The organism is Francisella uliginis, from assembly GCF_001895265.1.
Classification (GTDB): Bacteria; Pseudomonadota; Gammaproteobacteria; order Francisellales; family Francisellaceae; genus Francisella; species Francisella uliginis.
This window is the reverse complement of sequence record NZ_CP016796.1, coordinates 1,441,785-1,499,455: the sequence shown is the minus strand read 5'-3', so window position 1 is coordinate 1,499,455 and position 57,671 is coordinate 1,441,785. Positions and strand designations below refer to the sequence as shown.

Sequence of the window (57,671 nt, the reverse complement as noted above, 5' to 3'; positions counted from 1 at the left end):
TGCCCTGGATAATATCGAGTTAATGCTTATAGATCATGCCCATTGTGAAATGAAAGCAGCATCTTCAGCAATGACATATATCTATCGTCATCCTGATAAACATGATTTGGTAACAAGAATGTCTAAGATTGCTAGAGAAGAGCTTGTGCATTTTGAGCAAGTTATGCGAATTTTAAAAAGACGTAATATTGAATATAAAGCTATTTCAGCATCAAGATATGCTAGTCAACTTATAAAAACAGCTCGGACAGATAAAGAAGGACGATTTATAGATGCTCTGATAATAGGGGCATATATTGAGGCTAGATCGTGCGAAAGATTTGCAAAGATTGCACCATTTCTAGATCAAGATTTACAGAAGTTTTATAATGGATTATTAGAGTCTGAAAAGAGACATTTTACAATTTATCTAACTTTTGCTGAGAAATATTCATCAAAAGACATTGGTAAAGATATAAAAAGAATAGGTGAAATAGAAAAAGAGCTTATATTATCTCCAGATAATGAATTTCGCTTTCATAGTGGTATCTAAAAAGTATCTTTGAAAGGGACTTCGCGTCAACCCTTATTATCTCATGAGTATATTTTTTAAATTAAAAATATAATACTACAGATTTATTATTTTAAACAATATTACTTGTTTATTAACAAATATTTTGTTGAGTTAAAAAACTAAATATCTTTGTATGTGATTATAGTCTAACCTCAGTTCGGAATTAAAAGCATTGTAAATTAAAGTATGGAGATGTTTTTTAGGTTAAAATAAGCGAAAAACCGTTAAAAAAATCACTAATAATGATAGATCAACTTATTTCAACCTTTTGTCGTATAGACGACTTTTGTATTATTTATCATAAAGAATTACAAAGCAAGTCAATTGATTACAAAAAGAAAAAAGTAGGAGTCAAACCAAGATTATCTTTAAGTGAAATAATGACTATTTTGATTATGTATCAAGCAGTTAGATATAAAGATTTTAAAACTTATTATGTGGAGTTTATAAAAATCTATTGGAAACAATATTTCCCTACAGCTCCATCATATAATCGTTTTGTCGAATTAATTGATATAGCAATGCCACCTTTAATAGCATTTATATCAAGTAACCATGGTAAACATACAGATTTATATTTTATAGATGCTACTAAATTACCTGTTTGTCATAATTTAAGAGAGTCAAGACACAAGGTGTTTAAGGGTTTAGCCGCTAAAGGTAAGACTAGTACTGGCTGGTTCTTTGGCTTTAAGCTTCATTTGTTAACTAATCATATTGGTGAAGTTATTAGTATTAATATTAGTCCAGGAAATAAAGATGATAGGAGTTTTTTAACTAAATTATGCAAAGTACTTAAAGGATTGGTATTTGGTGATAGAGGTTATATCTCTAAAGATAAAACTCAACTACTTGAGCAACAAGGATTAAAGCTTATAACTACTTTAAAAAAGAATATGAAAAAAGTTCCTAGAACTAGATTTGAAAAAGCTATGTTAGCTAAGAGATCTATCATTGAGACTATTTTTGACTATCTCAAAAATAATCTAACTTTATGGCACACAAGACATAGATCCATAAACAATGCTTTTACTCATCTTATGGCTGCTTTGGCTCAGTTCATTATTAGTCCAATCAAAATCAATAACTATAAGTATTTAGATATGAAATAATTATCGAACTGAGGTTAGTCTAAAACAATTGACACCCCAATATGAGGTAGTTGGGTAGCTGCCCAGTGAGAATGCCACAGCCTCTCTCCCATTGGTATTGTAATGTAAAAAGTAAGGGGTATTAGGATAATTCGTAAAGACTACTACATTATAATCGTTCGGGCTACTACCTTCTAATGTGATGTTTTCTACGTAGCCACCAAAAGCAAGCGAGCTCGCTCTACTTGACATATAATATCCCGATTTGCAAGTAAAAATGATGGAAGAGCCGGCAGGGGTTATCGAAGCGATACCATCAGGGAGGCCTGCTACACTGTTGTAATAGTCAGCTACAGCGACAGCTGTTGTTCCTGTTTCAGGAGGCACTGAGTAAGTAGCTGATGTAGGGTATAGGCTAGGCTGGCTCCCAGTGGCAATAGTATGAGTTGATGATTTAGCGGTATCGCTAGAACCATTAGGAGGAGTCGCAGTTAAAGTGATAATATATCTGGAGTCATAGTTTCCAAAAGTCACATCTGTAGAATTAGCAGTTGCATCATCAAATGAAGCAGCTGGGTCTGAACTCCATGATAAAGACCACTCATTAGTAATACCAGTATTAGATAAATCAGCAGTTACAGTATGTATAAGATCTTCATCAGAAGAAGCATCAGATACATTTATTTGTGGAGTGGTAGCGTTTTGAGTAACTAATTGTTCAGTTACTTGTCTAGTTTGTCCAGCTTTAGTAGCTTCATACTTAACAGTATATACTGTACCTGTATATGGAAATTCTAGAGTAGCTGTATTACCAGTAACACCAGATACTTCTACATCATTTATATACCATTTTTGAGTCCAGCTAGCATCAACATCAGTATTAGTTAGATCTGCTGTATAATTATACTCAAGAGGACTTGATGTGTTTGAATAGCCAATAGTTGGTTGGGTAGCATTACCAGTAGTAATAGTTTGAGTTACACTAACAGGGTTTGCACCGCTACCAGCAGGAGGAGTGGCAGTCAGAGTAACAGCATAATCAGTGTTGTAAGAGTTCAAAGTAGCTACAGTAGTATCTTGATTCTCAGGGGAGAAAGAACTATCGCTAGGGTTACTAGACCACTGTAAAGACCAGTCATCAGTAATACCGGTATTAGTTAAATCTACAGATAGGTTAAAGTTTCTAGCATCTATAGCAGAGCCTTCTGTGATATCTGTAGGAGCAGTAGCATTAGGAGTAGTTACACTTGAAGTGACTTGTCTAGTTTGGTCATCTTTAGTAGCTACATATTTGACAGTGTAGTTAGTACCAGCTAATGCGAAGTCTAAAGTAGCGGTATCACCGGTAGCACCTGGTACCTCTATATTGTCGATATACCACTTTTGAGTCCAACTGTTATCAATATCAGTTTGGCTAATATTAGCAGTATAGTTTAGCTGTAGAGGATTAGCAGTAGTTTGATGTGAGATAGTAGGCTGTATAGCAGCACCAGTGGTAATAGCTTTAGTTATAGAAATAGGATTAGCTGCAGATCCTAGAGGAGGGGTAGCAGTAAATGTTACATTGTAGTTGGTATTGTAGTTATCAAAGCTAACATTAGTATTAGTTTGATCAGCAGCTGTAAAAGTAGCATTAGGATCACTAGACCACTGTAGAGACCAATCATCAGTGATACCGGTATTAGTTAGATCAACAGCTAGTTCATATTCACGGACAGATATCTGAGTTCCTTCAGTTATATTTGCAGGAGCTCTAGCAGCTGGGGTGGTTATATTGATATTGGCTTGTCTAGTTTGATCAGCTTTAGTAGCGGTGTAGCTAACAGTATAGCTAGTGCTAGTTAAAGGGAAAGTATAATTAAGAGTAGTTAAGTTACCAGGAACTACTTGATCATTTACTTTCCAAACTATATTCCAATTATTATCAATACCAGTATTACTTAAATCAGCGGTGATTGTGTAGTCAATAGGGCTAGTAGAGCTTTGAGTTAAATCAGGCTGATCTTCCACTCCAGTAGTAATAGTTTGATTTAGGCTAACAGGGCTTAGACCACTACCAGCAGGAGGTGTAGCGGTGAAAGTTACATTATAGTTAGTATCATAGTTATCAAAACTTGCTCTAGTGTTGGTTTGATCAGCAGGAGAGAAATTAGCATTAGGAGTAGAGCTCCATGCTATAGTCCAATCATTAGTAATACCGGTATTAGTTAGATCGACAGAAAGATCATATTCTAAGTTACCTTGAGCAATTGCTTGAGAGATATTTTCAGGAGCTTTTGCTTGAGGAGTAGTTATATCAATACTGGCTTGTCTAGTTTGTCCATTTTTAGTAGCTATATATTTAACATTATAACTAGTACCAGTTAAAGGGAAAGTGTAGTTAAGAGTATTTAGGTTATTTGAAACTACTTGATCATTAACTTTCCAAACTATGTTCCAAGTATTATCGATACCGGTATTATTCAAATCAGCAGAGATTGTATAATCTAGTGGGCTAGTAGAGCTTTGAGTTAAGCCAGGCTGACTTTTAAAATCAGTAGTAATAACTTTAGTTATAGAAACAGGATTAGCTGTAGATCCTTGAGGAGGAGTAGCAGTGAATGTTACATTATAGTTAGTATTATAATCATCAAAGCTAACATTGGTACTAGTTTGATCAGCAGCTGTAAAAGTAGCATTAGGATCACTAGACCACTGTAGAGACCAATCATCAGTGATACCAGTATTAGCTAGATCAACAGATAATTCATAGTCACGAGGAGATGTTTGAGTTCCTTCAGTTATGTTTGCAGGAGCTCTAGCAGTAGCAGTAGTTATATTGATATTAGCTTGTCTAGTTTGATCACCTTTAGTGGCAGTATAGCTAACATTATAGCTAGTGCTAGTTAAAGGGAAAGTATAATTAAGAGTAGTTAAGTTACCAGGAACTACTTGATCATTTACTTTCCAAGTTATATTCCAAGAATTATCAATGCCGGTATTATTTAAATCAGCTGTGATAGTATAGTCGATAGGGCTAGTAGAGCTTTGAGTTAAATCAGGCTGATCTTCCACACCAGTAGTAATAGTTTGATTTAGGCTAACAGGGCTTAGACCACTACCAGCAGGAGGTGTAGCGGTGAAAGTTACATTATAGTTAGTATCATAGTTATCAAAACTTGCTCTAGTGTTGGTTTGATCAGCAGGAGAGAAATTAGCATTAGGAGTAGAGCTCCAAGCTATAGTCCAATCATTAGTGATACCGGTATTAGTTAGATCAACAGAAAGATCATATTCTAAATTTCCTTGAGCTTTAGCTTGAGAGATATTTTCAGGAGCTTTTGCATTAGGAGTAGTTACACTTGAAGTGACTTGTCTAGTTTGGTCATCTTTAGTAGCTACATATTTGACAGTGTAGTTAGTACCAGCTAATGCGAAGTCTAAAGTAGCGGTATCACCGGTAGCACCTGGTACCTCTATATTGTCGATATACCACTTTTGAGTCCAACTCCCATCAATATCAGTTTGGCTAATATTAGCAGTATAGTTTAGCTGTAGAGGATTAGCAGTAGTTTGATGTGAGATAGTAGGCTGTATAGCAGCACCAGTGGTAATAGCTTTAGTTATAGAAACAGGATTAGCTGTAGATCCTTGAGGAGGAGTAGCAGTAAATGTTACATTGTAGTTAGTATTATAATCATCAAAGCTAACATTAGTGCTAGTTTGATCAGCAGCTGTAAAAGTAGCATCAGGATCACTAGACCATTGTAGAGACCAGTCATCAGTAATACCGGTATTAGTTAGATCAACAGCTAGTTCATATTCACGGACAGATATCTGAGTTCCTTCAGTTATATTTGCAGGAGCTCTAGCAGCTGGGGTGGTTATATTGATATTGGCTTGTCTAGTTTGATCAGCTTTAGTAGCGGTGTAGCTAACAGTATAGCTAGTGCTAGTTAAAGGGAAAGTATAATTAAGAGTAGTTAAGTTACCAGGAACTACTTGATCATTTACTTTCCAAACTATATTCCAAGTATTATCAATACCAGTATTACTTAAATCAGCGGTGATTGTGTAGTCAATAGGACTAGTAGAGCTTTGAGTTAAATCAGGCTGATCTTCCACCCCAGTAGTAATAGTTTGATTTAGGCTAACAGGGCTTAGACCACTACCAGCAGGAGGTGTAGCGGTGAAAGTTACATTATAGTTAGTATCATAGTTATCAAAGCTTGCTCTAGTATTAGTTTGATCAGCAGGAGAGAAGTTAGCATTAGGAGTAGAGCTCCAAGCTATAGTCCAATCATCAGTAATACCGGTATTAGTTAGAGCGACAGAAAGATCATATTCTAAGTTACCCTGAGCTTTAGCTTGAGAGATATTTTCAGGAGCCGTAGCATTGGCAGTAGTGATATCTATACTAGCTTGTCTAGTTTGTCCATTTTTAGTAGCGGTATAGCTAACGGTGTAGCTAGTACCAGTTAAAGGGAAAGTGTAGTTAAGAGTATTTAAATCATTTGAAACTACTTGATCATTTACTTTCCAAGTTATATTCCAAGTATTATCGATACCAGTATTATTTAGATCAGCAGAGATTGTATAGTCAAGAGGGCTAGTAGAGCTTTGAGTTAAATCAGGTTGATCTTCAACGCCAGTAGTAATAGCTTTAGTTATAGAAACAGGATTAGCTGCAGATCCTAGAGGAGGAGTAGCAGTGAATGTTGCATTATAGCTAGTATCGTAATCATCAAAGCTAACATTAGTAGTAGTTTGATTAGCAGCTGTAAAAGTAGCATTAGGATTACTAGACCATTCTAGAGACCAGTTATCAGTAATACCGGTATTAGCTAGATCAACGGAAAGTTCATATTCTAAGTTACCTTGTACTTTAGCCTCAGAGATACTACTAGGAGCTTTAGCAGGAGCGGTAGTGAATTGTTTTTTAGCACTTCTTGTATATTTGCCATCAGGAGAGGAGGCGATATATTCTATAGTATATTGAGTACTAGTTTGTTCAAAGATATGATCTAATGTATCTGTAGTGCTAACAACTTCATCATTTATAAGCCATTTTCTATCCCAGCTAGATTCTATTATAGTGCCTGTAGTATCTACAGTAGCCTTATAGTGTAAAGGATTGTTATTAACACTATTTAAAGCAAAAGTAGGTTCTACAGCTTCTTGTCCAGTAGTATCAATATTTTTTGATATAGTAGCTACGGTAGTTCCTGCCACTTGAATATCAAGCTCTACATTATGATTGCCAGGTGTGTTGAAGTTGTATATAAGCTCAGAAGTACTTCCTCTTGCAATTTCAGTTCCATCTACTTTAACTATGTAGACAGCGTTTGAAGGTATTCCTGTAGCATCAGTGTTAATACTAAACTTATACTGTAATCCAGATAGGTTTTGAATATCTATAGTTGGAGTACCGTATTTTGAAGTTACTTGAGTAGAAGCTTCAAAAGATGATCCTTGAGGAGGGGTAGCAATAAGTTTAATAGTATATTCTTTACCATATTCAGGTAAGTCAAAACTTGTAGATAATCCTTGAGCAGTTACAGAGGTTCCTTCGACAGACCAAGTATAAGTTGTCCCTGCAGGTAAACCTGATTGGCTATTATCTACAGAGATACTTACGTTTTTACCATTGATAACGATAGAGTTTGTATCTATTTCAGGTGCAAGCATTCCAGAGGTTATTTTTTGTTCTACGGTAATGTCATTGATAGTTTCTGCAGTTACAACTAGTTTTATAGTATATTCTGTACTGGCGCTATCAAATGTATAGTTTACAGTTTCTCCGGAACCGATTTCATTATCATTCACATACCAAGTTAAAGTAGCATTTTTAGGAATTCCGGTATCAGACATATCAGCGGTAAAAGTATAATCTAGATCACTATTTTTCTTTACAGTGATAATAGGTTCTCCTATATTAGGAGTTACTACGGCATTTTTATCTATCTCGAGTCTAGTGCCATCAGGTTTTACGATAGTTCCATGGACATTTATATCTTGAGGACCTTCTGAGTCGTATACCCATCCTGTTGGGTTAGAGTTAAGAGTACATACTTCTCCTATACAAGGCATTAAGCCTTTATTCATTAATTGGTTGTTGGTAGCTAAATCTCCATTGTTTAGTTCCCAAGTTATTTTATCTTCAGGACCTGTTAGAGCTTCTCTTTTTACGACTCTATCTTTAGTAGCACCTAAGACATTTGTATATCTTCTAAGTTGGACGTCCTCAATAGCGATGCTACAGACTAGACCATTACACTCGCTTACTATTTGAGTTTCTTCGACACTTTCATTTTTACCGCAATCTGCGAGTAATAAAGCACCACTTAATAATGGTATAGATCTTAATAACTTCCTTTTCATAGAGACCTCGAAATTTTTTTAATTAAAAGCTGTATAAAAGTTTTCTATCTTTAAAATATAGTTAATCCGAATGACACAAGTAAAATAAAACCTGTCATTCCGGACTTGATCCGGAATCTCATAGCCAAAGTAAAGAGATCCTGAATCAAGTTTAGGATGACTGCATAAGATTACATAATACAGTCGGATTGACTATAAGCTAGACATTTCCCATACGTAATACTAAAGAACATTCTAATTGTTTGGTCGTTAAGAACTAAGCATATATTTGACTCAGTGCTGTGTGAGATTTGTGCACAATATTGCTTAGATGAAAGTTTATACTTGATTATATTAAAGTAGTGACTAGGATAGAGCGTGAAAAAAAATATTAGCATCAATGCTACTTGGATCTTTTATGACTTTTGCGGATTCAAACAATGCTGATAATAGTTGGTAATTACAAAAACTTGAAGTAATAAAAGTAAAATTTTGGAGAGGATGCAGATGTTATAGACACTATGCGACAAGTAAAATCATGCACTGATAAAACAACCGCAATGATGCCATGAGAGTTTGTAAAGCAAGTATTAAATAAAAGAGACAATTCTAAAAAGATTAATTAGTTATGATGCTCAATTCATAAATGATATATAGAGGATAATTAGATAGGTTAAATATGCAAAAAAATATTAAAATACGTTTAGATTCACTTGATGCACTACGTTATATTGCAGCTGTATTAGTTTTATTTTCACACCTTTTCGAGGTTTTTATAGTGCCTAAGCATGGATGGGGTTCTTTTGTTGGGAGTGCTGTTTCATGGGTTGGTATAATGGCAGTTCTATGTTTTTTTTACTTAAGTGGTTATGTAATAGCTTTTGCTACTGATTATAGCATAGCAAGCAAAAAATACTCATTTGGTAACTACTGTAAAAAAAGGTTCTTCAGAATATATCCAGTTGTCTGGGGCATGCTTATATATGCTTTAATAGTTATTTATATAATGAAGGCTTTTGATTTAAATGGTTTAACTGATAGAGGATTACATCTTAATGGGGATGTTTGGTCAGAGCCTAACTTTATAGGGTTTAAATACTTGTTATATTCAATTTTTTTACCTCCATCAGGATTTTATGGGGGATTTTTTGATTTACCATTATGGACTGTTTCTTATGAAATAGCTTTTTATATAATTTATGGTTTTATAATAAATTTAGTTCTCAAGTATGGTATTAAAAAATCTGTATTAATAATAGTGTTTATTTTGGGAGCATTGTTTACTTGGTATTGTATATTTATGCAACCTGATGATGTTTCTTTTCTCAATGCTATTTATTTATTTTCTTCAAATTTTCCTTGCTGGAATTTTTTTGGCTTTTTATTTGTTTGGCTTTTGGGAGTTGGATGTTTTTATTTTACAAAGCATTTGAAAAATAGGGTTTATTTATACATTGGAATAGCTACCATCTTAATTATTAATATTATATTATTTTTACATTATATATGTGATATTCCATTGGTATATAATCCATATCCTGGTTTGATAGATGATAGTTGTCCTTCTTTTTCAATTTTTATGACTTTAGCATATAGTTTTCCTATGTTACTATTCGTGTATTGGTTGCAATTTATAAAACTTCCGAAATACCTGATTTTTATAAGCGTTTTAGGGAAAAAGTATAGCTATACCTTGTATGCTAGTCATTTTATTTTATTAAACTTTGCTTTTGGAGTATTGTCTTCTTATCTTAATCAATATAATACATTGAATTTTATTATATTATTTATGGTATTATTCGTGCTAGCTAATGTTATTGCTTTTTATTTAGCAAAGATTCTTGAAAATAGAGACTTGTGGATTAAACTTTACGATAGTTTTTTTGAAAAATAATTCGGTTTATTTTTATGCAATTGAATATTTTAAACAAAATGTGTAAACAACTTGGTAATATTTAACTATTTATATAGTTTTATAACCTATTTGGTAAGCTAACTTATAGCATCACGGATTTCTTATCTTTGTTTTTTTTTGGTTAATATTCGTTATAAGGATTTATAAATTTAAGAATGATTATGATTGCTCTTTTTTTTAGAACAAATATTTTTTGGAAAATAGGTTAATAAATTTAGTATAAAATTATTTTATACGCCTCCCCACATACCACGTTCATAACCAGCTATTTGACCTAATTGAGTATGTAATCCTTCAGAATTGCCAATATTACTAAGGCCTTTTAGTTCGAATTCTAATAAATAGGTATTTGTTAAGCTACCTAATATATCTGGATTATTAGGATCATTGTTTGTATAAGCAGTGCCTTGCCACACAATTCTAGTAGCCCAAGATTTAGCATTGTATTGGAGTCCAGCAAAAAAGTTAGATATTTTCTTTTGTTCAAAGTTATAATTCCACAACGCCGCTATACCCCAGTGATCTGTTATATTTAACATTGTTGACAACGTTATTGTTTGTTGAGGCTTGGGCTTTACACCATTATTTATTTGTTCTTGAGTTAGGGCATCCCAGTTATTAGCAATATTATTATAAGAAACATTAAAAATATTTTCATTTTCATCTTTGTATGAGATTTGATAAACTTGATAGTCAAAATTATTACGAGTTGGTCTATAGTTTATCTGAGCAGATATATAAATCTCTTTGACTATCTGATATTCAAATGAAGACATAATAGGCGAAAAAGCATCCTTAGCAAATGTATCCATCATTTCTTTGTTGTTACATTTTGAGTCACCTTGACATAATGTTACTTTTCTATTAGCAAAATATGCCATCTGACCTATCTTTGCTGATGCAAGTGTAGAACCATCTTCATCATTAGTTGTTGAGGCTTCTAAAGCATATGTAAGTTGGTTAGCATTGTTGATTCTATCATAACCTGTAAAACGGTTTACTTGAAACATTTGTTCATACTGTTCATTTTGTAAGGATGTATCAAATAGAGGTATATTTGTTTGATCTTGATATGGTATATATGTATAGAACAATCTTGGATGAAGAGTTTGAGTGTATGAGGAGCCATCACTAGTTGTGTAATTACGATCAAAATAAGCTCCAGCATCAATGTTAAATATAGGTAAGACGCTAGTTACTGAATTTTGCTTAAACTTAATTGTATCTGTAGGCTTATTATCTAACTGATAGTAACGAATAGGAACCTCTAGAGAAGGATTTAAGTATCCCCAGCTATTATCAAGGATAGCTTTTATTTTAGGTGCTTCATATGATCTAAAAGCTGAAATATTTGTTCCTACTTCTGAACCTGCTGAGGGTCTGATCTCATGTGGAGCCTTATAAAAGTATGTATTGAGGCTGTCCATGCTTATTGTTAAATACTCTGGAGTATAACCTTCGGATGTGATATTAAATTTAAATTCAGGTAATTTTGCATATGGTATATTAGCTAAATCAATTTGTTCATTTACTATACCATAATCTAGGACTGTTAAACTTGAATCAATATAGTTATTACTATAGTTAATATCAAATTCTCTATCAAGTAATGTTTTTGTGACAAGATTAATATTACCAGCTGAGAAGTCATTATAATATTGTGAATCACTTACATAGTCGTATCGAAAGTTTGTTGTTATACCATTTTTGAAATCAGCTTGGCTTGACAGGGTAAAAGCCCCTCTCATTCCTCCAGATTTGAAGTCATAAGGTACTATAGATCCTTCAAACTGATTTTTTGTATATTCTGACATGTATCTAAAAGTGGCATTCTCCATTATCCCTCTTTCTGACCAAAGTACAGAGTTTAAAAGTAAATCATAATTTGGAGCAAGGTTGAAATAATAGGGTATTGCTACACCAAATCCAGAATTTTCATTCTGAAAGAAATCAGGAGTTAGAAATCCTGATTTTCTTTTATCACTAATAGGGTAAGAAAAGTATGGTATATACATCACAGGAGTGTTTTGAATTTCAAAGAAACCATTTTTAATATAAGCCATTTCTTTCTTAGTATCTATAATCATATTCTGAGTAGTTATTTTCCAAGCCTCATCATATGGATCACCAGTAGTTATATAGCCATTTGAAAACATTAGGTTATCATCTTTATCTTTTTTAAAAGATTCAGTATAACCTCTTAAATAGCCACTAAAATTGTTTCTGTTATAAATACGTGTATCGGGAGTTTGTTTAGGCATTCTGAAATAAGATTGACCAGCACTAAGAGTTTCATTATTCATATCTAAGTCTAAAGCTTCTGTACGTAGTACAATACCCGTTGATGGTTGTTTTGCTATCACATCACCTAGCATAACAAAAGATTTTATAGAGTTTTTATCATCATTAAAACTAACTATTGCATTATTTCCATAAAGCTCTTGATCACATTGTAATACCTCAACATTACCTGAAGCAACTAATGTGCCATCGGTCTCATATTCAGCTTTTGTGTAGTTAATATCTGTTCTCTTTGATTCGCACAATGCTTTGGTAAATTGATGATCATTATTATAATATCCACCAACTAAATAAGAGGGCTTATCAACCCAACCAAGGTCATTAGCTAGGGCTTTTTGTTTCTGAGATGATTTTAGCTTTTTATCAAAGACATTTTTTGGTTTTTTTGCACGTTTGCATGACCATTCCCCATTTACTGCTTTGCAACTCCATTCTTCTTTCTCAGGATTATTATTCATTATTCGAGCGGAATACATATCTGAAGTAGATAGTAAGAATATGATAAAAGCATAAATTGGCTTGATTTTCAGATAAGTCAATTTCATTTTTTATTAATTTGTGTAGTTTGATATTCTGTAATTTTTAAATACATAAATAGAGGAATATTTTCTAACATAATGTTATGAGGATATATTTTATTTGATTAGTTTTTATGTTTTAAGCACAAATCTGACTCGCTAGTGTGTGGCATTTGTGCATGAAAATGCTTATATGGAAATTTATGCTCAATTAAACAAATTTCTAAGGTTAATAAATATATAGAATTAAAGATTATCAAAAGTATAGTTCTACAGATTTATTATTTTAAATACTACTAGCCCATTAATAAGTGTTTTGTAGATTCAGAAATTAAATAAATTTATGTTTAATTTATAGCAAAACAACCAATTTGCCAGCTATATGAAACTCCACCAGACACCTTGGCATTGCTAACCACATAGGAAGTAGAAGCTCTGGTTTGGTAACTATACTCAGGGTATCGGGTATTAATATTTGTGTTTATACGTATTGGAATTTTTCCTTCGACAGACTTGTTGGTATTTGAGAAGCCACCAACAGAAAGAGTGCTAGCCTCTTCCGTCATTCCGTAGCCAGGAGAGCATCGCCATTCAAATTGTTCTTCACTTTTAACTTCTACAGCATCGATTCCGACAGGGAGCCCAAAACTTTGGAATGCGTTAACGATATCTGAGGCAGTTGCGCCTGTTTCAGGAGGCACCGAGTAGATAGCAGAGGTTGGGTAAATTATCGGTTGGCTACCAGTGGCAATAGTATGAGTAGAGACTTTAGTCGTATCGGTTGAACCATTAGGAGGAGTAGCGGTTAAAGTGATAGTATAGGTTGAGTCATAGTTTCCAAAAGTCACATCTGTAGAATTAGCAGTTGCATCATTAAATGAAGCAGTTGGATCAGAGCTCCATGTTAAAGTCCAATCATTAGTAATACCAGTATTAGATAAATCAGCAGTTACAGTATGTATAAGATCTTCATCAGAAGAAGCATCAGATACATTTATTTGTGGAGTGGTAGCGTTTTGAGTAACTAATTGTTCAGTTACTTGTCTAGTTTGTCCATCTTTAGTAGCTTCATACTTAACATTATATACTGTGCCTGTATATGGGAACTCTAGAGTAGCTGTATTACCAGTAACACTAGGGACCTCTACATCATTTATATACCATTTCTGAGTCCAGCTAGCATCAACATCAGTATTAGTTAGATCTGCTGTATAATTATACTCAAGAGGACTAGCGGTATTTGTATAACCTAAAGTTGGTTGGGTGGCATTACCCGTAGTAATAATTTGAGTTACACTAACAGGGTTTGCACCACTACCGGCAGGAGGGTTAGCAGTCAGAGTAACAGCATAATCAGTATTGTAAGAGTTCAAAGTAGCTACAGTAGTATCTTGATTCTCAGGAGAGAAAGAGCTATCGCTAGGGTTACTAGACCACTGTAGAGACCAATCATTAGTAATACCAGTATTAGTTAGATCAACAGATAGGTTAAAGTTTCTAGCATCTATAGCAGAGCCTTCTGTGATATCTGTAGGAGCAGTAGCGTTAGGGGTAGTTACACTTGAAGTAACTTGTCTAGTTTGGTCATCTTTAGTGGCGACATACTTAACGTTATAGTTAGTACCAGCTAATGCGAAGTCTAAAGTAGCAGCATCACCGGTAGCACCTGGGACCTCTACATTGTCGATATACCACTTTTGAGTCCAACTCCCATCAATATCAGTTTGGCTAATATTAGCAGTATAGTTTAGCTGTAGAGGATTAGCAGTGTTTTGATATGAGATAGTAGGCTGTATAGCAGCACCAGTGGTAATAGCTTTAGTTATAGAAACAGGATTAGCTGTAGATCCTTGAGGAGGAGTAGCAGTAAATGTTACATTGTAGTTGGTATTGTAGTTATCAAAGCTAACGTTAGTACTAGTTTGATCAGCAGCTGTAAAAGTAGCATTAGGATCACTAGACCATTGTAGAGACCAGTCATCAGTGATACCTGTATTAGTTAGATCAACAGCTAGTTCATATTCACGGACAGATATCTGAGTTCCTTCAGTTATATTTGCAGGAGCTCTAGCAGCTGGGGTGGTTATATTGATATTGGCTTGTCTAGTTTGATCAGCTTTAGTAGCGGTGTAGCTAACAGTATAGCTAGTGCTAGTTAAAGGGAAAGTATAATTAAGAGTAGTTAAGTTACCAGGAACTACTTGATCATTTACTTTCCAAACTATATTCCAATTATTATCAATACCAGTATTACTTAAATCAGCGGTGATTGTGTAGTCAATAGGGCTAGTAGAGCTTTGAGTTAAATCAGGCTGATCTTCCACTCCAGTAGTAATAGTTTGATTTAGGCTAACAGGGCTTAGACCACTACCAGCAGGAGGTGTAGCGGTGAAAGTTACATTATAGTTAGTATCATAGTTATCAAAACTTGCTCTAGTGTTGGTTTGATCAGCAGGAGAGAAATTAGCATTAGGAGTAGAGCTCCATGCTATAGTCCAATCATTAGTAATACCGGTATTAGTTAGATCGACAGAAAGATCATATTCTAAGTTACCTTGAGCAATTGCTTGAGAGATATTTTCAGGAGCTTTTGCTTGAGGAGTAGTTATATCAATACTGGCTTGTCTAGTTTGTCCATTTTTAGTAGCTATATATTTAACATTATAACTAGTACCAGTTAAAGGGAAAGTGTAGTTAAGAGTATTTAGGTTATTTGAAACTACTTGATCATTAACTTTCCAAACTATGTTCCAAGTATTATCGATACCGGTATTATTCAAATCAGCAGAGATTGTATAATCTAGTGGGCTAGTAGAGCTTTGAGTTAAGCCAGGCTGACTTTTAAAATCAGTAGTAATAACTTTAGTTATAGAAACAGGATTAGCTGTAGATCCTTGAGGAGGAGTAGCAGTGAATGTTACATTATAGTTAGTATTATAATCATCAAAGCTAACATTGGTACTAGTTTGATCAGCAGCTGTAAAAGTAGCATTAGGATCACTAGACCACTGTAGAGACCAATCATCAGTGATACCAGTATTAGCTAGATCAACAGATAATTCATAGTCACGAGGAGATGTTTGAGTTCCTTCAGTTATGTTTGCAGGAGCTCTAGCAGTAGCAGTAGTTATATTGATATTAGCTTGTCTAGTTTGATCACCTTTAGTGGCAGTATAGCTAACATTATAGCTAGTGCTAGTTAAAGGGAAAGTATAATTAAGAGTAGTTAAGTTACCAGGAACTACTTGATCATTTACTTTCCAAGTTATATTCCAAGAATTATCAATGCCGGTATTATTTAAATCAGCTGTGATAGTATAGTCGATAGGGCTAGTAGAGCTTTGAGTTAAATCAGGCTGATCTTCCACACCAGTAGTAATAGTTTGATTTAGGCTAACAGGGCTTAGACCACTACCAGCAGGAGGTGTAGCGGTGAAAGTTACATTATAGTTAGTATCATAGTTATCAAAACTTGCTCTAGTGTTGGTTTGATCAGCAGGAGAGAAATTAGCATTAGGAGTAGAGCTCCAAGCTATAGTCCAATCATTAGTGATACCGGTATTAGTTAGATCAACAGAAAGATCATATTCTAAATTTCCTTGAGCTTTAGCTTGAGAGATATTTTCAGGAGCTTTTGCATTAGGAGTAGTTACACTTGAAGTGACTTGTCTAGTTTGGTCATCTTTAGTAGCTACATATTTGACAGTGTAGTTAGTACCAGCTAATGCGAAGTCTAAAGTAGCGGTATCACCGGTAGCACCTGGTACCTCTATATTGTCGATATACCACTTTTGAGTCCAACTCCCATCAATATCAGTTTGGCTAATATTAGCAGTATAGTTTAGCTGTAGAGGATTAGCAGTAGTTTGATGTGAGATAGTAGGCTGTATAGCAGCACCAGTGGTAATAGCTTTAGTTATAGAAACAGGATTAGCTGTAGATCCTTGAGGAGGAGTAGCAGTAAATGTTACATTGTAGTTAGTATTATAATCATCAAAGCTAACATTAGTGCTAGTTTGATCAGCAGCTGTAAAAGTAGCATCAGGATCACTAGACCATTGTAGAGACCAGTCATCAGTAATACCGGTATTAGTTAGATCAACAGCTAGTTCATATTCACGGACAGATATCTGAGTTCCTTCAGTTATATTTGCAGGAGCTCTAGCAGCTGGGGTGGTTATATTGATATTGGCTTGTCTAGTTTGATCAGCTTTAGTAGCGGTGTAGCTAACAGTATAGCTAGTGCTAGTTAAAGGGAAAGTATAATTAAGAGTAGTTAAGTTACCAGGAACTACTTGATCATTTACTTTCCAAACTATATTCCAAGTATTATCAATACCAGTATTACTTAAATCAGCGGTGATTGTGTAGTCAATAGGACTAGTAGAGCTTTGAGTTAAATCAGGCTGATCTTCCACCCCAGTAGTAATAGTTTGATTTAGGCTAACAGGGCTTAGACCACTACCAGCAGGAGGTGTAGCGGTGAAAGTTACATTATAGTTAGTATCATAGTTATCAAAGCTTGCTCTAGTATTAGTTTGATCAGCAGGAGAGAAGTTAGCATTAGGAGTAGAGCTCCAAGCTATAGTCCAATCATCAGTAATACCGGTATTAGTTAGAGCGACAGAAAGATCATATTCTAAGTTACCCTGAGCTTTAGCTTGAGAGATATTTTCAGGAGCCGTAGCATTGGCAGTAGTGATATCTATACTAGCTTGTCTAGTTTGTCCATTTTTAGTAGCGGTATAGCTAACGGTGTAGCTAGTACCAGTTAAAGGGAAAGTGTAGTTAAGAGTATTTAAATCATTTGAAACTACTTGATCATTTACTTTCCAAGTTATATTCCAAGTATTATCGATACCAGTATTATTTAGATCAGCAGAGATTGTATAGTCAAGAGGGCTAGTAGAGCTTTGAGTTAAATCAGGTTGATCTTCAACGCCAGTAGTAATAGCTTTAGTTATAGAAACAGGATTAGCTGCAGATCCTAGAGGAGGAGTAGCAGTGAATGTTGCATTATAGCTAGTATCGTAATCATCAAAGCTAACATTAGTAGTAGTTTGATTAGCAGCTGTAAAAGTAGCATTAGGATTACTAGACCATTCTAGAGACCAGTTATCAGTAATACCGGTATTAGCTAGATCAACGGAAAGTTCATATTCTAAGTTACCTTGTACTTTAGCCTCAGAGATACTACTAGGAGCTTTAGCAGGAGCGGTAGTGAATTGTTTTTTAGCACTTCTTGTATATTTGCCATCAGGAGAGGAGGCGATATATTCTATAGTATATTGAGTACTAGTTTGTTCAAAGATATGATCTAATGTATCTGTAGTGCTAACAACTTCATCATTTATAAGCCATTTTCTATCCCAGCTAGATTCTATTATAGTGCCTGTAGTATCTACAGTAGCCTTATAGTGTAAAGGATTGTTATTAACACTATTTAAAGCAAAAGTAGGTTCTACAGCTTCTTGTCCAGTAGTATCAATATTTTTTGATATAGTAGCTACGGTAGTTCCTGCCACTTGAATATCAAGCTCTACATTATGATTGCCAGGTGTGTTGAAGTTGTATATAAGCTCAGAAGTACTTCCTCTTGCAATTTCAGTTCCATCTACTTTAACTATGTAGACAGCGTTTGAAGGTATTCCTGTAGCATCAGTGTTAATACTAAACTTATACTGTAATCCAGATAGGTTTTGAATATCTATAGTTGGAGTACCGTATTTTGAAGTTACTTGAGTAGAAGCTTCAAAAGATGATCCTTGAGGAGGGGTAGCAATAAGTTTAATAGTATATTCTTTACCATATTCAGGTAAGTCAAAACTTGTAGATAATCCTTGAGCAGTTACAGAGGTTCCTTCGACAGACCAAGTATAAGTTGTCCCTGCAGGTAAACCTGATTGGCTATTATCTACAGAGATACTTACGTTTTTGCCATTGATAACGATAGAGTTTGTATCTATTTCAGGTGCAAGCATTCCAGAGGTTATTTTTTGTTCAACGGTAATATCATTGATAGTTTCTGCAGTTACAACTAGTTTTATAGTATATTCTGTACTGGCGCTATCAAATGTATAGTTTACAGTTTCTCCGGAACCGATTTCATTATCATTCACATACCAAGTTAAAGTAGCATTTTCAGGAATTCCGGTATCAGACATATCAGCGGTAAAAGTATAATCTAGATCACTATTTTTCTTTACAGTGATAATAGGTTCTCCTATATTAGGAGTTACTACGGCATTTTTATCTATCTCGAGTCTAGTGCCATCAGGTTTTACGATAGTTCCATGGACATTTATATCTTGAGGACCTTCTGAGTCGTATACCCATCCTGTTGGGTTAGAGTTAAGAGTACATACTTCTCCTATACAAGGCATTAAGCCTTTATTCATTAATTGGTTGTTGGTAGCTAAATCTCCATTGTTTAGTTCCCAAGTTATTTTATCTTCAGGACCTGTTAGAGCTTCTCTTTTTACGACTCTATCTTTAGTAGCACCTAAGACATTTGTATATCTTCTAAGTTGGACGTCCTCAATAGCGATGCTACAGACTAGACCATTACATTCGCTTACTATTTGAGTTTCTTCGACACTTTCATTTTTACCGCAATCTGCGAGTAATAAAGCACCACTTAATAATGGTATAGATCTTAATAACTTCCTTTTCATAGATACCTCGAAATTTTTTTAATTAAAAGCTGTATAAAAGTTTTCTATCTTTAAAATATGGTTAATCCGAATGACACAAGTAAAATAAAACCTGTCATTCCGGACTTGATCCGGAATCTCCTAGCCAAAGTAAAGAGATCCTGAATCAAGTTTAGGATGACTGCATAAGATTACATAATACAGTCGGATTGACTATAAGCTAGACATTTTTCATACGTAATACTAAAGAACATTCTAATTGTTTGGTCGTTAAGAACTAAGCATATATTTGACTCAGTGCTGTGTGAGATTTATGCTTTATTTTGTTGTTTTTATATTGTGTTAGATGATAGGTAGCTTCCACTTATAAACTATAGACAATATTCTTGTAGTTAAGCCTATACCTATTATTATCGCGGCACTTAAATATAAGTTTATATTTAGGTATATAAACACAATATTCATTCCACCAACTATTCCTGCTACTGAGGCATATAGTTCAGATGTAAATGCAACGGGAATATCATTACAAATCATATCTCGCATAATTCCTCCAGCTACACCATTAAGAATTGCAATAACAATACCAACAATAAATACACTTAGAAAATGCATCTCAAAGACAGTAGTACATACATGATATGCTATGCTACTACCAATATATGCAAAGGCTATAAGACCTATAGAGTCAAGGATCAAGAATATGTTATAAAATTTATTTATATATTTTTGTGTGAAAATAGCAATTATTGAGAAAAATAGACAAATAACAATATAGTGTGGGTGTAGCATGATAGTTACAGGTAGATTGCCTAATAACACATCTCTTACTACACCACCTCCTAGAGCTGTTGTAAGAGCAATAGCAACAACACCAAAGGCATCCATGTTTCTTCTAGAAGAGGAAATAACCCCAGTCATACTTTCAGCGATTATTCCTAATAGAAACATTATGGTAAAAATTAATGGTCCTGTAATGCCAACATGGTACATTGCTATCTCCAATAGCCTAGTGATGGCTATATTTTAGAGATTATTTTTTAAAATTAAATGATTTTTGTAATAAGTTTTGCACAAATATTAGACGTACTCTTTTCTTTTAAAATATCAAAACCATCTAATGAGTATTTTGCATCTTTTTCAGTTTCAATATATATGATGGTACCTTTGGGTATAAGTTTATTTTCAAGTATTGAGTTTAGTGCTTTAGGAACTATATTTTTATTAAAAGGAGGATCAAGAAATATGATTACTTGAGAATCTTGAATGTCTAGCTTTGTAAGAGCTTTGATACTATCAGCCTTAGATATCTCAAAATTTGATATATCTAGAGTTCTTAAATTATCTTTGATTTGCTGTAAAGCTTTGAAGTTAAATTCATAAAATATAGCTTTCGCAGCACCTCGTGATAAGCTTTCGATACCTAAACTACCACTACCAGCAAAAGCATCAATACAGATACTATCGTGTATATAAGGAGTAAGCCAGTTAAATATAGTCTCTTTGAGTTGATCTGAAGTAGGGCGTAAGCCATTTATATTAGGGAATTTAAGTCTACGGTTTTTATATTTTCCAGAAATTACACGAATAGTGTTTGTTTTCACTGTTAGACATCTCCAACCATTACAGTTATAGATTTATTTTGTTGAATCTGTAAGAATGAATCATGTATTTGTGTAGCAGTTACATTATTGATATTTTCAACATAGGTATCAAAAAAATCTAAAGGAAGATCTTTATTTGCAATAGATGATAGCATATTTAGTTTTGAGCTATTTTTTACAGAGCTAAGTAAATGTGTGCCTTCAATATGTTTTTTAGAGTTTTCTAAGGTTTTATCATCCAATATACTTTTGATGAAGTTGCCATAAACATCGTTTATAGTTTCTAGAGCAAGCTTAGGATCACTAGTTTGAGCTGATATTACAAAGCTACCATAATCTGGATTAAGATTTGCATTACTACCAATATTATAAACTAGTCCAAGCTCCTCGCGAACTTTGTTAAATAGTAGCGAGTTTAGACCTCCGCCACCAAGTATTTCATTACCAAGTTTTAGTGGGAAATATAAAGGATTTTGAATATCTAGTAATAATTGATGTCCCATCAAAATAGATGTTTGTTTACTATCAAAAGTTTTTTTGATGGTCTTGGAATCATTTACTTGTTGGTTAAAAACTTGTGTGTTTTTAACGCCTTTAGGCAATGAGTTAATAATTTGTTGTGAAATATCTTTTGCTTGAGTTAATTCAACAGCTCCAACAATACAAATATTAGCATTATTTGCACAAATATATTTATTAAAAAAGTCAGCTATATCCTTAGAGCTTATATCTTTAACAGTACTTTCATAACCAATAACAGGGTGACTATAAGGGTTATTAGCAAAAATGTTTTTTGAGAACTCTAAAGACGCTAAATAGTTTGGCTGTTGATTTAAGTAATTTATATGAGTCAAAGTTTGTATTTTTTCTCTGCCTAATATGCTCTCATCAAAATCTGGAACTGTAAATATCTCATTAAGAATTTTGATAGTTTCATCAATAATCTGACTATCGTTTAGTAAACGAATTTTGATATTAAAGTATTCTTTAGTTGTTTCGGCATGTATTGATACACCAATGTCAGTTATCTTATTTATAAGCTCTTGCTCGCAGGAGATGTGTGTTCTTGTTGCAAACATACTTACAGCAAGATCTGCTAGGCCATGTAATTTACCATCAAATGCTGAACCAGCTCTAAAATTTAGCTGTATATCTAGCATTGGTAAGCTTTGTGATTTTTGAAAATAAATTGGTGTATCATCAATATTGAATTTTTGGATCATGTTTTAATCCCTTAATAAGTGCAAAGCTGCAAGGTTTTTTTGATTGAAATATTTATCAAGGACTCGATTTACATCTTGAACAGTCACATCATAAAGTTTTTCTAAATATTTATAGTAATCGACATCTAGGTTAATACTAGCGAGTGAACCGATAAGATTTGCTTGGGTTTCCAGTGAGTCCATAGCAAAAACTTTATCTGCTTTGATAGTAACTTTAGCTCTATTTAATTGCTCTTGAGATATCCCTGTTGTTTTTAAATCATGTATAGTTTTTTCTATTTTTTCTTGGATATTCCCAAGCTCTTGGCCATGGTTTGCTACGGCAGTGATAATAAATATATCTTCACCTTTTATATACGGTGAGTATTCACTATCGATATGACAACATAAATTTTCTTCACGTACTAGTTTTTGTTGTAATATTGAGGCATCAGCACTACCAAGAATATTATTTAAGATCATAAGAGCAAAAGGGTCATTTTTCTCATAATCTGTTGTCAGTGAAGGAGTGATATATCCTAGTATTGCAACAGCTGTGTCATTTGGAGACTTCTTAATTTGTGAGTGTCTATAACCAATATTTACTAAGCTAGATTCTTTAGTATGATCTTTTAGCGTTGATTTAGGGATATTGCCAAAATAGTCTTTTACCATAGCAATAGCTGAATCTTCATTGATATCACCAACTAAAACAATACTTGAGTTATTAGGCGCATAGTTTTGCTGATACCAGTCTTTTAGATTACTAAGAGTATAGTTTTCAATATCTTCACGCCAACCAATAATGGGTGTATGGCGTGAGTTATTTTGATAAGCAAGTTTCATAAATTGCTCAAAAGCATAGCTAAAAGCCTTATCATCAACACGTAAATTGCGTTCTTCTAATACAACTTTTCTTTCTGGAATAAACTCATTCTCATCAAATAGTAAACTTGCCATACGCGAAGATTCTATAGATAAACTAAGCTCCAGATTTTTTTTATGCCAAAACTGATAATAAGCAGTGTAGTCAAAGCTTGTAAAAGCATTTTGGATACCACCATTATTTTCTACAATGCTATTTAAATCATCTTTTGAGTATTTGTCAGTACCCTTGAACATCATATGCTCTAACATATGTGATATGCCAGTAAGTTTTTGAGGCTCATATGTTGATCCAACTTTGTACCATATCTGTGATAGAATAACTGGAGCTCGAGAGTCTTTTTTTATGTATATATTTAAATCGTTATTTAGAGATTGTTTTGATATGTTCATATATTAATTAAGTTTCTTTTGACTTTATGAATAGGTAAATTAGTAATATTAAAGCTATCGCTGTTGGTCCTGCGGCTCCAAATATTGGCGGGATATGCAATATTAAAGCAATAGGGCCAAAAATCTGGTTAATAATAAAAAAGGCAAAACCAAAGAAAGCTCCAAGTATCAACTTAATTATTAACGTTGATGATCTTGTTGAGCCGATACTTAATGGTACTGATAATAATATTAAAACCATTAGAGATATTGGTTGGAAGATTTCTTGCCAAAATTTTAAAGCTATTGCTGTGTCGTTAGTTTGACCTCGTGAAAACATATACTTACTCAATTGAGTGAAGTTTAAATAGTCATCATCATTAATGGTAATTACTTGAGCTACTGATATTGGTATTGGATTTGACCAGTTTGTTTTATTAATACCACTTTCTATATCAATGTGTTTTTGTCGTTCTGTAGTCGGAAATGTAACTTTACTTATGTCGTATACATCAGCAACAGTATCGTTTGTATATCTTGCTGTTTGAGCATAACGTATTTGTGTAATCTTATTATCTTTTATAATAAATTTTCTAATACCATGAGCTTTTCTTTCTTGTGGGTCAATATTAGAAATATTCATTAGACCATCTTTGTTTTTAAACCATAAATCATGGGTATTGTATGCAACAGTATTGGTATCTGATATTTTTTGAAGTACAGGAGCTATATATCCACCAAAAACCATTGTGACTAAAGAGCCGATTATACCAACTAAAACAACCCCTTTAGCTATTTGAAACGTTGAACGTCCAGATGCCCTAAGAATAATTATCTCAGAATGGTTTGCAAGTAGACTAAGTCCCATAAGAGCACCAACCATAGCACATGCAGGTAGTAAGGTATAAAGTATCCCAGGTAGTTGATAAAAAGTATTTATAATTAATTCAATATTACTTGCACCACTGCTATTGTTACTTACTTGAGCAAGATATGTAAATATAAAGAAAAGAATACAAAATATTATCGTAACTATTAGAAAGCTACCAAATACAGTTTTAAAAATATAACGATCTATACGGTTTAATAACATTCTTTATCCTTTCCTAGACGATCCGTTTTGTTTTCTAATGGCTCTAATAGCAAATATTATAAATACTATATGAGGTAACCATGCACCTATCCAAACAGGTATGGAGCCATTAGTCATGCAAGTATTAATAAACATATTTGTACATAAGTATATAGCTAATACTACAACTGCTGGTAGCAGCTTCGCATATTTATTTTGTCTTGGTCTTAAACGACAAAGAGCAAGAGCAATTAGAGAAGCTACTAATACAGCTAAAGAGTTATTTATGCGTGAAAAAAACTCTCCCTTGCATGCAGTTGCAAGTTTCGAATCTTTATTATCAAAGTTCTCTATTAAAGAATGCATATAGTATCTATCAACTCTTCTATGATCAAAATCTCTAATAGTATCGTCATAGATTGTATAAATAGCTTTATCAGCTTTACCATAGCTTGTTTCAAAGTTCTTTGGATTTCTTGTATAGATATTTACATCTTTAAAATCAACATAAGCTGCTTTTTTATTTGAATCTATTTGTGCATTAGGAGCTGTAATAACTTTGTATTCATTATCTTTTGCGGTTTTTTGATATAAAAACACATTGTGTAAATTACTTCCTGATTTATCTTTTATATATAAAACTCTTCCATCTGGGATTTTTATAATTTTATCGTCAGTTACCGATGATAAGAGTGCTTGAGCTGATAAGGATGATTGATATATATCTAAAGTTTGTTTTGAAAGAGGAGTTAGATACATTGTTGTTGCTAGAGTTATAATAGTTAGTACCACAGCAGGCTTTAAGGTATTTTTAACTATTTCCATCCATGTTACACCACCTGCAAGAGTTACAAACATCTCGTTGTTGGAGAAGTATTTACCAAAACAAATGACAATTGCTAGAAACATTGCTATTGGAGCTATGAGACTTACATTTTCAGGTAGTGTTAAAATAACAAATTTTATTATCGAATCTATTCCTAGACCTCTTGAGTAAGCTTCATGGAAAAGCCTAATAAGAAGGTTGGCAGATACTATCGATATTATGAATAAAGTTATAGATGTGAATGTGTTAACTATATCTCTATTGTAGTATTTTTCTAGAATCAAAGCTTAGCTCTATTTTATAATAAAAAATTAAACTAACACTAATTTTATATTTTTTATAAGCAAAAGTCAGTAGTTAACAATTAGCCGCACTTAAATTTTAATGTTTTAGTTATGGTTTTTTGTTATTATGTTTCTAAAATTTATTTTAAAATTACAAACGGAGCGTAAATGAAACTGGTAGTAAATAGTCAGGCAACGACGTCTGCTGAGATATTAATAGTAGCGCAAGAAAATTTACAAAAACTTATTGACGAGACAAAATGTCCGAATTCTAAATCTTTGTTAGATAGAAAGGTCTTTAAAGCAACTTCTGGAGAAGTTTTACCTCTGTTGCATACAGATAAAACAGTTGTTCTTTTAGGACTTGGTTTAAGACAGGATTTCTTGTTTTCTGAGTATGACAAAATAATATCAAAAGCTGCAGAGCAACTAAAGAAACTCAATATAAAAGAAGTTTCGGTAAATATTGATTACGCATTTGAAAGTGGTGATGCTAAGCAACTTACACTAGATACTGTAAGAGCGCTTATATCAGAGACTTATGTTTTCGATCAGTTAAAATCAAAAAAAGAAAATTATTCATTAGAGCATATTGAACTAGTTTATTCTGGAGAGCAAGATATTGAAGAAGCTGCTAAGATTGGCTCAGTTATTGCTTGTGGTCAAAATTATGCTAAAGATCTACAGAATTTACCTGCAAATATTTGTAATACAGACTATATGTTAAATGAAGCTAGAGAACTTACATCTAGGTATGAAACGTTTAATTTAGATTATTTAGATCAGGATGATATGGCTGAGCTAGGTATGGGATGTGCTTTGGCTGTAGGCAGAGGCTCTGACATGTCTAATTATACTGTTTGTATGGAGTATAATGGTGGTGAAGAAGGTCAAGCTCCGATAGTTTTAGTAGGAAAGGGTCTAGTCTTTGATAATGGTGGTATATGTATTAAGCCTGCAGCCGGTATGAGCACTATGAAAATGGATATGGGTGGAGCTGCAGCTGTAATGGGTATTATGAAAGCATTGGCCATGCTTAACTTACCGATTAATGTGGTGGGTGTAATGGGACTTGCTGAAAATGCTGTTGATGCTAGATCTTATAGACCTGGTGATGTACTTAAGAGTATGAAGGGTATAACAGTTGAAGTAAGTAATACTGATGCTGAAGGTAGGTTAGTATTATGTGATACGCTGACTTACGTTGGTAAGTACAAGCCAAAAGCTGTTATAAATATGGCGACTTTAACAGGTGCTATGATAGTATCTCTTGGAGATGCTTTCTCCGGTTTAATGGCAAATAGTGATAAGCTAGCAAATAGTTTACAGCAGGCTGCTAACGCATCTAATGATCTTGTGTGGAGATTACCTTTACATAAGCCATATCTTAAAAAATTAGATAGTAAAGTAGCAGATATAGATCATGCAAATCATGACAGAGCAGCAGGGTCAATATGTGCGGCTTTATTCTTATCAAAATTCACAGAAGATTATGAGTGGGCGCATCTTGATATTGCAGGTTCTGCAATGGGAGATTTCATTAATTGCAAGGCTACAGGTAGACCAGTACCCTTATTAATTCACTATTTACTATCTCAAGCGAAGTAGAGTTCTACTCAACCTATACGATTATAGCATGAAAAAACAGGTTTTTGTTTTGATCGTTTTTTTGAAAAATATAATAATATATCATTAATAGTATTATTTTTTGGTCAGCTTTTACGAAAGATTTAATAATAAAGATTTAAAAAAGTTTGATTTTAAGAGATACTCTTAAAGAAAATAGTGTTTGTTTTGTTGAATTCTAAGCAAACAATTTATCTTTTACGATATGAAAAAAATAGAACGTAGGAATTCTTTATGTCAGATATAAAACAACCAATGTCCTTGTATCCTCTTTCTCTTACAGAAATGTGGGAACGTTATGGATTCTATACAATTCAAGCGCTTTTACTTTTATTCTTACTTGATCATTTGCGAATTGATAGTACTGATGCATATATAATAACAGGGACATTTACTGCTATATCATATATCTCACCATTAATAGGTGGTTATATTGCAGATAGATTAATTGCTCAGCGAATGGCGGTGATGCTAGGAATTTTTTTTCTTGGTATTAGTTATGCTATTTTTAGCATTTCTATAAATAGTCTTGATGCTGTTTATATTGCTCTTACAGGTGCTGCTATTGGTACAGGGTTGTTAAAACCTAATTTGGCATGTTTAATTGGAGGACTTTATAAACCTGGTGATAAACATAGAGATAGTGGGTTTAGTATTTACTACGCTTTAATGGCATTCGGTATAACATTAGGTTCTTTTATACCGCAATGGGTACAAGAGCATACAGACAATTGGAGTGATCCTTTTATCTTAGCATCAGCAAGTATGCTGTTTGCTTTTGTTTTATTAATGGTATCTGTTTTCTTTTTTAAAGTTCAAGATATAAGAAAAACAAGATTCCAATTTAAAAATATTATTAAAGCACTTCTTATTTGTGGTATTACTTGGGTGGCGTTTTATTTGTTTTTTACCATATATACACTTGCTCTTATAGCGTTTGGTGGATTAGTGTTTTTTAGCATTGGTAGTTTAATATATTTTGCTATTAAAGAAGTTGGTATACAAAGAAAGAGAATTTTTGTGATTTTGTTTCTCTGTGTAATATCAGCTATTTATTGGATGTTATATTTCCAAGTTTTTTTGTCTTTGGTTGTTTTTATTTCATATTGTGTCAGTAAAACATTTCTTGGTTTTAATTTTTATGAATCTTATTATATTGCAGTAGAATCAATTGGGTTGGTTGTTTTAGGGCCTCTACTAGGAATTTTATTTAAGCGTTTTTATCATAAGATGCCTTCAGTTGATAGTAGTATAAAATTCTTTTTAGCAATGTTAACTATCACTTTTTGTTTCTTCTTTTTATATTTGGTTGTTTCTTTTAGTAATCAAACAGCCCTAATAAAGCCAGCGTTAATTTTGTTTGTTTATGTGTCGGTAGCTGTTTCTGAGATTCTATTATCACCAGTAGGTCTTTCGATGGTTACAAAATTATCGCCACCAAGAATTGTTTCATATATGATGGGAATATTCTATGTATCTCTTGGCATAGGAGGGTATCTAGGTGGATGGTTAGCGAAGATAGTGGTAATACCTGAGAGAATTCAGGATAGCTTTCAAGGAAAAATTAGTAGTTCTCAAATTGTTGTTTTAAAACAGACTTTCTCAAATGCTTTTTTATGTTATGCACTTATTGGTTTTGTTACAGTGTTATTTAGCTTTATTTTGGTTCAATGTTTGAGAAGATGGATGGTTCTTCCAGAGAAAAGCTTAGTTAATTAGCTTGATAAGTAGTAAACTGTTTACCAATTATAAATGTTTGTATTGCTAAATATAGGTTAGGGTAATTTGGTGGCAACATTTTTAGATATTTTTATTTTGAAGTAATTTCATTTTTCTCTAGTATATTTTCTCATATGTGATAAAATACGACTGTAATTAAATTCAAACTCTAGACTTTAATTACGGAGATCAATAATGTTAAGAATTACTCAAGAAGCAATCACTTTTGATGATGTATTGCTTTCACCTAGATATTCAAATGTTTTACCTCATCAGGTTGACTTGAAAACAAATATAACTAGAGATATCAAACTAAATATTCCTCTAGTGTCAGCTGCAATGGATACAGTTACGGAGTCTCGCTTAGCTATTTCTATAGCTCAAGAGGGCGGTATAGGTATTATCCATAAAAATATGTCTATAGAAGCTCAAGCTCAAGAAGTTAAAAAAGTAAAAAGATTTGAGAATGGTATGGTAATAGATCCTATTACAGTTAAGCCAGAAAGCTCAATTAAAGAAATAATGCTATTAGCAAGAGAGCATAACTTCTCTGGATTCCCTGTTGTAGATCAAAATAATCACATTGTAGGAATTGTTACAAGACGTGATTTTAGGTTTGCTAAAGATTTAGATGAGCCAGTTAGCTCTATAATGACTACTAAAGAGAAGCTTGTTACTGTTGCTGAAGATGCTTCTCAAGGATCTATCAAAAAGAGTTTACATGAACATAAAATTGAGAAACTTTTAGTTGTAGATAATAAAGGTGAACTTGTAGGTTTAATCACAACGAAAGATATTGAAAGATCACAAAATAAACCAAATGCTTGTAAAGATTCTTTAGGTCGATTAAGAGTTGGCGCAGCAGTAGGAACAGCAGAAAATACTAAGGAGCGTGTTGCAGCTTTAGCAGCTGAAGGCGTTGATATTATAGTTGTAGATACTGCTCATGGACATTCCCAAGGTGTACTTGATATGGTTAAATGGGTGAAAGATACTTATCCTAAGATTCAGGTTATCGGTGGTAATATTGCAACTGCTGAAGCAGCTAAAGATTTAGTTGAAGCTGGAGCTGATGCGGTTAAAGTTGGTATTGGTCCTGGTTCGATATGTACAACAAGAATCGTTGCAGGTGTTGGGGTGCCACAAATTACAGCGATATCTAATGTTGCCGAAGCTTTAGAAGGTACTGGAGTCCCAGTTATTGCTGATGGTGGAATTAGATTTTCTGGTGATATTGCAAAATCTATTGTTGCTGGAGCATCTGTCGTTATGATTGGAGGGCTTTTTGCTGGCACAGAAGAATCTCCTGGTGAAGTAGAACTTTTCCAAGGTCGTTCATATAAATCTTATCGTGGTATGGGGTCACTTGGTGCTATGGAGCAAGGATCTTCAGATAGATATTTCCAAAGTAATACAGACTCTAAAAAATTTGTTCCTGAAGGTGTAGAAGGAAGAGTACCTTACAAAGGTTTACTTTCAGCGGTTATTCACCAGTTAATTGGAGGACTAAAATCTAGTATGGGATATACTGGATCGAAAGATATTCAAACGATGCGTACACAGCCAACATTTGTCCAAATTACAGGTGCTGGATTTAATGAATCTCACGTTCATAATGTGACAATTACAAAAGAGCCACCAAATTATCAATCTTAGTTTTGTTTCTTGATACTTATTCTTAAAAGAATCAATATATATTTAGTTCTATTTCATAAATTATATTTAGTAATTATCTTATTGTAAGATAATTTAAAATTTCTTTAGCTAATCTGAAAAATACCTATAACTAATTATCTAGATACAGTAAAATAATTAACAATATATAAGATAAAAAATATAAGTTTCTATGAAAAATGAAAAACCTAATTTTGAAGATGTTACTGAGGCTCTAAAAGTAATGCAGGCTTTGAGCTCTGCTTCTGAGGCTCATGGCTTACTTTGTGCACTTTTTAGTTTTGGTGCGGAAGTTAAATTTACCGCATGGTCTGATTCTTTGATGACAAAAACGATTGAGGGAGGAGATTTAGTTGCAGCTTCAGCGTTAAAAACTATGAAAAAACTTTATGATTATACCAAGTCTCAATTTGATGAGAAAGGCCTAAGTTTTGATCTATTTATTCCTGAAGATAATGAGCCTCTAAGCTATAGGGCTGAGGCGCTCACTTATTGGATAAAGGGCTTCTTATCTGGGGTTGGCTTATTTGGTTTAGACTTTGAAAACTCAAAAGACAAAGAAGTCAAAGAGGCAATTCATGATCTAATGCAAATATCATATATGGATTATGATTCTTTAGGTCAAGATGAGAGTTGTGAAGATGATTTTATGGAATTACTTGAATATACAAAAGTCGCAGTTCTACTTATAGATAGTGAAAAAGTTTGAGATTTAAAATGAATATTAAATATGATGTGGCAATCGTGGGAGGAGGGATAGTTGGTTTATTAACTTCTCTAGCACTTGCAAAAACTGGTTGTAAAATTATTCATATTGAAAAAGATCAACTACAAGTTAAAAATGATAATAGAAGTATTGCAGTATCTTACTCATCAATAGCATTTTTAAATACCCTCGGCTTATGGGATAGAGTTGCAAGTACGACTCAAGTTATTAAGGAAGTTCATATTTCTGATAAAGGTAGATATGGAAGAGCAGAGATATTTGCTAAAGATGAAAATTTACCATTTTTAGGAGCTATTGCGCCGATGCGAGAGCTTTTGGCTGTTGCTTTACAAAGTGTTACTGAGAGTCCAAATATTATTAAATCTTTTGAGACTAATGTTACCAATCTTAAGAAAGAAGCGGATGAATATTCTTTAGTAGTTGAAAAACAAGGGCAAAAAAGCACTATACGGGCAGGGTTAATAATTGCTTGTGATGGTGCAAATTCAAGTATGCGCAAAATGCTAGATGTTGATGCACAAACTACTGATTATAAGCAGGATGCAGTTGTTTTTGATATTCAAACAGATTTGGATAATGAAAATACCGCATATGAGAGATTTATGACAGATGGAGTGCTTGCAATGCTTCCTAAGTCAAAGACTACTATGGGATGTGTTTGGACTGTTGATCGACAAGATTCAAAGGTAAAGTTGAATTTAGATAAAAAAGAATTTGAAGAGCTAGTACAAGATAGGTTTGGGTATAGATTAGGTGAAGTTAAGGTTGCCACAAAACCTGCAGTTTTTCCCTTATATCTTGTTCAGTCAAATGAAGTATATAAAGATAATGTATTATTTTTTGGTAATGCATTACATTTTTTACATCCAGTATCTGGTCAAGGCATGAATTTGAGTATTCGTGATATTGGGTTTTTGTATGATTTAATTAATAAACAGGTCACTGAGCAGAGTCGAAGTGCTTCTGATATATTTAATCCTTTTGAGATAAAAATTATCTTGCAAGAGTTTGAGAAAGTTAGAAAGCCTGATCATGATAGAACAATTAATATAACACACGGCTTTGTGAAATGGTTTGTCTCAAATGATCGTAAATTGGTTGCAAGTAGAAATGTAGGTTTACACTTATTACAAAGAAGCAAATTAGCTAAGAAAGCTTTATCGCGAGTAATGATGGGCAAGCTTACAAAAGGTTCAACTTTGATGAGAAAGGTGGTTGAAGATGAGTAACTTTTTTAAGAATCAGTAAAGATCCCTGAGCGGAGTCGAAGGGTCGGGGAAGTTAAGTAAAGAATGAGTGCTTATATGTATATTTTAAAATGTAATGATGGTTCGTATTATACTGGAAGTACTAATAATCTTGAGTATAGGCTCTATCAACATATGACTGGAGAGGGTGCAAAGTATACATCAAAAAGGTTGCCTGTAAAATTAGTATATTTTGAAGAGTGTAACAGAATAGACGAGGCATTTGGTAGAGAGAAGCAAGTTCAAAAATGGGCTAGAGCAAAAAAGAATGCTTTAATAAACAATTTTTCTGAAGAGTTAGTAAGGTTAGCTGAGTGTATGAATGAAACACATTCAAAAAATAATCCACGACCCTTCGACTCCGCTCAGGGATCTTCTTATACATGTGGAGTTCAACAAAATGAAAAAATATGATGTTGTAATTGTTGGTGGTGGTATGGTCGGGCTTAGCTTGGCTTTAGCACTACATAAAAGTGGTTTGCAAGTTGCAGTTGTTGAAGCTAGAGATGTTAATCAAAAACCTCTAGATTCTAACAGAGTAGAGACCAGAGTTAGTGCAATTAATCACACCTCAAAGAGATTGCTGCAAGAGCTATGTGTCTGGAGTAAGATTAAAAGCAATCGTATATCACCATATTATCAAATGCGAGTATGGGATGATATTGTTAGTGAGAGTATTAATATTGCAGCTGAAGAAATATCTGAGCACAGCCTGGGATGTATAGTTGAAAATGATGTAATAACTCAAGCATTAGTTGAAAAAATTAACGATACTAGTATTGAGATTTTTGCGAATCAAAAAATACAGAAGATTCAAAGAAATGGAAATACTGAAAAGGTTCTCCTACAATCTGTCATTCCGGACTCCGATCCGGAATCTAATTCTACTAATTCGAATAAACATAATGGTGAGATCCTGAAACAAGTTCAGGATGACGTGAAAAAAAATATATGTATCGAAACTAGCCTAATAGTTGGAGCTGATGGAGCTAACTCTTTTATTCGTGATTATTTTAATTTTGAAACGAAGGTTAAGCCATATAAACATACTGCTATAGTAGCTACACTTGAGCTTGAAAAAGAGCATCAGCAAATAGCATATCAACGATTTTATGATAAAGGAGTGTTAGCCTTTTTACCGTTAGAAAACTCTAATAAAGCATCAATAGTTTGGTCTGTAAAAACTGATTATGCTAATTTCTTGATGAGTTTAGCTGATGAGAAATTTGAATTAGAGTTAGCAAAAGCAATTGATAATACTCTTGGGAGTATAAAACTTTTATCAAAAAGATTTAGTTTTGAGCTAATCCAGCGCCATGCTACAAGCTATGTAAAAGATAATGTAGTATTAGTTGGAGATGCTGCTCATACTATTCATCCTCTGGCTGGACAAGGTGTCAATATTGGTTTTAAAGATGTGATTGCTCTTACTAAAGTTCTTAGTGAAGCTTTTGCTAAAGGTAGATTGATTGGTCATATTTCAACTCTTGATAAGTATCAACGCGAAAGAAGACTTGATAATAAAAAAATGATAGCTCTTATGAAAGGCTTTAAAGAAGTCTTTGCTAGTGAGAATGATTATATCAAAAAAGCTCGTAGAGCTGGATTTGAGTTTGTTGATAAGAATAGTATTGTTAAAAGTTTTGTAGTGAAGCAGGCTTTGTAAAATAGATTTTAGGAGGCTGAGCTTGGAGAAAGAAGAATATCAAAAAATGCTTTTAGAGTTTTATAAAGAGAATTCTAAATTTATGGAAAAGCTTATACCAAGTTCATCACTTATTGTTGTAGGCTTATTTGTTAGTAAGTTAGAAATGATTCAAAATTTAAATTGTTATTTAAAGATACTTTTTTTATTATGTGTATTTTGTTTTATAGCTACTATTGTTATATCTGTTTATACAATAATAAAAAGTCAAAAGATAATAAGTGAAGTTTATGATAGTCTTGAGAATGAAAGATTTAGAATTGTTGAGATTATGGAAGCCTCTTATCGGTGGTCTTTTATTTTATCGTTAATATTTAGCTTTATTTTTATTGTAATAATTGTTGTTGGAGGATAAGTGTTATGTCAAAAAGTAATAACTCTAAAAAAACTATTAATATCAAATATGCTCAAGATTCAGCACCATTATCTAAAATTGTGGTTACTAAACCTGAAAAAAAGTCTGCTCAGCCATCAAAAGTTAAACCAAAACCATCAAAGTAGAAGTTGGTGAGGTTATTTATAAATAAGAAAAAATATGCATCCTTATATATACACTTATTTTTATGGAGTAAAGGATATTTTGTAATAGAGGGAGTTCCTCCAAGTAAACTTAATCCAGTGAGAAGTAAAAAAAATAAAGAAGAGAAAGGAAAAAAGAATATTAAAAATGAAAACAGATGATTTTGATTATAAATTGCCAGAAGAATTAATAGCTAGTTATCCTTTAGAAAATCGTGATGCTAGTAGATTATTAAAGTTAAATAAGCAAACAGGTGGAATAGTAGATCATAAATTTACTGATTTTATAGACTTTATAACTAATAAAGATTTACTTATTTTTAATAATAGTAAAGTAATGTTAGCACGTTTATATGGTGAAAAAACTACAGGTGCAAAACTTGAGTATCTCATAGAAAGAGTGCATTCGCCAAAAGTTTTTGAAACTCATATAAAAGCAAATCGTTCGCCAGCTATAGATAGTGAGATCTTTGTTCAAGATACGCCAGCTACAGTATTAGAAAAAGATGGTGGAATGTATCTGCTTGAGTTACAGGGCGATAAAGATATTTATCAAATTATGGAAGAGTTTGGCCATGTTCCTTTACCTCCATATATGAAGCGAGATGATGAAGAGTTTGATGCTGATAGATACCAAACAGTTTACGCTAAGGATTTAGGTTCTGTTGCTGCTCCTACTGCGGGATTACATTTTAGTCAAGAGTTGATGCAGCAGATAAAAGATAAAGGTGTCGATATAGCTTATATAACATTACATGTAGGCTCTGGAACTTTTAAACCTGTGCAAGTGGACGATGTTAATAATCATAAGATGCATGCAGAAGTTATATCTGTACCAGAAGATGTTTGTGAGAAAATTCGCCAAACAAAAGCAAATGGTGGTAGAGTAATAGCAATTGGTACAACTTCTGTACGATCACTTGAGACAGCAGGGCAAAGTGGACAGATTGAACCTTATCACGGCGAAACTGATATTTTCTTGTATCCAGGTAAAAGATTTAATGTAATTGATGCAATGATTACAAATTTTCATTTACCTAAATCCACATTAATAATGCTTGTATCAGCATTTGCAGACAAAGAAAAAATAATGAAAGCATATGAACATGCCATAGCTGAAAAATATAGATTTTTTAGTTATGGTGATGCGATGTTTATTTATTAATTGAAGTATTAATTTAATAATTATAGTCATTCCCACGGAGGTGGGAATCCCTCAAGTAGCTAGGAGATCCCCGTGTCAAGCACGAGGATGACTTACTTTAAATTTAAGGAGTATAATGAAAAAAGCATTCTTTTTTGATATTGATGGAACTTTAGTGCATGAGAAAAAAGGCAAGCTCTTTGTTTCTGATAAAAATATCCAAGCTATAAAAGACTTAAGAAAACAGGGTTATAAAACTTTTATAGCAACAGGACGTACTCAAGGATTTATTCCTGAAGCAGTATTAGATTTACCTATGGATGGTTTTATCACAGCAAACGGTTCTGTTGTAAACGTTGGTGGAAAATTAATTTATGAAAAACTTTTTCCTCAAAGTGCTATAGATGATGTTTTAAAGTTTTGTGAAAAGCATAATCATGACTGGCTTTTTGAAGGTGAGTATGCGTATGTAAATAATTTAGAGTCAGAAGATCTGAGCTACTTCTATAATCATGTCATAGTTAATAAGGATAAGATTGTTACAACTCATAATTTATATAATGTCACTATTTATAATGCTTTAGTTTTAGGTAAAAATGTTGATAGTGTTGCATTGCAGCATACTTTAGGCGATAGTTATGTTATCGCTCCACATAACGAAAATGGTTATGTTGATTGTTACCTGGCAGGACATACAAAAGCTGATGGTATAGATAAGGTTGTTGAGAATCTTAGTTTAGCTGAGTATGAAACATACGCATTTGGCGATGGTAATAATGATTTAGAGATGTTTGATAGAGTTGATGTGGCTATTGCTATGGAAAATGCCTCAGATAAGTTAAAAGAAAAGGCTAGTTTAATAACTAAAGCAAACTACCATGATGGGGTGTATTATGGTTTAGTTAAGCTTGGCCTAATTTAGTTGTCAATTTAGTTTTGGATATGTATTAAAATATGATTTTTGTTATTTTTTGTTTTGCGCTAATAGGTCTTTTGGTAGGTATTTTAGCGGGCTTGTTTGGTTTTGGTGGTGGAATAATTGTTGTTCCTGCTATTTCAACGTTTATTTCGATATATGAGCCAGCATATGCGTCAAACTCTATGCATATTGCTGTTGCGACATCTTTACTTGTTATGTTATTTACATCAATGAAAACAACATATGCCCATCATAAGGCTAATAATATAATTTGGAGTGTTGCGCTGAAGCTAAAGCTAGGGTTGATAATAGGGACTGTTTTAGGAGCAGCTATAGCTAGTTATCTTTCAAGTATCTTATTAGAAGCATTATTTATTATATTTCTAATATATACTGTATTAAAATTGATATTAAAGATGCTTAATAATTCTAAGCCTAACTCTAAAGAGATTTGTGGTAACGAAAATGAGCCTTCATCAAAATTATTATATGCTTATGGTCTCTTTACTGGTTTTGTTTCTGTTATATTGGGTATTGGTGGAAGCATCATAGTTGTTCCTTTTTTGAGAGGGCGAAATTATAGGCTTACAAATGCAGCAGCAATTGCAGCGGCTATAGTACCTTTCTTAGCACTTTTTGGAGCTATTTCATATGTTATAGTTGGCTTTAGTGATCCAAATTTACCTAATTACTGTTTAGGTTATATTTATTTACCTGTTGCTATTAGTATAGTTGTAGGTTCTTTTGTTGGTGTATCAATTGGAGTTAAGCTATCAGGCAAGATCCCTCAAAAAGCACAAAACTGGGCTTACTTAGTGATTATGATTATTATACTGATAGTTATGATTCTTTAGGTTTTGTGAAAGCTAGAATATAAAATAAAGGCGCATTTATAAAAGCTATTATATATTTTATAACTAAAGTTGAGATTATTATTTCAAAAGCGCTTTCTATAGGTAGAATCCCAGCAAAAGCAAATCCGTAAGTTATAAGAGTTGTATCAAGTATTTGAGATATTAAGGTTGAGCCTGTATTTCTGAACCATAGCCATTTTATATCAGAACTGAGACTTCTAAGTTTCGAATAAATAAGTACATCAAATAATTGAGAAATTAGATAAACGCAGTTACCGATTATTACAGCCTTTAACGCACCACCATTAATCGAAAAAAATAAATCAAAAGCTTCATTTGTTTGTTTATAGAAAGAGTCATTAATAGAGTTAAATAGTGTAGCCATAAACATTAGAAGTACAAATGATAAACCAAAGAATATTGATTTAAGTACAGCTTTTCTAGCTTCTTGTCGGCCATATTTTTCATTAAGTAAGTCATTAGCAGTAAATATGCCGCCAAACATTACATTACCTAAAGTCGCAATTATATGAAATCCAGCAATATCATAAGCAACACCCCTATTAACTTGGATGTTTGCAGCTATTACGCTAATGACAATAAATACATGCAATCCTTTTTTGCCAAAAAGCTTAAAAGCTAGAAATAATATAAAGAAGTCTATAAATGTAAATAGGATTAAAATATCAAAATTGCTCATTTGTTTGCCTTTAGTTTTGTTTACCCTGGATAGTTACGAACAGGGGATTTAAAATCTGCTATAATATAACAAAACTATTTATTAATAACAAATTTATATTTGCGGAGTATTTTATGCGTTTTGCACATGTAATGTTAAGAGTTAAAGATTTAGATAAATCGATTGATTTTTATAAAAATATCTTGGGAATGTCTGTTCAAAAAAAAGCAGATAATCCAGAATATAAATATACTTTAGTGTTTTTAGGCTATGGAGATATTTCTAATCATACGGTTTTAGAGCTAACATATAACTGGGGTGATCATGAATATGATCATGGTAATGCATTTGGACACTTATGCATGCAAGTAGAAGATGTCTATAAGGCTTGTGAAGATGTTAAAGCAAAAGGTGGAATTGTAAGTAGAGAAGCAGGGCCTGTCAAAGGTGGAAGCACTGTTATTGCTTTTATAAAAGATCCAGATGGTTATCAAATAGAACTTATTGAAAAAGCTTAAATGAATACTATAGATACAAAAGATACACTAAATATTATAATAATAAGAGGTTACTTTAGTAAGGGTGACTCAGTTGTACATGCTGATATTAATGGTATAAAAGTCAGAATAACTACTGTAGCTTTAGGTCGACCAGTTTTTGTCAAAAGAAAGTTAAAACGAATCATAAATAAATATAAAATTAGTAGTGAAAACTATGATTTAATTTATGCAATTTCTATGTCAGCAGGAATCTCATCATTAATAGATGAAGAGCTCTATAAGAAATTACACTTAATTACACCATTTTTTATTCATCATAAGACAATGCGAGTTCTTAGAAAAGTTAGGCTTAGAAAAATGCTTGGTGCATATTTTTTATTGCTTATGAATGGCAAACTAGGTAAGTTTAATGAGAATATTAGAGTTACTCTTACAGAGAATGACACTATCGTTGATAATAAATTTTTTGAGAGTACTTGGGGAGAAGTTAATCTAATTAAAGATCTAGATCATACTTTAAATGATGAGGTCATTGAGAATATTATAAAAAGAGATATTCGCTTAATTTCAAGTAATAATCAGCAACTTTAATAAATTGTAACTGCATAAAATTTTATAAAAGTATAAAATATACATTACATTTATTATTTTTTTATAAAAATATGGTAAGAAACAATAAAGGTTTCTCTCTTGTTGAACTGATGGTTGTGATAGCAATAGTTGGTATATTGGCAGTCGCTGCAATAGTATCGTATGCAAATCATATAACTAAAGTTAGACTGCAAGATGAGATTGATAAAATGGATAATTATCGTAAAGCAGTTGCAGTTTATATTCAAGAACAAGGTATAAGTAGTGATGAGGAATTTCAATCAGGAATAGCTGATATGAAAGACGACTACTTTGGTGATGATAATGTCGCTATTATGAATGAGTTTAGACAAAATAATGGCAGATTAATTAGCCATCCAGTAGTACAAGGTATCGCATATCAAATAGCAATAACTCCAAGAATAAATAATAATGGAACTTTAGTTAATTGGGAGTGTGATATTGGTTATGATAATCGTACTGATGAGACTGTAGACCCTAACCAGCCAACAGGTAGTCCTCCCTCTGGTGTAATGCCTAATGGTTGTAATGAGACAAGCGAGGAGTTAAATGATGATTTACTAGAGTTTGAAAGTTTACTCGATGAATTATCTAGTACCGTAGATACTAACTTTAATAACGCTCTAACTGCATGGAACCAAAGAAGAGACGATGCCCTTACAGCGGATGCAGAATACCAAGGTTATATTACAGCCAGAGATAATGCACTAGCTGACTACAATAACTATCAAAATGAGATAGCGACAATAAATAGTGAAATAACTAGTAGAAATGACTTAATAGACCAAAAAGATACTGATGCTTCGCAATATGAGGCAGAAGCAGCTGCTCATAGAGCTAATCAGGCAACAGCTGAAGCAAATGATGATACTGAATTAGCAGCGACTTTTCAAGCAAGTGCAGAAGCAGCAGAGGCAAATGCTACAACATTAAGAAATGATATATCTGTTTTGGAAGATGAAGTAACATTATTAGAAAATAATAAAACAATAGCTCAAACCAATAGCACTAATTCTTATAATGATTATACTTCACAAGTTTCTAATGCAGAAGCTCGCTACGCTACAGTAGAGGCAGACACCAAAAACCTTGATATACCTGATGGGACTCCTCGTGAAGAAATTGAAAATTATAGTTATTCACAGGCGATCACCTTATCAAATCAAGAATACAATGCAGCTAAAGATGCACTATTAGAAGATTCTCAGTTTGCTGATACTGTTCGTGGTGCTGGAGATAGACCAGAGAATAGCGTACCTGTTGGAGCCCCTGAGGTTTAATTTAATCAGTGAGTCATCTAAAAGAGTTTTAGCTTTTTGCAGCAACACCTCTAAGTCTTACATAATCAGCATACCATTTACCATCTTTGAAAAGATTTTTATATGCTAGTACTTCAGCATCATTGAGAAACTCAGCAACGTTATTAATTTTATCTAGTAAGTTTACTCTAAAAGTTTTTACCCAGTTCTTAAAACCATCATTTCCTTCAAGCAGAGTAAGTCTTTCAAATAAAATCATATATTTTACAGTAAAACCATTTTTTTCAAGAAGAGTACTATACTCTGAAATACTTGGATAGAAGTTATCGATATCATAATCTTCGATTTGATATTTCTTAGCCGTATTATCTAAGCTGGATAATACTTCTTTAATATTACCTTTGCCACCCATTTCAAATACAAACCTACCATCTTTTTTTAATATATGATTTATATTTTTTATAACAGCAAGAGGGTTTGTCATCCAATGTAAAGCAGCATTTGAAAAGACGGCATCAAAACTTTCTTTTTTAAGATCTATATCCTGTTGAGCATCTATTTGTATAAACTCAATTTCAGAGTAGTTCTCTTTTGCTTTTTTAAGCATATTCTCTGAAATGTCAGCACCTATAACTTTAGCACCAGTATTTTTTATTATGTTAGTAAGCTCACCTGTGCCACATCCTAGGTCTAGAATATTTTCTCCCTTAGATGGGTTTAAAAGTTCAACAACTTCATTACCGTATTGTGTAACAAATTTTCCAGTAGAGTTGTATGATTTAGGTTGCCATAAATTGTTATTACTCATAAAGATTCCTTATTTTATCCCCTAGAGATAGTTGAATGATGAAATAACCAATATATTAATAATCCCCATATGCCAAAAACTAGTCCCACTAAAATCCAGATATTTTTTGGTAGTAAGATTGTAGTTAGTCTCTTATCTAAAATCTTAGGAATATCTTTTGCAATTCCTAAACCACAAAAAATATGTATTAAGACATTAAAAGCAACAATTATAGGTAGGGAATTATGTATCAAAGTCGAAGAAATAGTATTAATATCCATATAAATAAACCTTTAAAAAACTATATGAGCATGCTCTTTAGAGTGGTATGAGTTCTGATAATATTCACGAATAATTTCAATAGCCTCATCGATTGTATCAACAAGATGTAAAATCTTCAGATCATTTTTATTAACAACACCATTTTCTAACATTGTTGTTTTAATCCAATCTACTAAGCCGCCCCAAAAGTCTTTACCAAAAAGTATAACAGGCATGTATGTTTTTTTCTCAGTCTGTATCAAAGTAGCTATATCAAATAACTCATCCATGGTACCAAAACCTCCAGGCATAACAATGTAAGCCATTGAGTGTTTAATAAACATTGCTTTTCGAGTAAAAAAATATCTATAACTAAGATTAATATCTTGGTATGCATTAGGTTTTTGTTCATGAGGTAATGTTATATTTAAGCCAACACTTGAAGAGGATCCTTCTAGTGCTCCTTTGTTACCGGCTTCCATAATTCCAGGTCCGCCACCTGTAATGATTGTAAATCCATGATTAGATAATTTTTCTGCTATTTCGATAGTTTTTAAATAGTACTTATTATCTTTTTTTAATCTTGCTGATCCAAATATACTAATTGCTGGAGTGAGCTTGTCTAAGCGTTCAAAACCTTCAACAAGCTCAGAGGTTATTTTTAATATATTCCATGTTTCTTTAGCGCGATCAAAAGTTACTTCACCATTATGCGTTGGGACTATTTTCTTATTATTACGACTCATAGAATATCTCTCTTAATAAATTATGCTAGTGTTTTATTTTATGATTAACTATAATTATAACTATTAGTTTAGTGTATTTGTACATATAATCATTAATGTTGATACACAAGAGGTTAAAGATTTAATAAAAAATTCACAAAGGAGAATTTAAATGGGTTTTCTAGCAGGAAAGAAAATAGTAGTAACTGGTCTTTTAAGTAATAAGTCAATTGCTTATGGTATTGCAAAAGCTCTACACAGGGAAGGTGCTGAACTAGCATTTACTTATGTTGGCCAATTCAAAGAAAGAGTTGAAAAGCTTAGTGCTGAGTTTGAGCCAGCAGCTGTTCTTCCTTGTGATGTTACATCTGATCAAGAAATTAAAGATTTATTTGTAGAGCTTGGAAAGGTTTGGGATGGTCTTGATGGTATTATCCATTCAATTGCATTTGCTCCACGTGATCAATTAGGTGGTGATTTCGTTGATACTGTAACTCGTGAAGGATTCTCAGTTGCTCATGATATAAGTGCTTACTCTTTTGCTGCTTTAGCTAGAGAAGGTCGTGCAATGATGAAAGGTAGAAATGGTTCTATCGTAGGTCTTACTTACATCGGTGCAGAAAAAGCTATGCCAAGTTATAATACAATGGGTGTTGCAAAAGCATCTCTAGAAGCTACTATGAGATATACAGCTCTTGCTTTAGGTCAAGATGGAATCAATGTGAACTGTGTATCGGCTGGACCAATTAAAACTCTTGCTGCTTCAGGTATTTCAAACTTCAAGAAGATGTTAGATTATAATGCATCAGTATCACCACTTAAGAAAAATGTTGATATTATGGAAGTTGGTAATACAGTAGCTTTCTTATGCTCAGATATGGCTTCGGGTATTACAGGTGAAAATATTCACGTAGATGCTGGTTATCATAGTGTATTAATGGGTAATGTTCTTTAATTCTCTCTAAATAAATCTAATTCAATCTTATTTTATACATATAAATAAAACTGATATGTTTTATAAAAAAATATTAGTTTTTATTATTTATCTTAATAGCTAATAATGACCTTACATAATGTAAATTATAAGGTTGTTTATGAAAAAAAGAGCTTTTAACTTTGTACTTGCTTCAATGTGTATTTTTGGAGTATCGCAAGGTGTCGCACAAACAAATCCACAATGCTTAGATAAATCTTTCACATTACAGCTTCTTGGTTCTGGAGGACCAATTACAGATGATGCTAGAGCATCTGCAGGTGAGTTGATATGGATTGATGGCAAATCTAAGGTTTTGGTTGATGCTGGTGGTGGCACATATCTTAGATTTGGTCAATCAGGTGCTCGATTAGAGGATTTAAAGTCAATCAGTATGACACACTTCCATGCAGATCATTCAGCAGATTTACCAGCAATATTAAAAGGAGCATACTTCTCTGATAGAAAAGAAGATTTACCTTTATCTGGCCCAACTGGTTCTGGCCTTTTCCCTAGTGCAACTGATTTCCTTCAAAGAGTATTTGGAGAAGATCATGGAGCTTTTGCATATTTACATGGAATACTTACAGGTACAGACGGTTTTCCTTTTAAACTTGATCCTGTAACAAATGTTGATTATACAAAGTTGGGACCAACGAAAATTCTTTCAAATGATGAATTTACTGTTTGGGCATTGGGAATTCCTAAAGGAGATGTTCCAACTTTAGCATATAAGATAGTATCTAAGAAAGGTACTATTGTTGTGGCTGGTGCAGGCGGTAGTAATGAGCATGATAAATTTAGAGATGCTTTTATTAAGTTTGCAAAAAATGCAGATATTCTAATGATGCCTATGCCAATTGATGAAAATGCAGATGCAGCGGGCAGTTTCTTACATGCTAAACCATCTGTAATTGGACAAGTTGCTGCTGCAGTTAATCCAAAAGCATTAGTTCTAAGTCATTTCTTAGGTAAGGGTTTATTACTTAAAGATGAGTCTACTAAGATTGTACAGAAATACTATAAAGGTCTTGTATATGAGGGTAGAGATTTAGCATGTTTTCCCGTTGATGGAGTTAAATAAGGAGAGTTTGAAATGAAAAAAATACCTTTAACAATCGCTTTAACAGCTTCTATGTCATTTGGAGTTGCTTTAGCAGAAGAAGCTAAAGCGCCCATTACCCAAGCTCAAGAGTCATCTGAAAGTAGTCCAATCGCTCAAGGTGAAGGTAAATGTGCTAGTGGTAAATGTGGTTCACTTAAAAAGTTTGGTGTAGTTGATGTTAACTCTGATGAGCAAGATGGCAAACTTGTAAGAGCAAGAGATGGCAAGTGTGGTACTAAAGTAGAGAAAATCTATGGTAAGCAACATAAGCAAGAAGTAGCACAATTAGGAAAATGCTCTAATGGGGTATGTGGGCAATGACTGGTAAGTTTCAAGGTATTGGATTAAGATCTGAGCATCAATCAATATTATCAAAACAAAAAGTTGACGGAATTGATTTCTTAGAGCTTTCTCCAGAAAACTGGATGAATTTAGGAGGTTTTAAGCAAGACTACCTTGATAGAGTTGCCAATATTTATCCTATCATAGCTCATGGTTTGAGTTTATCAATTGGCGGTTTTCAACCACTTAATAAGAGATTTTTGAATGAAATCAGAGCATTTTTAGATGATTATAAGATAGAAGTTTATAGTGATCATTTATGTTTTTCTGATGATGAGAAAGGATATTTGTATGATCTTTTACCAGTGCCTAGAGAAAAGGAAAATATTTCTTATATTTGTGATCGTATAGATCAAGTTCAAGAGATTATAAAAAGACCCCTCACCTTAGAAAATATCTCATATTATTACCAATATGATAATGATATGAGTGAACTAGATTTTATTAATGAAATTTTACAAAGAAGTGGTGCGAAAATGCTTCTTGATATAAATAATGTTTATGTCAATGGACATAATCACAACTATGATGCTTATGAGTTTATAAAAGGCATAAATAAAGGCAGTATCAATTATTACCATATTGCAGGACATTATAAAAAAGATGATTTCATTTTAGATACTCATGGTAAAGATGTAATACAGGAGGTAAAAGAGCTTGCTAAGTTTGCAGTTGAGCAACATGGCTGGCATCCAATGTTACTTGAGAGAGATCATTTTGTACCTAAGCTTGATGACTTAGTGAATGAACTAAATAGCATAACAAATATTATAGAGGGAAAAATATGAATATATCAGAATCTATAAAAAGTAAAATGCAAAACTTTACTCATGCTATCCGTTATGGTAGCTCAACTGATGATAAGATACAAATGTATCGTGAGTTCATAGTAGGTAATATTTCGAGTGTTTTGGAGAACACTTTTCCTTATTTTAATATTCATGCATCTCAAGAGTTGAAGAATGCTATCTTAAAAGTTTTCTTTGAGGATAACATTGCATCAGAACCAGCATTTCATCAGATTGCTACAGGGATATTAGAATCTTCAAGGCATGTGGAAATGAGTGAAGGACTGTCTAAGTTAATAGAGTTCGAGTGGCTGCTTTTTTCTATAGAGATAGATGAATCTAAAGTTTTTAAGAATATAGAAATTGCTAAAAATTTAAATTTTAAAGATATAAAAAACATAGAATCAAATCCAACATTAACTTTTATATCATTACCATTTGATATAAATGATTTGGATGAAAAAATAAGTGCGGACCAAAATATTCTCTATGCAATTTATCGCAATGTAAATTATAGGACTTCATATCAAAGGCTATCGCCATTAGAATTTGCAGTTCTCAGTTCTGTACTAGAAAAAAGTGTTAGTATTTTTGATTTAGATGATTTTCAACAAATAGACAAGAAATATAAAGAACAGTTAATCAAGAGTCTAGTCTCTTGGCACAACCAAAATATGATTACTTTATCAGTATAAGGAGCAATTTATGATAAATAGGATATATGAAATATATTACAAGATTATCCAAAAGTTTCAGTTCATTGACTTTTTACTTTTGTTGGGAATACGATTATATTTAGTGCCTACAATGTTTGTAGGTGCTAGATCAAAAGTTGAAGGATTTAGTACAACGGTAGCATGGTTTGGTGCTCCGGCTTCGCAAGGTGGTTTGGGTATGCCTTTTCCAGAGGTGATGGCATTCTTGGCAACTTCTGCGGAGGTTATAGGGTGTATTGGTATTGCCTTTGGACTATTTACTAGACTTGTTTCAATTCCGATGATGTTTGTAATGGGTGTTGCCGGTGCTATGGTACATTGGGCTCATGGTTGGCCTGCCATTGCAGATAAAACTGCAGAATCTACACAAAGGTTAAATGATTTATTTGTATGGTTATCGCAAAACTTTCCTGATAGATATAACTATGTTACAGCTTTAGGTGATCCTGTAATGTTAAATGGTGGTATGGAATTTTCTGTTACATATTTTATCATGTTATTTACATTATTCCTATATGGCGGTGGAAGATATGTGAGTGCTGATCATTGGTTAAAAAAGATATTCATCAAAAAGTAAAAAGCCAGTTCATCTTGCCATAATTTAATTAAGTCATAGTTGTTATAATTCTAAAGTGATCATTACGCTATAGCCTGCTAGGCATAAAAGTAGTAAATTCAGCATGACATTTTTATCTATAGTTAGCTATATTAACAAGATCATATCTTTTGTCTTAATTTATAAGCGTTAGTCTCAAAACTTAAAATAAAGGATTACTTAAATAAACTTAAAGCTAGTATAGATATTAAAAAGAGCTGTTTAGGTTTTAAATTCAATTATGAAAATATAATTTTTTTATATAAATTTATTATTTTAGCCCTAATTTAATAAGATCATGCATAGTTACAACTCCTAAAACGTGATGTTCATTGTCTACAACTGCAAGACTCATAATTTCAAATCTTTCCATTGTTTCTAAAGCTGTCATTGCCATATCATCTTTTGATATAACTTTTGGGTGCTTACTCATCACGTTAGAAATAGGCAGATGAGAGTCAAAATTATCAGATTCAAAAATTCTACGTAAATCACCATCTGTAAATATACCAAGAAGCTTACTATCTTGGCAAGTGACAAGTGTATTGCCTATTCCTTTATTGCTTATCTCAAGTATAGCTTTGCGGATAGTATCAGAAGGGTTTATCTGAGGTATTTCTGAACCTTTGCGCATAATATTTTCAACTCTCAATATTAGTTTTCTACCAAGAGCGCCACTTGGATGTGAGAATGCAAAATCTTCAGCTGAAAAGTTCTTTGCTTTAAGTAAAGCTATGGCTAAAGCATCTCCTAAGACTAAAGTAGCTGTTGTACTTGATGTAGGAGCTAGATTTAATGGGCAAGCTTCTTTATCTACGCCAAGATTTAAGTGTATATCACTATTTTTTGCCATAAGTGAATCAGGATTACTAGTTATTGAGATCATAGGGATGCTCAGGTGTTTAATCATTGGCATTAACCCCATTATTTCACTTGAGTTTCCAGAGTTTGATATAGCTATTAATATATCATTAGATGTGATCATACCAAAATCTCCATGACCAGCTTCTCCTGGATGAACAAAAAATGCAGGTGTTCCTGTACTGGCAAGAGTTGCCGCCATTTTCTTGCCAATATGGCCAGATTTTCCCATTCCTGTAATAATCACTCGTCCTTTATTATTAGTTAGAATGATATCGCAGGCTTTTTTAAAACTTTGTCCTATAGAATCTTTTAGGTTTTCTAATGCTGTTATTTCCATTTCAAAGGTTTTTTTTGCATTCTCTATATGACTCATTTTGTATTTATCCTCTATTTTAAAATGCTGTAAACTAGAACTGTTATGGTTTTAAACTATTATTTACTCAAATATTTTATACTGTTATGCTAAAATTATCTTTATTATTTTATACATAAAAAATAAATTTTATGAAGAACTTTCAAATTAATCCCTCTATTTTATCTGCAAACTTAGCAAGATTAGGTGATGATGTAAAAGATGTATTAGACGCTGGAGCTGATAATATTCATTTCGATGTTATGGATAACCATTATGTACCAAATCTTACTTTTGGACCGATGGTATTAAAAGCATTGAGAGATTATGGGGTTGATGTAGGTATGGATGTCCATCTTATGGTAAAACCTGTAGATAGTCTTATTGAAAGTTTTGCTAAGGCTGGTGCTAGTAGTATAGTGTTTCATCCAGAGGCTAGTGAGCATATAGATAGAAGCTTACAACTTATTAAATCATTCGGTATTGATGCAGGTCTTGCATTAAATCCTGCTACAACCATTGATTGTCTAAAATATGTTGAAAGTCATATTGATAGAGTTTTGATAATGTCTGTAAACCCTGGTTTTGGAGGTCAGAAGTTTATTCCAAATATGCTTGATAAATCTAGAGAGGTTTCTCAATGGATAAAGTCTACAGGTAGGGATATTTTATTAGAAATAGATGGTGGAGTTAATCCAAGTAACATTGCAGAAATTGCAAGTTATGGAGTAAATGCCTTTGTTGCAGGTTCAGCTATTTTTAATTCTCAAAGTTATAAAGAAACTATAATGTCTATGAGGAATGAGCTTGCAAAAGTCTAATAGAACACTTATTTCTTTAAAGATTGTAGAAATAATAGCATCAGTAGTTACTGTTCTGCTAAGTTATTCCATACCGTTACATCTTTTAAAATATAATACTCGCAACTTCAGTAGTTTCGATTTTCTAGTTATATTTATCATAATAACCTCTTTATTTGTATTTTTAACTGCTGAGTATACAAATGGAGAAAAAATATCAAAATCAAAAAATATTTTAAAAGTAATTTTATGCTGTTGTGCAATAACAATAATCGTAACAGCATTAGCCTTTTTCTTGAGAGGATTTTCTTTTCCAAGAAGTTTGATTTTATTTGGTTTCTTTATTCAAGTCGTTTTATTATCTATATCTAGAGTTTTTTTTAGATGTCTTATGAGAAGAGCTATAGAGAACAGTATATTAGTTTTAGGTCTTGCTGAAGAAAGAGGCTGGATGTTTAAAAAAACAGAAGATTGTAAGTTGCCTAAAGAAGTTGTCGCAGGTTATCTTAGTTTAGATGTCAAGGGAGTTAACTTATCAGATATTATTGATGGATATACAAAAGTTTTTATTTCAGATAAAGGCTTGAAAAGAATGCCTGATAGTGATTTATCATTGTTAAGTAAATACAATGTCGAAATAGTTCTTATTCCAAGAAAGTATGAAATATCTATATGGGGGGCTATACTTGTACCTTTGGGGGATAGTGTAGCAATGAGTGTTAAAAACTTTGGATTATCTTTTGAAGCTCAAGTGATAAAAAGAATTTTTGATATTATTCTAAGTTGCTTTTTTATTTTATTAACATTTCCAATAATGTTTGTAATAGCTTTAGCTATCTTTTTAGAAGATAGAAAATCACCTTTTTTTGTACAGGAAAGAATTACCAAAGATAATATAAAATTCAAGCTTATAAAATTCAGAAGTATGCAACTAGGTGCAGAATCTAAAACAGGAGCAGTTTGGGCATCTAAATCTGATAATAGAATTACGAGAGTTGGTAAAATAATTAGACCTATATGGATAGATGAGTTACCACAGTTTTTCAATGTCTTAAGAGGAGATATGTCTATAGTAGGTCCTCGTCCAGAAAGACAAGAGTTAATTGAAGAGTTTACTAAGGATACCCCTGAATTTAGCTATAGAACTAAAGTTAAAGCAGGCATTACTGGATATGCACAAGTTCTTACTAATTATGACACATTGCCTGAAAATAAATTAAAATTAGATCTCATTTACATTCGTAGATGGAGTTTTATCTTTGATTTACTTATTATTATTGAAACAGTAAGAGTAATTTCTAAAAAGGTTCTGGGTATATTTTTGCCTAAGAAAAAAATTAAGAATACGCAAATAAAAGAAGTAAAAAACCAAAACTATATAGAGTATATTTATGAATAAAAAAATATTAGTAACAGGTGGAATAGGCTATATAGGTAGTCATACTGTAGTAGAGCTTCTAAATAGAGATTACCAAGTGATAGTGGTAGATAATCTTTCAAATAGTAAAGTATCTGTAGTAGATAGAGTTAAAGCTATTACAGGTAAAGAATTTGATTTTTATCAGGTAGATCTTTTGCATAAGTCTAATTTAGAGAGCATTTTTCAAAAGCACAAAATTGATGCTGTGATACATTTTGCTGGATTTAAAGCTGTTGGTGAAAGTGTAGAAAAACCTTTAGAGTACTATCATAATAATATTCAAGGAACTATAAATTTGCTTGAGCTGATGCAGGACTATAAAGTATATGATTTTGTTTTTAGTTCATCAGCGACTGTTTATGGAATGAATAATGAACCTCCATTTACAGAGGATATGCCTCTGAGTACGACAAATCCTTATGGTGCTACAAAGTTGATATTAGAAGAAATCTTGAAAGATCTTCAGAATGCAAACAATAAATTTAATATTACTTGTCTAAGATATTTTAATCCAGTAGGAGCTCATAAGAGTGGTATGATTGGTGAAGATCCTCAAGGAATTCCAAACAACCTCATGCCATATGTTGGGCAAGTTGGTGCTGGTAAGTTGTCAAAGCTCAGTATTTTTGGTGGAGACTATGAGACTAGAGATGGTACTGGAGTAAGAGATTATATTCATGTGGTGGATCTAGCAATTGGTCATATTTTGGCATTAGAGAAACTAGCACAAGATAAATCTGATTGGCGAGCATATAATCTAGGCTCAGGTAATGGTTATTCTGTATTAGAGCTTGTCAAAGCTTATGAAAAAGCATTAGGTAAGGAAATTCCTTATCAAATAGTAGATAGGCGAGCTGGTGATATTGCTGCAAGTTTTGCAGATGTTTCTAAAGCTAAGAAAGAGCTGAGTTTTGAAACAAAAAAAAGTATAGACGATATCTGTCAACATATGGTTAGATGGCAAAATTACGCGAAAGAGAATAATATTTAATAAAATGAATATAGTTATTATAGATCACTATGCTACTAGAGCCTATAAAGGCAAAGGTGGGCGTCAGTACTACTTTGCTAGAGAGCTAGCTAGAAAAGGTCATAATGTAAAAGTAGTCTGCGCTAATGTAGATCATCATAGTGATTATATTGTTAATACAAGTAAGAATATTTCTAAGACTCTAAAAGATGATAATAATAATGATTGGGTTTTTGTAAATACATTAAAATATAAACCTGTACAATCTAAGCGAAGATGGCTGAATGTTTTAGATTTTTATTTTAAGCTTTTTTTTCGTTATAAAAAAATAATACCTAAAGACACAGATATTATTATTGCTTCTAGTGGGCCTCTATCAACGCTTCATGCTGGTTTACACATTGCAAAAAAAATGAATATTCCTTGCGTTTGTGAAGTCAGAGATTTATGGCCACTTTCTATAGTTGAGTATTCACGTTTAACTGATAAGAATCTAATTATAAAAGCGTTATATAAGCTAGAAAAATGGTGTTATAAAAAAGCGGCTGCAATAGTGTTTACTCTAGAAGGTGGCAAACAATACATCAAAGATAAAGGATGGGATAGTGATATAGATCTTGAAAAAGTTCACTATATTAACAATGGGGTTTGTTTAGAGACATTTAATAAAAATAAAGAAAAGTATATTTATAGTGACACTGATTTAGATAATCCAGACCTATTTAAAATTGTTTATACAGGTACTATATCGAAAGTAAACAGGATTAAAGAACTTGTCAATCTTGCAGAACAGCTTAAAAATAAAAAAATAAAAATTATTATTTTTGGTGAAGGTTCAGAGGAAAGTAAACTAAAAAACTATTGTTTATCAAAAAGTCTAAGCAACATAGAGTTTAAAGGAAGAGTCGAAAAAAAATATATTCCGTCAATTATATCAAAAGCAGATTTAAATATTATTGTTATCGATGATAAGCCAAACTTATATAAGTATGGTATTTCAATGAATAAGTTATTTGAATATCTGGCATCAGCAAAACCAATAATATTAACAAATCCAGCCGAAGACAATAACTTTATAGTGAAAAGAGGTTGTGGACTGAATGTCTATCCTTTAACTACAGATAATATAATTAATGCTATTGATAGAATATATTTATTAGATAGTCATAGTAAAGAGAAATATATTTCTAACTCTATACATCAAGCTAATAGTTTTGACTTTAAAAATCATGCAGAAAGATTAGAAAATATTCTTATAAAGGTTAAAAAATAATTATGAAAGCTAGTTTATTAAAAAGGATAAAATCTAAAAATATAACTATAGGAGTTGTTGGTTTAGGTTATGTAGGTTTACCTTTAGCTGTAGAGAAAGCCTTAGTTGGATTTAAAACTATAGGTTTTGATATTCAAGATGTCAAAGTAGATAAAGTTAATAAAGGTGAGAACTATATTGGAGATATTATTGACTCTGATTTATCAAAGGCCGTTGATAGTGGTTTATTGAAGGCTACGAATGACTTTAGCTTTATAAAAAATGTTGATTTCGTGGCTTTATGTGTACCAACACCATTAGATGCCTATCAACAACCAGATATTAGTTATGTGAGAGATTCTGCAAAAGAAGTTGCTAAGTACCTTAAAAAAGGCGCTATGATAGTACTTGAATCAACAACATATCCGGGTACTACAGAAGAGCTTCTAAAACCAATTTTAGAAGAAGGTTCTGGGATGAAATGTGGAGAAGACTTTTACTTAGGTTTTTCACCTGAGAGAGTTGATCCAGGTAATAAGCAATTTAAAACAAAAAATACCCCTAAAGTAGTAGGAGCAATAGGTGAAGATGCCAAAGAGATTATTTCTGAGGTTTATAGGCAAGTTTTAGAAGGAGATGTATTTGTGACATCTACACCAGCAGTAGCTGAGATGACGAAGATATTAGAAAATACTTATAGAAATATAAATATTGGTCTAGCAAATGAGATGGCGATTCTTAGTGAAAGAATGGGTATTAACTATTGGGAGGTTGTAGAAGCTGCTAAAACTAAACCATTTGGTTTTCAGGCATTTTATCCAGGCCCTGGGTTAGGTGGACACTGTATACCTTTGGATCCGTATTATTTATCCTGGAAAGCTAGAGAGTTTGGTTTTCATACTTCTATGATAGAAGCATCTATGATGGTTAATGACCGTATGCCAGAGTACTGTGTGGAAAGAGTCTCTAAGGTTTTAAATAAATATAAAAAGTCTATAAATGGCTCAAAAATATTAGTGCTAGGTGTTGCCTATAAAAATAATATTGATGACTATAGAGAAAGTCCTATCTTAAAAATCATAGATATTCTTGATTCGATGGGAGCAAATATTGAGTTTTATGATCCGTATATTAACGAATATAAGTATAAAAATATTAAAAAAACTGGCTTAAAAGATTTGAGTACTAGTCATTTAAATAGTGCTGACTTAATTTTTATAGGAGCAAATCATAGTAGTTTTGACTATGACTTAGTACAAAAAAATGCCGAAGTTATTTTTGATGCTAAAAATGCAACTGCTGATTTATTTGATAAATCTAATATTGAGGTTTTGTAATTTGAGAATAGCATATTTAGTTAATTATGATATTAGTACAAATAGTGGTGTTGTTTATAAGATACTTCAGCAAACTAAACAGTGGTCTGAGTATGGACATGATGTTTATATAGTATCATTAAAAACATTGACTATGTATGATAGTAAACTTGATAAAATTACTAAACTACGACCATCAAACTTTAAATTTAAAAAGATAGGAACTTTTTTAAATCTATTGTTTAATAGTTTTTATATAAACAAACTAATTACAGGGATGAGATTTGATATTATTTATATGAGGTATCAGTTGTACATACCTTTCTTTACTAAGATTCTTAAGAAAAACACCATAGTAATGGAAATAAATTCAGATGATGTTTCAGAATATAAATTAAACTCTAAAATTACATATTGCTATAATTTATTTACTAGAAATATTATTTTAAAAAATGTTAATGCTTTTATTAGTGTAAGTAATGAATTAAAGAAAAGATTTACTAGCTTTAACAGACCTGTTGAAGTTATTGCTAATGGCATAAATACAGATAAATTTAATTGTGTTGCTAATAATAATAATCGACCAATATTTGTATTCATAGCAACTCCAAATCAGCCATGGCATGGTTTTGATAAGATACTACAAATGGCTGAATATTTTAAAGATTATGACTTTAATATAATTGGTTATGATGGTCAAAATACCTCTAATTTAAAATACTTTGGTTATTTAAATATGCAAGAGGCTACAGAAGTTATACAAAAAAGTGATATAGGAATAGGAACTTTATCTCTATATAAAAACAATATGTTTGAAGCTTCTCCATTAAAAACTAGGCAGTATTTAGCTTGTGGAATACCAATGATATATGCTTATGAAGATACTGATATTCAAGAGGTGAAATCATTTGGACTAAAATTGGAAAATAGTGAAAATAATGTTGATTATAAAAAAATACAAAGTTTTGTTGAAAGAGTCTTTAACTCGAAAGAAATAAGGTTAAAAGCTAGAAATTATGCAGTTAGTTACCTAGATTTTAAAATAAAAGAAAAACAGCGATTAGAATTCTTTAAGAAGGTTCTCAGTGAAAGTTAGAAAATTTTTTTTTGTTGCAGATGCTAATTCAGTACATACAGCTAAATGGGTTGATTGGTTTGTGGATAGAAAATTTGATGTTTACTTAGCTACCTTTTCACAATTGAATAAAACAAAATGCAAAAAGATTTATTTTTTAAGTGATAAAAAATCTAATATTTTTGGAGGTAATTACTATTATTTACTATCCATAAATAAATTAGCAAAAATTCTAAAAGATATTAAGCCAGACTATATTAATGCACACTTTAGCTATAGTATGGGTCTTATAGCAATACTTGCAAAGAAGAAGGCTAGATTAAGTGCTGAATTTAGTGTTGTTTGTCATGGTTCAGATATCCTAAAACCAAAAACATATTCACCTTTAAATTTAGTTAATAAATATGTTTTAAAGAAAGCTAATAAGATCTTTGCTGTTTCAGATCAAATTAGAGATAAGATAGAATGTCTTGGTATTAACATTGATAATGTCTTTGTAGGTCAGTATGGTATAGAAGTCTTTAATAACTTACCAATCAAAAAAGATATAGATATATTATCTAATAGAAATTATGTTGAAAATTCTAGAATTGAATTATTATTAGAATATTTAGAGCATTTTAGACAATCTAGGTTAAATATTGTTTTTGTATTACCTCATATCCAAGAAGCTGAATTTATTAGATTAGAAAATAAATATCCATTTATAAAGTTTTATAGAGCAGTTAGTCATAGCAATATGATTAATATGGTTAGTAGAAGTAAAGTGTATGTAAGTGCTACTAAATCAGATGGTTCATCTTTGTCGTTATTGGAAGCTATGGCTTATGAAGCAATCCCTTTGGTTTCTAATATTGTATCTAATAGGAGTTGGGTTTTAGATGGTGTTAATGGTTACTTGTTTAAGACTAAAGATGAGTTTATAAGAAAGCTTAGTTTGTTGAATGAAATAGAGTTAGACGATTTCTATAAAATAAATAGCAAAATTGTAAAAGAAAAATGTATATACAAGAGTCAAATGCAGAAGATAGAAAACTTTTTAATTGGTGTTGATGGAAAATGAAAATACTAACCATACTAGGTGCAAGACCTCAATTTATCAAAGCTGGCTCAGTAAGTCGAGAAATAAAAAGGCAGAAGGAAGAAGGTCGAAGTATTGAGGAAATAATAGTTCATACAGGCCAGCATTATGATGCTAATATGTCTGATATATTTTTTGATGAGATGAAAATTCCTAAGCCAGACTATTTTCTAGGTATAGGTGGCAAATCTCATGGTGCTATGACTGGGCAGATGATTGAGAAAATTGAAGAAGTTGCCTTAAAAGAAATGCCTGATTGGATTATGGTGTATGGTGATACTAACTCTACTTTAGCTGGAGCTATAGTTGCAAGTAAACTACATATTAAATTAGCTCATATAGAGGCGGGGCTAAGAAGCTTTAATATGCAAATGCCAGAAGAGGTAAATAGGATTTTAACCGATAGAGTTAGTAATTTACTTTTTTGTCCAACTGATACTGCTATACAGAATCTCAAAAGTGAGGGCTTTGTGGTTGAGGGAGAAGGCGGAGGGCGGAAGGCAGAAGGACAGAGCAGTTGTTTTGGACATGTTGTTAAAGTTGGTGATGTAATGCAAGATGGAGCAATCTTTTATAAAAACTTAGCTAAAAAGCCTTCAATCTTTAGCCTTCAATCTTCTAACTTTATCCTTTGTACTATTCATAGGGCCGAAAACACTGATAATATAGATAGATTGAAAGAAATTTTTTCAGCACTTAATGAAATTGCCAAAGAGAAACAAATAATCTTACCTCTTCATCCTCGTACAAAAAATATTTTAGAGAAATATGATATTTCTTCTGCTAATTTAACAGTTATTGATCCAGTAGGTTATTTAGAAATGGTTTGGTTAATAGATAATTGTGAGCTTGTGATGACAGATAGTGGAGGTCTTCAGAAAGAAGCTTATTTTTTTGCTAAGCCATGTATTACTCTAAGAGATGAGACTGAATGGGTTGAATTAGTTAGTCTTGGGGTAAATATTCTTGTGGGAGCTGATAAAACAAACATATTAAAAGCCTATAATGATCTAGATAAAACTAAATTGAATTTCTCAAATAGTTTATATGGAGATGGTAATGCTAGTAGAATAATTATAGAAACTATTTTAAGCTATGAAAAAGGTGAATAAATGAAAAACTTTGCATTAATTGGAGCTGCTGGATATATAGCGCCAAGGCATATGAAAGCTATTAAAGAAACAGGTAATAACCTGGTTGCATCGTATGATGTATATGATGGGATTGGTATTATGGATAGTAATTTTCCAGAAGCTGAGTTTTTTACAGAGCTAGAAAGATTTGAGGATTTTATAGAAAAATTTAATAGAAAGAAACAAATAGATTATATAGGTATAACGACACCAAACTATTTACACAAAAGTCATATTCGTGTAGCTCTTAAAAGTGGTGCAGATGCTATATGTGAAAAGCCTCTTGTTTTAAATACACTAGATATAGATGAGTTAAA

46 protein-coding genes and 1 pseudogene (2 of these 47 cut by a window edge) are annotated in these 57,671 nt (G+C 32.5%); 33 read left to right on the top strand and 14 right to left on the bottom strand.

Annotated elements, in window-relative coordinates; all coding sequences use genetic code 11:
• Positions 1-532, top strand: the 3' portion of a protein-coding gene (locus tag F7310_RS07050) for a MiaE family protein (protein ID WP_072712797.1). The gene continues 80 nt to the left of window position 1, outside the view; only the last 532 of its 612 coding nucleotides appear in the window; its start codon lies beyond the left edge, outside the window; the stop codon is at positions 530-532.
• 263 nt (positions 533-795) lie between these two features.
• Positions 796-1,665 (top strand): IS982 family transposase, encoded by an 870-nt coding sequence (locus F7310_RS07045; protein WP_084645211.1) that lies wholly within the window; start codon positions 796-798, stop codon positions 1,663-1,665.
• Here the strand turns inward: F7310_RS07045 and F7310_RS07040 are convergent, their stop codons facing one another.
• Positions 1,666-8,004 (bottom strand): hypothetical protein, encoded by a 6,339-nt coding sequence (locus F7310_RS07040; RefSeq protein WP_072712796.1) that lies wholly within the window; start codon positions 8,002-8,004, stop codon positions 1,666-1,668.
• Between the two features lie 658 nt (positions 8,005-8,662).
• Between F7310_RS07040 and F7310_RS07035 the strand changes: the two genes are divergently transcribed.
• Complete coding sequence (locus F7310_RS07035; RefSeq protein ID WP_072712795.1) at positions 8,663-9,877, top strand: acyltransferase family protein; 1,215 nt, start codon at positions 8,663-8,665, stop codon at positions 9,875-9,877.
• A gap of 251 nt (positions 9,878-10,128) precedes the next feature.
• Here the strand turns inward: F7310_RS07035 and F7310_RS07030 are convergent, their stop codons facing one another.
• The 8 genes and pseudogenes from F7310_RS07030 to lptF form a co-directional block, all read right to left on the bottom strand.
• Positions 10,129-12,675: an LPS-assembly protein LptD gene (locus F7310_RS07030; protein WP_193790878.1), complete on the bottom strand. Its 2,547-nt coding sequence runs from the start codon at positions 12,673-12,675 to the stop codon at positions 10,129-10,131.
• A gap of 389 nt (positions 12,676-13,064) precedes the next feature.
• Entirely contained in the window at positions 13,065-19,391 is a 6,327-nt protein-coding gene (locus tag F7310_RS07025; RefSeq protein ID WP_072712793.1) for a hypothetical protein, read from the bottom strand.
• Between the two features lie 321 nt (positions 19,392-19,712).
• A complete protein-coding gene (locus F7310_RS07020) occupies positions 19,713-20,363 on the bottom strand; it encodes a trimeric intracellular cation channel family protein (protein ID WP_072712792.1) in 651 nt (216 codons plus the stop codon).
• A gap of 33 nt (positions 20,364-20,396) precedes the next feature.
• Positions 20,397-20,974, bottom strand: a pseudogene (gene rsmD / locus F7310_RS07015) (16S rRNA (guanine(966)-N(2))-methyltransferase RsmD).
• A 2-nt stretch (positions 20,975-20,976) separates the two neighbouring features.
• Positions 20,977-22,197: a M16 family metallopeptidase gene (locus tag F7310_RS07010; RefSeq protein ID WP_072712789.1), complete on the bottom strand. Its 1,221-nt coding sequence runs from the start codon at positions 22,195-22,197 to the stop codon at positions 20,977-20,979.
• Between the two features lie 3 nt (positions 22,198-22,200).
• A complete protein-coding gene (locus tag F7310_RS07005) occupies positions 22,201-23,454 on the bottom strand; it encodes a M16 family metallopeptidase (protein ID WP_072712787.1) in 1,254 nt (417 codons plus the stop codon).
• Between the two features lie 7 nt (positions 23,455-23,461).
• On the bottom strand, positions 23,462-24,526 hold the full coding sequence (gene lptG / locus F7310_RS07000) for an LPS export ABC transporter permease LptG (protein WP_072712786.1): 1,065 nt from the start codon (positions 24,524-24,526) through the stop codon (positions 23,462-23,464).
• A gap of 3 nt (positions 24,527-24,529) precedes the next feature.
• On the bottom strand, positions 24,530-25,615 hold the full coding sequence (gene lptF, locus F7310_RS06995; protein ID WP_072712784.1) for an LPS export ABC transporter permease LptF: 1,086 nt from the start codon (positions 25,613-25,615) through the stop codon (positions 24,530-24,532).
• Positions 25,616-25,783: 168 nt separating this feature from the next.
• Between lptF and F7310_RS06990 the strand changes: the two genes are divergently transcribed.
• The 12 genes from F7310_RS06990 to F7310_RS06940 all read left to right on the top strand — a co-directional run bounded on the left by F7310_RS06990 (position 25,784) and on the right by F7310_RS06940 (position 37,749).
• On the top strand, positions 25,784-27,223 hold the full coding sequence (locus F7310_RS06990; RefSeq protein WP_072712783.1) for a leucyl aminopeptidase: 1,440 nt from the start codon (positions 25,784-25,786) through the stop codon (positions 27,221-27,223).
• 252 nt (positions 27,224-27,475) lie between these two features.
• Positions 27,476-28,960, top strand: a complete 1,485-nt coding sequence (locus tag F7310_RS06985; protein ID WP_072712781.1) for a peptide MFS transporter — start codon at positions 27,476-27,478, stop codon at positions 28,958-28,960.
• A 195-nt stretch (positions 28,961-29,155) separates the two neighbouring features.
• Positions 29,156-30,616, top strand: coding sequence for an IMP dehydrogenase (guaB, locus tag F7310_RS06980; RefSeq protein ID WP_072712780.1), 1,461 nt, complete (start codon positions 29,156-29,158; stop codon positions 30,614-30,616).
• Between the two features lie 190 nt (positions 30,617-30,806).
• Positions 30,807-31,343, top strand: coding sequence for a UPF0149 family protein (locus F7310_RS06975; protein WP_072712778.1), 537 nt, complete (start codon positions 30,807-30,809; stop codon positions 31,341-31,343).
• A gap of 8 nt (positions 31,344-31,351) precedes the next feature.
• Complete coding sequence (locus F7310_RS06970; RefSeq protein ID WP_072712776.1) at positions 31,352-32,590, top strand: FAD-dependent monooxygenase; 1,239 nt, start codon at positions 31,352-31,354, stop codon at positions 32,588-32,590.
• A 75-nt stretch (positions 32,591-32,665) separates the two neighbouring features.
• Entirely contained in the window at positions 32,666-33,022 is a 357-nt protein-coding gene (locus tag F7310_RS06965; RefSeq protein ID WP_202968668.1) for a GIY-YIG nuclease family protein, read from the top strand.
• The gene (locus F7310_RS06960; RefSeq protein WP_072712773.1) at positions 33,009-34,274 is read left to right on the top strand and encodes an FAD-dependent oxidoreductase; all 1,266 of its coding nucleotides are present in this window, start codon (positions 33,009-33,011) and stop codon (positions 34,272-34,274) included. Before F7310_RS06965 ends, F7310_RS06960 begins: the two co-directional genes overlap by 14 nt.
• 22 nt (positions 34,275-34,296) lie before the next feature.
• Positions 34,297-34,668: a hypothetical protein gene (locus F7310_RS06955; protein ID WP_072712772.1), complete on the top strand. Its 372-nt coding sequence runs from the start codon at positions 34,297-34,299 to the stop codon at positions 34,666-34,668.
• Between the two features lie 5 nt (positions 34,669-34,673).
• A complete protein-coding gene (locus F7310_RS10520; protein ID WP_158513253.1) occupies positions 34,674-34,814 on the top strand; it encodes a hypothetical protein in 141 nt (46 codons plus the stop codon).
• A 166-nt stretch (positions 34,815-34,980) separates the two neighbouring features.
• On the top strand, positions 34,981-35,997 hold the full coding sequence (gene queA / locus F7310_RS06950) for a tRNA preQ1(34) S-adenosylmethionine ribosyltransferase-isomerase QueA (RefSeq protein ID WP_072712770.1): 1,017 nt from the start codon (positions 34,981-34,983) through the stop codon (positions 35,995-35,997).
• Positions 35,998-36,112: 115 nt separating this feature from the next.
• Positions 36,113-36,898, top strand: coding sequence for a Cof-type HAD-IIB family hydrolase (locus F7310_RS06945; RefSeq protein WP_072712769.1), 786 nt, complete (start codon positions 36,113-36,115; stop codon positions 36,896-36,898).
• Positions 36,899-36,930: 32 nt separating this feature from the next.
• Entirely contained in the window at positions 36,931-37,749 is an 819-nt protein-coding gene (locus tag F7310_RS06940; RefSeq protein ID WP_072712767.1) for a sulfite exporter TauE/SafE family protein, read from the top strand.
• Here F7310_RS06940 and F7310_RS06935 read toward each other — a convergent pair.
• A complete protein-coding gene (locus tag F7310_RS06935; protein WP_072712765.1) occupies positions 37,736-38,449 on the bottom strand; it encodes a queuosine precursor transporter in 714 nt (237 codons plus the stop codon). The genes F7310_RS06940 and F7310_RS06935 overlap by 14 nt on opposite strands.
• A gap of 113 nt (positions 38,450-38,562) precedes the next feature.
• On the opposite strand from F7310_RS06935, the gene gloA reads away from it, so the two are divergent.
• From gloA to F7310_RS06920, 3 genes are all read left to right on the top strand, one after another.
• Positions 38,563-38,946, top strand: a complete 384-nt coding sequence (gloA, locus tag F7310_RS06930) for a lactoylglutathione lyase (protein ID WP_072712764.1) — start codon at positions 38,563-38,565, stop codon at positions 38,944-38,946.
• A complete protein-coding gene (locus F7310_RS06925) occupies positions 38,947-39,519 on the top strand; it encodes a hypothetical protein (protein ID WP_072712762.1) in 573 nt (190 codons plus the stop codon).
• Between the two features lie 71 nt (positions 39,520-39,590).
• The gene (locus F7310_RS06920) at positions 39,591-40,820 is read left to right on the top strand and encodes a pilin (RefSeq protein ID WP_072712761.1); all 1,230 of its coding nucleotides are present in this window, start codon (positions 39,591-39,593) and stop codon (positions 40,818-40,820) included.
• Between the two features lie 28 nt (positions 40,821-40,848).
• Here F7310_RS06920 and F7310_RS06915 read toward each other — a convergent pair whose 3' ends face one another.
• From F7310_RS06915 to F7310_RS06905, 3 genes are read right to left on the bottom strand one after another with little or no spacing between them, the layout of a single operon-like run.
• Complete coding sequence (locus F7310_RS06915; protein ID WP_072712759.1) at positions 40,849-41,607, bottom strand: class I SAM-dependent methyltransferase; 759 nt, start codon at positions 41,605-41,607, stop codon at positions 40,849-40,851.
• A 14-nt stretch (positions 41,608-41,621) separates the two neighbouring features.
• On the bottom strand, positions 41,622-41,867 hold the full coding sequence (locus F7310_RS06910; RefSeq protein ID WP_072712758.1) for a hypothetical protein: 246 nt from the start codon (positions 41,865-41,867) through the stop codon (positions 41,622-41,624).
• 12 nt (positions 41,868-41,879) lie between these two features.
• Positions 41,880-42,593: an LOG family protein gene (locus F7310_RS06905; RefSeq protein ID WP_072712756.1), complete on the bottom strand. Its 714-nt coding sequence runs from the start codon at positions 42,591-42,593 to the stop codon at positions 41,880-41,882.
• Positions 42,594-42,744: 151 nt separating this feature from the next.
• On the opposite strand from F7310_RS06905, the gene F7310_RS06900 reads away from it, so the two are divergent.
• From F7310_RS06900 to F7310_RS06875, 6 genes are all read left to right on the top strand, one after another.
• Positions 42,745-43,527: an enoyl-ACP reductase FabI gene (locus F7310_RS06900; protein ID WP_072712755.1), complete on the top strand. Its 783-nt coding sequence runs from the start codon at positions 42,745-42,747 to the stop codon at positions 43,525-43,527.
• A 139-nt stretch (positions 43,528-43,666) separates the two neighbouring features.
• The gene (locus tag F7310_RS06895; RefSeq protein WP_072712753.1) at positions 43,667-44,629 is read left to right on the top strand and encodes an MBL fold metallo-hydrolase; all 963 of its coding nucleotides are present in this window, start codon (positions 43,667-43,669) and stop codon (positions 44,627-44,629) included.
• A gap of 12 nt (positions 44,630-44,641) precedes the next feature.
• Positions 44,642-44,971 carry a hypothetical protein gene (locus tag F7310_RS06890; protein WP_072712752.1) on the top strand — a complete coding sequence of 110 codons (330 nt, stop codon included), beginning with the start codon at positions 44,642-44,644 and terminating at the stop codon, positions 44,969-44,971.
• Positions 44,968-45,780 carry an MbnB/TglH/ChrH family RiPP precursor modification enzyme gene (locus F7310_RS06885; protein WP_072712750.1) on the top strand — a complete coding sequence of 271 codons (813 nt, stop codon included), beginning with the start codon at positions 44,968-44,970 and terminating at the stop codon, positions 45,778-45,780. Before F7310_RS06890 ends, F7310_RS06885 begins: the two co-directional genes overlap by 4 nt.
• The gene (locus F7310_RS06880; RefSeq protein ID WP_072712749.1) at positions 45,777-46,475 is read left to right on the top strand and encodes an HvfC/BufC family peptide modification chaperone; all 699 of its coding nucleotides are present in this window, start codon (positions 45,777-45,779) and stop codon (positions 46,473-46,475) included. Before F7310_RS06885 ends, F7310_RS06880 begins: the two co-directional genes overlap by 4 nt.
• A gap of 10 nt (positions 46,476-46,485) precedes the next feature.
• Positions 46,486-47,073 (top strand): HvfX family Cu-binding RiPP maturation protein, encoded by a 588-nt coding sequence (locus tag F7310_RS06875; protein WP_072712747.1) that lies wholly within the window; start codon positions 46,486-46,488, stop codon positions 47,071-47,073.
• Between the two features lie 289 nt (positions 47,074-47,362).
• On the opposite strand, the gene F7310_RS06870 is transcribed toward F7310_RS06875, so the two are convergent.
• Positions 47,363-48,328: a KpsF/GutQ family sugar-phosphate isomerase gene (locus F7310_RS06870; RefSeq protein WP_072712746.1), complete on the bottom strand. Its 966-nt coding sequence runs from the start codon at positions 48,326-48,328 to the stop codon at positions 47,363-47,365.
• A 131-nt stretch (positions 48,329-48,459) separates the two neighbouring features.
• On the opposite strand from F7310_RS06870, the gene rpe reads away from it, so the two are divergent.
• The 9 genes in view from rpe to F7310_RS06825 are tightly spaced (at most 4 nt apart) and all read left to right on the top strand, a layout consistent with a single transcriptional unit that may run on beyond the window.
• Positions 48,460-49,128: a ribulose-phosphate 3-epimerase gene (gene rpe / locus F7310_RS06865; RefSeq protein WP_072712744.1), complete on the top strand. Its 669-nt coding sequence runs from the start codon at positions 48,460-48,462 to the stop codon at positions 49,126-49,128.
• Positions 49,109-50,506: a sugar transferase gene (locus tag F7310_RS06860; RefSeq protein WP_072712743.1), complete on the top strand. Its 1,398-nt coding sequence runs from the start codon at positions 49,109-49,111 to the stop codon at positions 50,504-50,506. The genes rpe and F7310_RS06860 overlap by 20 nt, the downstream gene beginning before the upstream one ends.
• Positions 50,499-51,518, top strand: a complete 1,020-nt coding sequence (gene galE, locus F7310_RS06855) for a UDP-glucose 4-epimerase GalE (protein WP_072712741.1) — start codon at positions 50,499-50,501, stop codon at positions 51,516-51,518. The genes F7310_RS06860 and galE overlap by 8 nt, the downstream gene beginning before the upstream one ends.
• Before the next feature lie 4 nt (positions 51,519-51,522).
• Positions 51,523-52,770, top strand: coding sequence for a glycosyltransferase family 4 protein (locus F7310_RS06850; RefSeq protein WP_072712739.1), 1,248 nt, complete (start codon positions 51,523-51,525; stop codon positions 52,768-52,770).
• A gap of 2 nt (positions 52,771-52,772) precedes the next feature.
• On the top strand, positions 52,773-54,086 hold the full coding sequence (locus tag F7310_RS06845; RefSeq protein WP_072712738.1) for a nucleotide sugar dehydrogenase: 1,314 nt from the start codon (positions 52,773-52,775) through the stop codon (positions 54,084-54,086).
• 1 nt (position 54,087) lies between these two features.
• The gene (locus F7310_RS06840) at positions 54,088-55,161 is read left to right on the top strand and encodes a glycosyltransferase (RefSeq protein ID WP_072712736.1); all 1,074 of its coding nucleotides are present in this window, start codon (positions 54,088-54,090) and stop codon (positions 55,159-55,161) included.
• Positions 55,151-56,203 (top strand): glycosyltransferase family 4 protein, encoded by a 1,053-nt coding sequence (locus F7310_RS06835; protein WP_072712735.1) that lies wholly within the window; start codon positions 55,151-55,153, stop codon positions 56,201-56,203. The genes F7310_RS06840 and F7310_RS06835 overlap by 11 nt, the downstream gene beginning before the upstream one ends.
• Positions 56,200-57,333, top strand: coding sequence for a non-hydrolyzing UDP-N-acetylglucosamine 2-epimerase (gene wecB / locus F7310_RS06830; RefSeq protein ID WP_072712733.1), 1,134 nt, complete (start codon positions 56,200-56,202; stop codon positions 57,331-57,333). The genes F7310_RS06835 and wecB overlap by 4 nt, the downstream gene beginning before the upstream one ends.
• On the top strand, positions 57,334-57,671 hold the start of the coding sequence (locus tag F7310_RS06825) for a Gfo/Idh/MocA family protein (RefSeq protein WP_072712732.1). Its footprint extends 625 nt past the window's final position; 338 of the gene's 963 nt are visible here — the first part of the coding sequence; its start codon is at positions 57,334-57,336; the stop codon falls past the right edge of the window.

Excerpts from the sequence above, each read along its gene's own strand:
- F7310_RS06945 (WP_072712769.1), top strand. The coding sequence starts at position 36,113 with ATGAAAAAAGCATTCTTTTTTGATATTGATGGAACTTTAGTGCATGAG.
- F7310_RS06875 (WP_072712747.1), top strand. The coding sequence starts at position 46,486 with ATGATAAATAGGATATATGAAATATATTACAAGATTATCCAAAAGTTT.
- wecB (WP_072712733.1), top strand. The coding sequence starts at position 56,200 with ATGAAAATACTAACCATACTAGGTGCAAGACCTCAATTTATCAAAGCT.
- F7310_RS06915 (WP_072712759.1), bottom strand. The coding sequence starts at position 41,607 with ATGAGTAATAACAATTTATGGCAACCTAAATCATACAACTCTACTGGA.
- lptG (WP_072712786.1), bottom strand. The coding sequence starts at position 24,526 with ATGTTATTAAACCGTATAGATCGTTATATTTTTAAAACTGTATTTGGT.
- F7310_RS06860 (WP_072712743.1), top strand. The coding sequence starts at position 49,109 with ATGAGCTTGCAAAAGTCTAATAGAACACTTATTTCTTTAAAGATTGTA.
- F7310_RS06905 (WP_072712756.1), bottom strand. The coding sequence starts at position 42,593 with ATGAGTCGTAATAATAAGAAAATAGTCCCAACGCATAATGGTGAAGTA.
- F7310_RS06910 (WP_072712758.1), bottom strand. The coding sequence starts at position 41,867 with ATGGATATTAATACTATTTCTTCGACTTTGATACATAATTCCCTACCT.
- F7310_RS06985 (WP_072712781.1), top strand. The coding sequence starts at position 27,476 with ATGTCAGATATAAAACAACCAATGTCCTTGTATCCTCTTTCTCTTACA.
- guaB (WP_072712780.1), top strand. The coding sequence starts at position 29,156 with ATGTTAAGAATTACTCAAGAAGCAATCACTTTTGATGATGTATTGCTT.
- F7310_RS06975 (WP_072712778.1), top strand. The coding sequence starts at position 30,807 with ATGAAAAATGAAAAACCTAATTTTGAAGATGTTACTGAGGCTCTAAAA.
- F7310_RS07040 (WP_072712796.1), bottom strand. The coding sequence starts at position 8,004 with ATGAAAAGGAAGTTATTAAGATCTATACCATTATTAAGTGGTGCTTTA.
- F7310_RS06890 (WP_072712752.1), top strand. The coding sequence starts at position 44,642 with ATGAAAAAAATACCTTTAACAATCGCTTTAACAGCTTCTATGTCATTT.
- F7310_RS06925 (WP_072712762.1), top strand. The coding sequence starts at position 38,947 with ATGAATACTATAGATACAAAAGATACACTAAATATTATAATAATAAGA.
- F7310_RS07020 (WP_072712792.1), bottom strand. The coding sequence starts at position 20,363 with ATGTACCATGTTGGCATTACAGGACCATTAATTTTTACCATAATGTTT.
- F7310_RS06845 (WP_072712738.1), top strand. The coding sequence starts at position 52,773 with ATGAAAGCTAGTTTATTAAAAAGGATAAAATCTAAAAATATAACTATA.
- F7310_RS06935 (WP_072712765.1), bottom strand. The coding sequence starts at position 38,449 with ATGAGCAATTTTGATATTTTAATCCTATTTACATTTATAGACTTCTTT.
- F7310_RS07045 (WP_084645211.1), top strand. The coding sequence starts at position 796 with ATGATAGATCAACTTATTTCAACCTTTTGTCGTATAGACGACTTTTGT.
- F7310_RS06965 (WP_202968668.1), top strand. The coding sequence starts at position 32,666 with ATGTATATTTTAAAATGTAATGATGGTTCGTATTATACTGGAAGTACT.
- F7310_RS06870 (WP_072712746.1), bottom strand. The coding sequence starts at position 48,328 with ATGAGTCATATAGAGAATGCAAAAAAAACCTTTGAAATGGAAATAACA.
- queA (WP_072712770.1), top strand. The coding sequence starts at position 34,981 with ATGAAAACAGATGATTTTGATTATAAATTGCCAGAAGAATTAATAGCT.
- F7310_RS10520 (WP_158513253.1), top strand. The coding sequence starts at position 34,674 with ATGTCAAAAAGTAATAACTCTAAAAAAACTATTAATATCAAATATGCT.
- F7310_RS06920 (WP_072712761.1), top strand. The coding sequence starts at position 39,591 with ATGGTAAGAAACAATAAAGGTTTCTCTCTTGTTGAACTGATGGTTGTG.
- F7310_RS07035 (WP_072712795.1), top strand. The coding sequence starts at position 8,663 with ATGCAAAAAAATATTAAAATACGTTTAGATTCACTTGATGCACTACGT.
- F7310_RS07025 (WP_072712793.1), bottom strand. The coding sequence starts at position 19,391 with ATGAAAAGGAAGTTATTAAGATCTATACCATTATTAAGTGGTGCTTTA.
- F7310_RS06895 (WP_072712753.1), top strand. The coding sequence starts at position 43,667 with ATGAAAAAAAGAGCTTTTAACTTTGTACTTGCTTCAATGTGTATTTTT.
- galE (WP_072712741.1), top strand. The coding sequence starts at position 50,499 with ATGAATAAAAAAATATTAGTAACAGGTGGAATAGGCTATATAGGTAGT.
- F7310_RS06850 (WP_072712739.1), top strand. The coding sequence starts at position 51,523 with ATGAATATAGTTATTATAGATCACTATGCTACTAGAGCCTATAAAGGC.
- F7310_RS07030 (WP_193790878.1), bottom strand. The coding sequence starts at position 12,675 with ATGTATTCCGCTCGAATAATGAATAATAATCCTGAGAAAGAAGAATGG.
- gloA (WP_072712764.1), top strand. The coding sequence starts at position 38,563 with ATGCGTTTTGCACATGTAATGTTAAGAGTTAAAGATTTAGATAAATCG.
- F7310_RS06940 (WP_072712767.1), top strand. The coding sequence starts at position 36,931 with ATGATTTTTGTTATTTTTTGTTTTGCGCTAATAGGTCTTTTGGTAGGT.
- F7310_RS07010 (WP_072712789.1), bottom strand. The coding sequence starts at position 22,197 with ATGATCCAAAAATTCAATATTGATGATACACCAATTTATTTTCAAAAA.
- rpe (WP_072712744.1), top strand. The coding sequence starts at position 48,460 with ATGAAGAACTTTCAAATTAATCCCTCTATTTTATCTGCAAACTTAGCA.
- F7310_RS06990 (WP_072712783.1), top strand. The coding sequence starts at position 25,784 with ATGAAACTGGTAGTAAATAGTCAGGCAACGACGTCTGCTGAGATATTA.
- F7310_RS07005 (WP_072712787.1), bottom strand. The coding sequence starts at position 23,454 with ATGAACATATCAAAACAATCTCTAAATAACGATTTAAATATATACATA.
- F7310_RS06885 (WP_072712750.1), top strand. The coding sequence starts at position 44,968 with ATGACTGGTAAGTTTCAAGGTATTGGATTAAGATCTGAGCATCAATCA.
- F7310_RS06880 (WP_072712749.1), top strand. The coding sequence starts at position 45,777 with ATGAATATATCAGAATCTATAAAAAGTAAAATGCAAAACTTTACTCAT.
- F7310_RS06970 (WP_072712776.1), top strand. The coding sequence starts at position 31,352 with ATGAATATTAAATATGATGTGGCAATCGTGGGAGGAGGGATAGTTGGT.
- F7310_RS06960 (WP_072712773.1), top strand. The coding sequence starts at position 33,009 with ATGAAAAAATATGATGTTGTAATTGTTGGTGGTGGTATGGTCGGGCTT.
- F7310_RS06900 (WP_072712755.1), top strand. The coding sequence starts at position 42,745 with ATGGGTTTTCTAGCAGGAAAGAAAATAGTAGTAACTGGTCTTTTAAGT.